The sequence below is a fragment of the Paenibacillus mesotrionivorans genome (assembly GCF_046098205.1).
In the GTDB taxonomy this organism is placed as follows: Bacteria; Bacillota; Bacilli; order Paenibacillales; family NBRC-103111; genus Paenibacillus_AR; species Paenibacillus_AR mesotrionivorans.
Map to the genome: position 1 here is coordinate 346,030 of NZ_JBJURJ010000005.1, position 49,657 is coordinate 395,686.

Here is a 49,657-nt window from a genome sequence, read left to right on the forward strand (position 1 = left end):
AGAATCGAGCCGATTAAGATCAGACAGGCAAAACCCAGAAGAATGATTCTGGATGAGCTGAGGGTGAAGTGCTTGATGGAATAATGCAGCATCTTTTTCGTGAGCATGGTATTTGAACTCCCGGTTATGTGATATTCATGCTTTTCTACTTCCGCCATTATACAATCTTCCGTGATAAACACAACACGGAATTCCTATATTAACCTGAAGCTTAAGAAAGAGCCTCCTCGGAAACGAGGGGCTCTCTAAGGCATCTTTTTGAGGTGATCGCCTAACATATTCTTGATCCTGTACCAGAGCCAATCCACAGTAGCATCAATCAGGGTCACCTGGCCGGAGATATAAGCGGTGGAGGCCAAATTGTAGCTGCCGTTAATAACGGTTACATCCCCCTCCACATTCCCGTCGATCTGGATTTTCCCCCGTTTCACCTTCAGGTTGCCATACACGGTTACTCCCTCGGGAACAACAAGCGTATCCCCGCTGATGAATAATTGATCCAAGGCGCCCTGAACTACCATATCGCGGTCGGAATACACGCGTGACGTATAATGAGCCAGCATAATTACCAAAATGGCGCAGGCTATGACGGCGATGGGATGCTGCTTCAGCATTTGCCCCCAGCGGCTTCGTTTTGCAGGCTGTGGCAACGCGCTCATGATGCTCGCTGTCAGTCCGACCGGAGGGGCACTCCTGACCGGAACCCTGAGCATCGCCTCCGTGCTTTCCATCTGTTTAAACAGCTGCCGGCAGGACGGGCAGATTTGCAAATGCTTTTTGAGGGCAGAAGCAGCTGCAGCATCCGCCTCCCCGTCAAAATACTCATGCATGACAGTGATGGCCTCCGAACAGTTCATGTCCGTCACTCCTTTCTTACAAAGGCATACCAATACGTCTTACGGATCGTGACGGCCCTTGGTTTCGTTTTTTATGGGCATGTGCTAGATTATAGACAACTATGTAACGTACAGGAGGGCTTAACCTGTGGAAACACATGTCTTTCAAACCAAGGATGGGTTAATGATGGAATACTCCATACGGGGAGCGGGAAGGCCTATCCTTGTTTTCCATGGCGGACATTCCAATTGCCGGGAGGAATTCGGCTATGACGAGCTTCTCCGGAGCGGCTATTCCCTGCTCACTCCCTCCAGGGCGGGATATGGACAGACCTCAGCCGGAATAGGGAAAAATCTGGGAACAGCCTGCCAAGCCTATTCAGAGCTGCTGGATCACTTGGGTATGGATAAAATCGATGTTATTGCCGTCTCCGCCGGTGGTGCCAGCGGCATTTATTGGGCCTCGCATTATCCGCAGCGGGTCAGAAGCCTTACCTTGCAAAGCGCTGTATCAGGAAGATGGCACTCTCCCCAGGATAAAACCTACAAGGTGGCACAACTCCTATTCGGTGCCTCCATGGAAAAGTATACATGGGCTGCCGTCAGGTTCATGAGCAATCATTTTGCCCGTGTGATGTTCAAGCAAATGGCGCCCTCCTTCAGCATCCTTCCTTATTCTGAGGTACTGGCCCGCACAAGGGAGGGCGATATCCTTGCATTCTGCAAAATGAACAACAGGCAGCGGTCCGGCCACGGCTTTCTCCTGGACCTGCCCCAAATTAACTCCATCACGGAGTCCGACCTGAACAATATCCGTTGCCCTACCCTCATCCAGCACAGTCCTAACGATGGAGCCGTGCCCATTGAACATGCCCGCCGCGCCCATCAGCACATAACCGGCTCCAGACTGCATTTACTTGATACCTGGGGCCATCTGATATGGCTGGGCAAGGGTTCGGAAGCCCTGCATCCTGAGCTGCTGGAATTTCTGGCGCAGGCTTAACGCTCACCGGGAAGCCAGTCGTCCTTTAGTCCCCGGTTGACCTTGATATATTCCCGCGGTTTAAACGAATTCTGCCTGTAATCCATGTGCAAGGCACGGCTTTGAAGAGTGTCGCCGGATGGCGGCTTTGCTGCATTCCGGTCAGTTGCCGGAATTAACATGGTATTCAAAAACCACCCCGCGGCCAGCCCGGCCAGAAACACACCTGCACACACAGCAATCTTAAATTTTAGCATCCAAACGGCCTCCTTCCTATACATGAAGTGATCTCCAGATCGGCGGAGGCTTATACGCCCGGCTCACGGAGAATGTCTTTACATAACGGAACGAAGACGCTATAATGAACAAGGAATTTTATATGGATGAACCCGGAGGAGCCTGCCAAAAGCGGGCTCTTTTTGTCTTTTTTCTGCTTCCAAAAAAAGGCATGGATTTTGGAGGATATGGGGGAAGCTATAAGCAAGGCATTCAGCAAAAGGAGGTTATGGCTTGTCTTTCCTGCACGCTGCTATTCTCATTCCGTTTCTTTTCTGCATTCTTGTGCTGCTGGTCCACCGATTGGCTCCCCGGCTGCATACGGGCTGGGCCGTGCTTCCAGCTCCATTGTTATTGTTTGTTTATTTCATGCTGCAAATTCCCGGCATTCAGGGAGGTGAGGCGGTTGCCGCCTCTGTCCCATGGATTCCCTCTCTGGGAATCCGCCTCCAGCTTTATCTGGATGGGCTGGCGCTGTTGTTTGCGCTTCTGATCACAGGCGTGGGGACGCTTGTGACGGTGTATTCCATTTTTTATTTGGATAAGGCCAAGGAAACTCTGCATCTCTTCTATGTGTACCTGCTTTTGTTTATGGGTGCCATGCTGGGCGTTGTGCTGTCCGACAACCTGATGGTGCTGTACGGATTTTGGGAGCTGACCAGCATCTCCTCCTTCCTGTTGATCGCTTTCTGGAATCACCGGGGAAAATCCGTGTACGGCGCGCAAAAGTCTCTGCTAATCACAGTGTTCGGCGGCTTCGCCATGTTCGGGGGATTTCTTCTGCTGTATGTTTTGACCGGAAGCTTCAGCATCCGGGACATCATCAGCCAGGTGGGCGCTATCTCCAGCCACAGTCTGTTTATTCCCGCCATGATCCTGATCCTGCTGGGGGCGTTCACCAAGTCGGCCCAATTCCCTTTCCACATCTGGCTTCCTGATGCCATGGAGGCGCCCACTCCGGTCAGTGCATATCTGCATTCCGCTACGATGGTGAAGGCTGGACTGTATCTGGTGGCCCGCTTCACACCGGTGTTTGCCGGGCAGGGGGCGTGGATATGGATCGTCGCTTCGGTGGGGCTTATCACTCTGCTGTATGGGGCTGTGAAAGCCATCCGGCAAACGGATCTGAAGGCGCTGCTGGCATATTCCACCATCAGCCAGCTGGGACTCATCATGTGCCTCCTGGGCTTAGGCTCCGCCTCCGCCTTCTATACGGACCCGGACCAGGCGGCTTTCTTTTCCAAAGCAGCCGTCGCCGCCGTCTTCCATCTGTTGAATCATGCCATGTTCAAGGGTGCGCTGTTTATGGTGGTGGGCATTATCGACCACGAAACCGGAACCCGGGATATCCGCAATCTGGGCGGGCTTATGACGGTTATGCCGATTACCTTCACAGTGGCGGCCATCGGCGCGTTTTCCATGGCGGGGCTGCCGCCGTTCAGCGGCTTCCTAAGTAAGGAAATGTTCTTTACGGCAGTGCTGGACATCCGCAGCATGAATGTGCTCGGTTTGGCCCAGTGGGGAACCCTCTTCCCTGTGCTTGCCTGGCTGGCCAGTATCTTTACCTTTGTGTACAGCATGATCGTGGTATTCAAAAGCTTCGGCGGAAAGCTGCAAAGGGAAAAGCTGGAGAAAACACCTCATGAGGCTCCCTTGGGATTGCTGCTGCCTCCGGTTTTTTTGGCCTCCGGAACGGTCATTTTCGGATTTTTCCCCAATGTGCTGTCCCGGTACCTGATCGAGCCGGCTCTGGCAGCCATATTGCCGGCAATGGGCGGGAGCTACCATGTGCACATCTCCTTCTGGCACGGATGGACGCCGGAGGTATTTATGACCTTGGGCGTGATTGCTGCCGGAACGGCGGTTTACCTGCTGCACAGGTATATAAAACGCTGGCAGTCTCCCGGTTCCCCTCGTTATTCGTTGAATCAGCTTTACGACAGCGGACTGGACGGCCTGGAGCGTTATTCCAACAAGCTGACCGGGTTCTACATGACCGGTTCTGTCCGCCATTACCTGATTTATATATTCGCCTTTCTGATTGCCGCCTCAGGCGCGGCTTTGTTCACCTCGGATTCGGTCAGCTTCCGTATTCCAACGCTGGCAAGCGTCTCGTTCTATGAGGTGCTGCTGGTGCTGGCTATGCTGACGGCAGCGGTTGCCGTGCCCCTGGCCCGCTCCCGCATGTCAGCTATTATCTTCACCGGAGCCGTAGGGTATCTGGCTACCCTGTTTTTCGTTTTGTTCCGCGCGCCGGATCTGGCCTTGACCCAAATCATTGTGGAGACGGTGTCTGTTACCTTGTTCCTGCTCTGCTTCTACCACCTGCCGGAGCTCAAGAAGGAAAGCTTCAAGCTTCCCTTCAAGCTGACCAATTTCCTGATCGCAGCCGGAGTCGGCGTTGTAGTTACGCTGATTGCCCTGGCAGCCGGCGGAAGCAGCCCCTTCCCGTCCATTGCGGAGTATTATCTGAAGGAAAGCCATGATCTGGGCGGCGGCGACAATGTAGTCAATGTCATTCTGGTGGACTTCAGAGGTTTCGATACCATGCTGGAAATTTCGGTGTTGGGGATTGCGTCCTTGGGCATCTATGCGCTGATCAAGCTCCGGCTGCAGCCCGGGATGGTCCGGAAGACGGCAGATCTTGTCCGTTCGCGGCTCCCCCTGATCAAAACCAATGACGTCATTCTCCAAACCATAACCAAAACAGTGGTGTATATCATCCTGACCTTCTCCCTGTTCCTATTCCTTGCCGGACACAACAATCCGGGAGGCGGGTTCATCGGGGGTCTGATGACATCGGCTGCGCTGGTTTTGCTGGCTATCGCCTTCGGCATGAAGAATGTGGCCCAGACTGTTCCCCTGGATTTCCGCAAGGTGACTGCTATCGGTCTTTTGACCGCCTTTTTGACCGGAACCGGATCCTTTTTGTTTGACGTTCCCTTTATGACCCATAGCTTCGGATATTTCAATTTGCCCATCCTGGGAAAAACAGAGCTGGCCACGGCTGTGCTCTTTGACCTTGGCGTCTATATGGCCGTCGTGGGTGTAACCATGACGATTCTTTTCACAATAGGGAGGGACAACTAATGGAGGTGCTTATGGCGGTGACCATCGGCATGCTGTTTGCCGTTGGTGTGTATCAGCTTCTCTCCAAAAGTCTTTTGCGCATTATTCTTGGTACGGCGCTGCTCACCCACGGGGTGCATCTGCTGCTGCTGACCATGTCCGGCTTGAAAACAGGGGCTGCCCCCTTCCTGGGCCAAGCGGCAGATGCATATACGGATCCCCTTCCCCAGGCTCTGATTCTGACCTCCATCGTCATCAGCTTTGGGGTCACGGCCTTCTTCTTTGTTCTGGCATACCGCTCCTACCAAACTCTGGGCACCGACAACATGGAAGAACTGAGGGGGGAGACGGATGAATAACTGGCTTGTATTACCCTTGTTATTGCCTCTGTTCACCGCTGTGGCCCTGATTTTCCTGAAGGAGCGGATCCGGCTGCAGCGGGCTATCAGCCTCGCAAGCGCTCTGGTGAATATTGGGATTACGGCGGGGTTGGTGTACCAGGTCTGGCAAAACGGGATTCAAACCCTGTTTATGGGCGGCTGGCTGCCTCCATACGGCATTGTGTTTACGGCAGATATGCTGGCCGCCCTGCTGGTGCTCAGCACGGCAGTGGTCAGCGCCGCCTGTCTGGTGTATTCCTTCGGCAGTATCGGGGAGGAGCGGGAACGGAACTATTTTTATCCGTTCTTTCAATTTTTGCTGGCGGGTGTGTCCGGCTCTTTCCTCACGGGGGATATCTTCAATCTGTTTGTCTGCTTCGAGGTGATGCTCATCGCCTCCTATGCCCTGATCGTCCTGGGCGGAACCAAGCAGCAGCTGCGGGAAACCCTGAAATATATCCTGATCAACATCGTCTCCTCCACCCTGTTTGTGGCTTCCGTGGCGTATCTGTATGCGGCGACGGGGACCTTGAACATGGCCCATCTGTCGGTCCGTATCGCAGAGGCTGGCCCGGGGGGTGTGCTGACGGTGGTGAGCGTATTGTTCCTTATCGTGTTTTCCCTGAAGGCGGGACTTTTCCTGTTCTTCTGGCTGCCCGGCTCTTACGGGGCGCCGCCTGCAGCCATCGGAGCCTTGTTCGGAGCGCTGTTGACCAAGGTCGGGCTGTATGCCCTCATTCGGACATTTACTCTGATGTTCTATCAGGAAACGTTAAGCAGCCACACCTTGATGGGCTGGATGGGAGCGGCCACTATGATCCTGGGCGCCGCGGGCGCCGTTGCTTACCGGGATGTCCCGCGGATTATGAATTACAATGTGCTCATCAGCATCGGCTTTACCGCCTTCGGCATTGCAGTGGCCAATGGGGATGCCTTAAACGGAGTGGTGCTGTATCTGATGCACGATATGGTCGCCAAAGCCCTGATGTTTATGCTTGGGGGGATGATCATCCAGGCGGCGAGAACCGGACGGATTACCGAAATGGGCGGACTTATGCGCAAAAGGCCCCTGCTGGGCTGGATGTTCTTCATTCTGTCTTTGGCGGTGGCCGGTGTTCCGCCTTTAAGCGGTTTTGCGGGTAAACTCCTGATCCTCCGCGGCGGCCTGGACGCCGGCATGTATCTGTTCACCGCCATAAGCCTGGCCACCAGCCTCATCGTGCTGTACTCCATGCTGCGAATTTTCATGTTTGCCTTCTGGGGGGAGGAGAAAACACCCATCCCCGCCAAGCCTCAAAACCAGACGGCCATGACGGTTGCTGCGGTCAGTCTGTTCTGCCTGATTATTCTGATGGGCATCGGCTCCGAATGGCTGTATGCGTTGGCCTCCCGGGCAGGGGATATCCTTCTTCAGCCGGAGCTATATATTGAAGCTGTATTAGGAGGGTAACCAGCATGGGCTCACAATTTAGTTTGAATATCGTGATTGCGGTTGTGTGGATGTTTTTGTTTAATGAGATGTCCGCTCTGCAATTTTTCATCGGCTTCACAGTAGGTGCCCTGATCATTCTGGCGCTGAGGCGCTTCCGGCCGGCGGGCTTTTATCTTACCCGGCTGTGGCCGGTGCTGAAGCTGCTGGGGATCTTCATCCGGGAGCTGTTCGTCTCCAGCCTCACCGTTGCGCGTCATTTGCTCCGGCCTAAGCTTGCGGTCCGCCCCGCCATTTTCGCTTATGAAACCACGCTTCGATCCGATTGGGAAATCACACTGTTGGCCTGCCTCATCTGTCTGACTCCGGGCACGTTGACTCTGGAGGTCTCACCGGACAAAAGCACGTTGTACATCCATGCTATGGACATGGGGGATGTGGACGAAGCCGTTGACCAAATCAGAAGCACATTCGAAAAAGCCATTATGGAGGTGACCCGGCCTTGACCGATTTCCTGCTGCTTGTTTCGCTTTCGATTCTGTCCTTGGCCATACTGGGCTGCACCTACCGCTTGATCAAGGGACCGTCCATGCCGGATCGGATTGCCGCGCTGGATGCCATTGGCATTAATCTGTTGGCGATTATCGCTATCGTCAGCCTTTTACTGGACACCCAGGTGTTCATCGACATTATTCTGGTTATCGGCATTCTTACGTTTATCGGGACCACAGCGTTTGCCAGATATATTGAAAGAGGGATGGTGATGGAGAGTGGAGATGATAACGAGAGGAATTGAGCTGTTGGCTCTGGTGATTATCTTGATCGGGGCCTTGTTCGGTGCGTTAGGCGCCTTCGGGCTGATCCGGCTGCCGGATGTGTATCTCCGGTCCCATGCCGCCACCAAAAGTGCTACCTTAGGAGTGCTGTTGGTGCTGGCCGGCGTATTCGTGTACCTTTTGATTAAGGATGGCCATGTCAGCATCAAGCTGCTTCTGGGGATCGTATTCGTGTTTATCACCTCGCCGGTGGCGGGGCATCTTAATGGGCGGGCCGCTTACCGTTCGGGTGTGCCTCTTGACCAAAGCACCGTGAGAGACGACTTGAAGCGGGCAGATAGTAACGGGATTCCAGGAGATATCGGGAACGGTGGGGAAGTTGTGAGGGAGCGGTAATGCCGGAGAAACGCTAACGAATCTGTGCCACGCTATTGGGCTGCAATAGAGCCTATTTGAATTCTAACGAACCCTGGCCACGCTATTGGTCCGAAGGAGCGCCGAAATGGCCTCTAAACCGGAGAATAGCGTGGCTCAGATTCGTTAGATTTTTGTGCATGCCTTTTTTCACAGAATAGCGTGGCTGAGATTCGCTAGAAAGAAAGCCCCCAAACTGGCTTCGCCGATTCAGAGGCCTCTAATCAAACCGTACGATTCCGGGAAGCCCCCCAGCCGCACAGAAACATCAAGCCTGTGACAACAAGCAAAAGTAAAAGCGGGATGCTCCAGCCCCCGGTTACATCGTGAAGCCACCCAAACAGGGTCGGTCCGCTTGCGGCTAACAGGTACCCCACCGCTTGGGACATGCCGGACAAGGAAGCCGCATCCTGGGCATCCTTCGTCCGCAGCGTAAGGAAAATCATGGCCAAGGCAAAGGAGGTTCCTCCGCCGATGCCGAGGAAGATGATCCACAGCGGAATGAGCGTGTTGCCGCCCAGGTCCAGGTACAGTCCGCCTAATGAAGCGAGCATTAATACCGCCATGATAGCCACCAAGAGACGCTGGTTTTTCATACGGCCTGCAAGGATCGGCACCAGGAAGGTGACCGGCAATTGGGATAGCTGCAGCAGGGAGATCATCCAGCCTGCACTGCTGTCGCTTAACCCCCGGCTGACCAGTAAATCGGGGAACCACGAAATGGTTACATAGAAAACCAGAGATTGCATTCCCATAAAAAGAGCCACCGTCCATGCCAGCGGTGAACGCCACAAGCTTCTCCGCTTCACCGCCCCCGGCATCAATCCGGATGCCCCACGGCCGGACCGGATTTGAAGGAACCAGAACAGCGCCGAAATGGGAACAAGCACTCCCCATATACCTAATGCGCCATTCCAGCCCAGACTACGAGACAGCGGGACACTTGTCCCGGATGCCAACGCCCCGCATAAATTCATGCTTACCGTATAAACACCGGTCATAATCCCGACCTGCAGGGGGAAATCCCGCTTCACCAGACTGGGGAGCAGCACATTGAATACCGCAATGGCCAATCCGATCAAAACCGTGCCTCCAATTAAGGGAACGGTGGCAGGCATCAGGCGGACGGCAAAACCGGCCATCAGCACAAACAAGGAATACAGCAGAACCTTTTCCAATCCAAAACGCCGGGACAGTCCCGGGGCAAACGGAGACAGCGCACAAAAGGCCAGCAGGGGCAAGGCGGTGATCAAGCCTGCCACTGTATTCGTTAATCCAAGCGCTTCGCGAATGGAGGATAACAGCGGGCCCACAGAAGTAATGGGGGAGCGCATGGTCAGAGAAATCAGAATAATGCCGATCACGATTGTCCATCCCGAAGTCATGGACAGCTTTTTTTCTCCCGGCAAGGAGCTGCTGGATGTCATCTTGCCCATGTTGCCTTGCATACTCATGAACGGTCTCCTTCTTCAATTGAGATGAAAGTTTTGGATTCCAAAATATAACGCTGAACCGCCGCTACGGCCTGGTTGCTGTCCTGTGCCACAACCCCCTCCACCAGCTGCCGGTGGATCTCGATGAACATTGGCTTGACCTCACTGCGGGTCAGGCTTGCAATGGAATCATGCAGCGCTTCTACAATATGGTCGTACAATTCAATCAGGATGTTATTGTGGGACGCCTGAAGAATCATCTGGTGAAGACGGATATCCTCCGTCACATACGCATCCAGATCGCCGAGCTTCGCGGCCGTTTCCCAGCGTTCGAAATGAAGCAGCAATTCCCGGGCTTCATCCTCCGTCCTGCGTTGGGCAGCCAAAAAAGCCCCCTCCCGTTCCAGCGCATGCCGGACCTCTAAAGTATCCATCGTATCGGTGCGGACAATACGCTTCTGCAGCACGGCTCCCAGGGCACTTGACGAACAGACATAGGTGCCGTCGCCTTGTCTGGTCTTTAATAACCCCGCATGGGTTAACGCCCGGATGGCCTCCCGCAAGGTATTGCGGCTGACATTCAAGTCCGCCATCAGTTCAGACTCAGCCGGGATGCGCATTCCTACCGCCCATTGGCCCGATTCGATCAGTCCTTCGATCTGTAGGGCGACTTGCTCTACCAGTGTCAGCCGCTTGGTTTTTTGAAGCATAGGCACTCCCCCCATTCCAGACACCTGTCTAAACGTAGGATGTTTGGTTTATTGGCTATATTAACACATCAATATGTGAAAAGGAAGCAAATTCGAATAAACCCTTATCGGTTAATTTCAGCTCGGGAATAACGGGAAGCGTCAGGAACGCCAGCGCCAAAAAAGGATTAAAGGCTTTGGGCGAACCGATATGGGCCAGTCCTTCATGTAAAGCATGCAGCGATTTATTAACAGACATATAATCCCGGTCCGACATTAGTCCTGCAACAGGAAGAGCCAATGAGGCCACAACCTCCTCCCCATCCACTACCACCAATCCTCCGTTCATCTCCTTCACATGCCGGATAGCCGCCAATATCTCCTGATCCGAGGTGCCGACCGCCACAATATTATGGGAATCATGCGCCACCGTACTGGCGATTGCCCCCCGTTTTAGCTGAAATCCCTTCACAATAGCCGCTCCGATATTTCCGGTAGCATGATGCCGTTCCACCACGATTATTTTCAACAGGTCGCGTTCAATGGAAGGCTGAAAAGTACCTTTATGGATATCAACATGCTCCTTAAGGTGACGGGTAACCAGGCTGTTAGGTATCAGCCCAATCACATTGCACAATGTGGATGTCAGCGGAATTTGCAGGTCGCTTAGTGCCACTTCCTTAGCGTTGATAGTGGGCAGAGACGGCCGGTCGGTATGAGCCGTTAATGCCGCAGGAAATTCGGTTTCCACCAGCTGCCCCCGGTCCACGATACATCTTCCTTTTTTATAAACCCGATGAATGGAAATGTCATTGAGGTTATCCAGCAGCAGCAGATCCGCCTGGTAACCGGGCGCAACAGCCCCTACATGGCGCAGTCCGAAGCATTCGGCTGCATTCAGGGTAGCCATTTGAATGGCAGTAATGGGGTCTAATCCCTTGCCGATGGCCAGCCGGACAATATGGTCGACGCTACCTTCCTCAATTAAATCATCCAGGTGTTTGTCATCGGTCACGAACAGGCATCTCCGGGAATTCTGCGGGGTGACGGCGGGAAGCAGAGCCTCCAAATCCTTGGCTACAGTGCCTTCCCGGATCATCAGATACATCCCCAGCTCCAGACGGTCCTTGGCTTCGCGGCTGTTAATGCTCTCATGATCGGTGCGGATGCCTGCCGACAGATAGATATTTAAGTCCTCCCGGCCGATGCCCGCGGCATGACCGTCAATGACACCACCGTTCCGCTGTGCCATACATAGCTTGTCCATCATTCCCTGATCCGCACGGGCAACAGCCGGAAAATCCATCACCTCCGCCAGACCCAGAACCCGGGGGTCCGCCATAAAGGGAGCAAGCTGCTCAGCCGCAAGCGTTGCTCCATTGCTCTCAAAGGACGTTGAGGGTACACAAGAGGGCAGCATAACGAAAATATCCATGGGCACTCCCGCGGCATCATCCAGCATGTATTGAATCCCCTTCTCCCCTGCCACATTGGCAATTTCATGGGGATCGGTGATCACCGTGGTTACGCCGTGCTGAAGCACTACCTTGGCAAATTCACCCGGCAAAAGCATGGAGCTTTCGATATGGATATGCCCGTCGATAAATCCCGGGACGATCATTTTTCCCCTGGCATCCATCACCTCATGGCCTTCATAGGAACCAATGCCCGCGATGATTCCATCCGCAATGGCAATGTCCCCTTCCATAAGCTCACCCGTAAACACATTTACGATAGTCCCTTGTTTGATCACCAAATCAGCGGGGATTTGTTTGCCTGCAACTTGAATTCGTTTGGTTAATGCCGAGGGTTGATTGGACATACGATCTGCTCCTTTTATTGGAATTTCATATGTAGATAAATAAAAAAATCCCGATTACAAATAACATACACACCACAGTGTGCATCTTACTGTAATCAGGATTTTACGGTTCCTGGTAGAGACCCTTATACCATATCTATAAGGTTATACGATGAATATGGAATTTTTTACTTTTAGGAATTATAACAGCCTCTTGACTGAAGTGCAATAACGTTTTACGCAGTGAATAATCTGCCTGCTTTTGGCTGAAATTTCAGATATGCCGTTGACATTCTGAGCATACGGGAATATACTTCGGATATAACAAATGAATGATTGCTCATATGTTTTAGTAATCATAAAAGAGAAGGTGACTATCATGGAACTGGCAAAAAAGGAGTTATTGCTGGAAGGTCTGGATTGCGCCAACTGTGCGATGAAAATTGAAAATGAAGTCAAAAAGATTAATGGAGTAACTTCCTGCACGGTAAATTTTGCGACCACGATGATGCAGATTGAAACTGCCGCTGGCGACGAAGGTCCCGTAATGGAGGAAGCCATCAAACGGGTCAATAAGCTGGAGCCACACATCAAGGTGAAGGAATTCAAGAAAAAGGTGTCCCGGGGTTCGGCCAGAGCCAGGCTTGAGGCAGCAGCAGCCCAAGATAGCGCAAGCGTTAGCCCGCATAGCGGCCATTCCCACGGAGATGCATGCTGCAGCCATGATCATGCTGATCATGATCACAGCAATAAGCAAAACCACGGGCACGCGCATGAGCATGGACATGATCATGAGGATGAAGACGACGGTCACGGCCATTCCCATGGGAATGAAAACACCACCAGAATGATAACCCGGCTGCTGACCTCCGGAGCCGTCCTCGCCGCCGGCATATTGGCTCCCGTTTCGGGACTGGCGGAATTGGCAATCTTCGTAGCGGCGTATGTCATTATCGGCGGAGACATCGTATGGCGGGCTCTCCGGAACATTATCCGCGGCCGCGTGTTCGATGAGAACTTCCTGATGGCGATTGCGACAATCGGCGCCTTCGCCACCCGACAATATTCGGAAGGCGTAGCGGTTATGCTGTTCTATCAGATCGGCGAGCTCTTCCAGGGCATTGCCGTGAACCGCTCCCGCAAATCCATCAAATCCTTGTTGGATATCCGCCCCGATTACGCCAACCTGAAAAGCGGCAATGAGACCATCCGCGTTTCACCCGAGGAAGTAGAGATCGGAGATATCATTGTGGTCCGCCCCGGGGAAAAGGTTCCGCTGGATGGCCATGTGGTGGAAGGTGCCTCCGCTATGGACACCTCCGCTCTGACTGGGGAATCCGTGCCGCGGGAGGTAGAGCCGGGCAGCGAGGTGCTGAGCGGCTTCATTAATAAAAATGGCGTGCTGACCATTGAAGTAACGAAGGATTTTGGGGAATCCACTGTTTCGAAAATACTGGACCTGGTGCAAAATGCCAGCAGCAAAAAGGCGCCTACGGAGAATTTCATTACCAAGTTCGCCAGATACTATACCCCTGCCGTAGTTATTATCGCTCTTCTGCTGGCCCTTATTCCTCCCCTTGTTCTGGCGGATGCCAGCTTTAGTGATTGGATTTACCGGGCACTGGTGTTCCTTGTGATTTCGTGTCCCTGCGCGCTGGTGGTCTCCATTCCTCTTGGTTTCTTCGGGGGAATCGGCGCCGCCTCCAAAAACGGCATTCTGGTTAAGGGCAGCAACTATCTGGAGGCCCTCAATGATGTAAAATATGTGGTTTTTGACAAAACCGGCACCCTCACCAAAGGTGCTTTTACGGTAACCGGCATCCACCCCGAAGGGGGCTTTACGGAAAATGAGCTGCTGGAGTATGCCGCCTTCGCCGAAATCCACTCCAGCCACCCTATTGCCGTATCCGTCCGGACTGCTTACGGCAAGGACATTCCGGAGACCGCCATTAAGGACTACAACGAAATCTCCGGACATGGCATCCGGGTGTTGGTGAACGGAAAAGAGGTTTTGGCGGGCAACGGCAAGCTGATGAAGGCTGAGCAGATAAGCTTTGGCCAGCCGGATGTGACGGGTACTCTGGTGCATGTGGCGGTAAATAAACAATATGCCGGTTACCTGGTGATCTCCGATGAGCCCAAGGCCGACTCGGCCAAAGCCATCCGTCAGCTCAAATCCATCGGCATCAAACGCACCGTCATGCTGACGGGCGACGCCAAGCCTGTAGCGGAAGCCGTCGGGAAGCAGTTAGGTCTTGATGAAGTGCATGCTGAGCTTCTCCCCCAGCACAAGGTGGAGCAAATCGAACGTCTGGGACGGCTCAAGAGTCCCAAGGAGAAGATCGCCTTTATCGGCGACGGCATCAACGATACCCCCGTATTGGCTCAGGCCGATGTAGGGATTGCCATGGGCGGTCTGGGATCAGATGCAGCCATTGAAGCAGCCGACATCGTCATCATGACCGATGAACCCTCCAAGGTAGGAGAAGCTATCTACATCGCTAAACGGACCCGGACGATTGTCTGGCAGAATATTTTTTTCGCCATGGGTGTGAAGATTATCTTCCTAAGCCTCGGGGCCTTCGGAATCGCAACTATGTGGGAAGCCGTATTCGCCGACGTAGGGGTTACCCTCCTCGCAGTTCTGAATGCCATGCGGGTGATGAAGGTCAAATCCAATACCGCGGCTTAACGGATCCACTCTTTAACAAAAAGCAGCCACTCCACAAAGGAATGGCTGCTTTTCTGTTGTTATTCTTCTTCCGCTTCCAGCGTCCCATGGTTATGGGCAATATGGATAAGCGTCTGGGCAAGGATTTGCTCCACATGGCTATCGTCCAAGGAATAGAACGCCGTTTTCCCCGCTTTGCGCCTTTTGACAATCCGCATATCCCGGAGATAACGCAGCTGGTGGGAGATTGCAGATTGGTTCATGTCGGTTAAGGCGGACAGATCCGTCACGTTTAATTCCTTCTGCAGCAAGAGACTAATCAGCTTCAGCCGGGTCACATCACCAAAGGCCTTAAACCAATCTGCCGCTTCAACCGCTATATGTTCATCAATCATATTTTTGCGAATCTCATTTAACTCATGCTCCGAGCAAGTTCCCGCTTGGTCCTGCTTAAGCTCATTTTTTGGATCCAACCCTCACCATCTCCATCCCCTGTGTACCATTCCCGTGTAAAAATTACTCTTAACGAGTGCATGTACCCAGTTTAATGCATTTGGCGCTTGAATACAAAAGCCTTCCTATAATGTGCTTCAGAATTCCTTTAGTATGTTCACGCCAAGAACCTCAGACACTTCGGTTCGTATAGGCTGTATTCCAAATGATGCACTAAAGCATATACCCTGGCCCGGACAGCAACCTTGCTGCCCGGGTTTTCTTTATGCCAGGTCTCTTAAGATTTTCTTCATAGTTATCACAGGTTAAAGCCCAGCTCCGGTGTCAGGCTTACACGGATAAAGACTCCAATACAGGGGGTTCCTTAATCCGCATAAAGGAGCTCATTATTGATAAAGAGAAATTAATGATCACGCTTAAGGATAAACCCATTACCCTTACTCCCTTGGAGTTTGCCATTTTGGAGCAAAAGTCCAAAATGGAGCTTATTACGGGAGTCTCTCATGACTTAAAAACACCCTTAACCAGCATTATCGGGTACTTAGAGCTGTTACGAACGGAATCCTATCAAGACCAGGAGGAATACAACCGGTTTCTTCAAAATTCCTACAACCGGGCGATGCACCTCAAGAAGCTCATTGACGATTTATTCGAATATACCCGGCTCACGACGCCGGATGTCCAATTAAGCTTAAAAAGCAGTAGACGTGTATGAGCTGCTGGAGCAAATGTTAGTTGAATTCGAACCGTTAGCTCAAGAGCATCATGTTTCCATTATAAAAAAATCGGCTTCTCGCCCCTTGTGGCTACAATAGACAGCAACAAATTCGCCAGAGCCATAGATAATTTGCTGATGTATGCTCTCAAATATTCTGAAAAACCGTTTATATTTTTTCCATCGCTGTTCCTTTAGAAAGGACGAAATCATGTAATAAATCACTTAATTTTCCCGCACCAGAGCTTCAATGATCTTGACCTTATTCAGCCTGCGCATGGGTTGAACCGTTGCGGCAAATGTCGTGATCATGGCTCCTGCACAGGCAATGCCGATGCTGCTCCAGGGAACCGTCCAGACGATTTCCACAGCATCCATAAACAGACGGTGTATGCCATAGCTTACAGCCGTACCGCTTGCAGCACCGTAAACTCCAGCAATTACCCCATAAAAAACACTTTCTAAAAGGATCATCCTGTTCATTTGCCGTTGTGTCATACCGATCGCCTTCAGAACAGCGAATTCCTTGGAACGCAGGATCAGATTGGTGCTCACGGTGTTGACAATGTTCAAGAACGAGATAAGAGCAATGACTCCCATAAAACCGTACAGAAAGATACTGGCGATCATGGCATCATTCTTCGCTTGCTCCAGCTCTGCCACCCGATCCGTATAGTTGTAGCCGCCATCGTACTTGGTTAACGCGTGAAGGTAGTCCGTTATCGGTTTATGGGGGCGGTCAGAATAGGCAAGAATGAATATTCTGGCGAAGTTATCGTTGCCAACGATTTTCTCATAAACGGCGGGCGTCGTAATGAAACCAAGAATAGCACTCTCACTGGGGCTGGAGGATAATAAATCCTGTTCAGCAATACCGGCCACCGTAACGGTTTGATATCCTTGCTTGTTGGATTCCATACTGCGAATTTTGATCTTATCCCCAACCTTGAAGGTGGTCTGGTCGATAATTAACCGTTTCCCTTGATCTGTGATCGTGCTTACTTTTTGAACAACAATGACACCATTCTCCCGTTCCATACTTTCTTTGTTAAGTGTTCCGGAGGTAAGCTTCGACCGCCAAGCATCCAAGCTGTTATCCCCATAGGAGAAAAGAAAGTTGTTGCTTGTCCGGTATCCCCCTTCAGCCTCCACACCTTGATTTCGCCCTTTGAGCTCTGTGTATCTGGGATTAAGCTTCTCCTTCGGGATAACAGCCATCACTTGACTATTGTAAAATTTATAGGCATGCTCTACAGCGTCCAGTTTGAGAATATCCTCATAAATGGAGTCCTCTATCCGTTTGGAGGGGCCCTCATACATAAGAGAATACGAATATTGGCTGCCCGACAGCTGCGTGGTTTGCTTCAAGAAATCAATCAACCCATTGCAGACAATAAACAACACGATGCTGATCACCATGGAAAATGCCGTTATACGGAAGCGCTTCTTATTGCGCTTCAGATTCCGCATGGCAAATTGGCCTTCCATGCCAAAGAGCTTCTGGACAAGGATAGAATTTTTAGCCCGTGCAGCTTTGTCCGCCTTGGACGTATCCTGTTTCTGAACCGCTTCAAGAGGAGATACCCGCGACGCCATTCTGGCTGGTCCGATGGCTGAAGCATACACACTGACCAGCCCCAATACTCCGGCCAAGATTAATACCGGGTAAGAAATAATCATTCTCATGCCATTTAGAAGACCCAGCTGCAGAAAACTGATATAGGAAAACAGAAGCTTCATAAACACAGTCCCTGTAAAAATCCCTATAGGGATACCGATGGAGCTTAATATTGACGCTTCTTTGATAACAATGCTGCGGATCTGGGCCGGAGTAGCACCTAAACAGCGCAGCATGCCGAATTGGGAAATCCGTTCCACCACAGAAATATGAAAGGTATTATAAATGACTGCTATGGTGCAAATCATGATAAAGGCGGCCACAGCAGTGTAGGCCAGGATAAGACTCTTATTTACACCCTCGTATGTGCTTTTCCCATACAGCTTCAGGAGTTCGTTATTGTACTCCACTCTGAAGGTCTCCACACCGGATTCCCGGTATAACTCTCTGGCGGAATCCTCTGTCACCTTACCGACGCTCAAGGAAGACAGGATGGATTCTGTCTTTTCTTTTATGTGATCCATTGTTTTCATTTTGGTGTAGACAAAGTATTTCTTCGCCCCATCAAACGTCTGGTTATCGTTAAATGTGATGGCCGGGAGTATGAATGTGGATGACCAGCTGCCGCGGCCGATCTCCTCCATATATCCGACCACCGTATAGTCATGCTCGGTTTGGGCTTCGAAGCTCTCGTCCAGATCCCAACCAAAATCGCCCAATCCATTAATAATCCTCTCTTCGCCAGTGGAAGCTACCTTGCGTATACCCAGGTTCAGCTTTATCCGTTCGCCGAGTTGAGGAGGTACCGAAAAATGACTCAAGCTTCTTGAAGAAAGAATAATTTCGTCCGGTTTCTCCGGCAGTCTGCCAGATTCCAGCCGTACCTGAAGCATGTCCATGGCTTCCGAATCGTACCCCTTAATGTTCAGGTAGCGGTAAGGGGCAGCATTGGGGTTTTCCCGTTTTTCCTTTTCACTTGTTTCATTAATGACAGCATATCCTTCCCTGCTAATGACTCCTGCTCCTTCAACCGATGCATGGAAGGCAATCTTGGAAACCGCTTCTCCTGGAATGCCGTTAAAGGAAACATGGTAATCGCCATAATCCTGGATGGTATGCCTGATTAATTGGTCTCTATAGCTCACTCCAATGGTTCCGATGGCCGTAAATAACGTCACCGACAACACGATACCCAATATGGTCAACAACGATCTTTTTTTCTGACCCTTTATATATTTCAGGGTTAGGCCCGTGTAGCTGGTCACTGTCCACTCACCTCATTTTGCACGATTGACCCGTCTTTAATCCTCACCACACGGTCTGCGCGCTCCGCAATATTCAAATCATGGGTGATCATGATCAAGGTTTGATTATATTTCTTCACCGAAAAGGTAAGCAGGTCGACGATTTCATTGCTGTGTTTGCTGTCGAGATTGCCTGTCGGCTCATCCGCCAAGATAATGGAGGGTTTGTTCATTAATGCCCGCCCGATCGCCGTTCTTTGCTGCTGTCCCCCGGATAGCTCGGAAGGCAGATGATGTCTTCGCTCTTGCAGTCCCAATACATCCAGCAGCTCTTCCACATAGGCTTCATCTGTCTTTTTGTTTTCCAGCAGCATGGGCAGCTTGATATTTTCCTCCGTGGTCAGAACCGGGATCAGATTATACGCTTGAAACACAAACCCGATCTTGCGTCTTCTGAATATGGCAAGCTCGTTTTCACTTTTGGTGTAGAGGTCCGAGCCGTCGATGATGACTTGTCCGCTTGTCGGTCTGTCTACTCCCCCAAGTAAATGAAGCAAGGAGCTCTTTCCAGAGCCGCTTGCGCCTACAATGGCAACAAACTCTCCTTTTTTCACAGATATATTTACATTTTTCAAAGCCTCTACCTTGGCTTCTGCATGTCCATAGCTTTTACTCAAATCAATCGTTTTTAGGATTTCCATTAATTTTACCTCCAACGCTGTTATTCCCTGCTTGTTAGTCATTATAAGCGCCGGGTCTTACGTTAAAGTGAAGAGGAAGCTTACATATTCGTAAGCTTCCCCTTCATCTGGTGCTTTTAAGAAACAGGACCCGGAATTCCGTTCCCTCCCCGTGTTTACTGAAGACGGTAATTTGCCCACCCTGACCTTCAATCAAGACCTTCGACAGGGATAATCCGATACCTATGCCTTGGGACTTCGAATTGCTTTTGCCTCTATAAAACCGTTTGAAAATATGGGGCACATCCTCCGGGTGAATGCCTTCCCCATAATCTTGAATCACTACCGTGGAGAACAAGGAATGCTCCTCCAGACGGACGTGAATCACTCCCCCCTCAGGCGTATGCTCCATTGCATTTTTCATCAGGTTAATGAAGGCTTCCTTCATCCACTCGTCATCTCCCTGGATAAGCAGATCCTCGCCGCCATGGATTTGAAGGGTCTGCTTATTTTGCTCCGACAACAGCTGCAGGGAAAAGGCGGCATCCTCGATCAAATCCCGGATTCTAATCTCATTCTTACGGAAAACAATGGAGCCCGCTTCAATTCGCGCCAGCTTCAGCAAACTGACAATCAACCATTCCATGCGGTCCAGCTGCTGCCGGCTGCGTTCCAAGAAGGAAGCCTTCATGTCTTCCTTCATCTTCGGATCCTTCAGCAGATTCTCGTTATAAATGATCAGAGAGGACAGGGGGGTTTTGAGCTGGTGGGATATGTCAGAGAGTAAATTCTGAAGAAACTCCTTCTCCTGCTGCAGCAGCTGCAGCGTGTTGTTTAACCGTCCGGCCATGGCATTAAAGCTTCGTCCTAAAGCTCCAAACGCACCTTCCTCGTCCTCGGGCAACGGCTCGTCAAACTGCCGTTCTACAACCTGCTCCGCGGCATGGGAGATCCTGTTGATTCTGCCGAACACCTTTCGGTATTCCCACAGCAATAGCAGCATTACAGGAATAACAAACATCATGACCAGCACAGTCGCCTTCATGGGTAAGGCCAAACCGGAGAGCGCTGGCTGGTCCTCAATGGATATGTCCGAACCGTATCCGTAAGTGGCCAGAATTCGTTTGCCTTCCTCTACTTCTGCCGGTTGCACGCCTTGGGTGATGTAGGACACAAGCTCTTGTTCAAGCTGAGGATCCTTCTTCAGCATATGGCCCATTATGGCGGCGTTCTGCTCCACAATAACCTGATTGACCCGGCCGACCTGATGGTTCATAAAGAAAAACATGAGCATGCCTAAGACCAGCTGCAAGGCAATGAATTTGACGGCAACAGATTTCCATTCCGGGTTGCGAATCACGTCAAGCATGGCTCATCTTCCCGACACGTCCATGTTCCATTTGTATCCAACTCCTCGAATCGTGACAATATATTGCGGCGCGGCAGGTACATCCTCCACCTTTTCTCTTAACCTTCGGATATGAACGGAGAGTGTATTGTCATCAATGAATTCCCCTGACATGTCCCATAAGTGACTAAGGATGGTACCACGGCTGCAGATTTGCTTGGGATGCGTAACCAACAAAAGCAGCAGCCTGTACTCCAGCCCAGTAAGGATAATTTCCTGCTTGTTTTTATACACCGATCCTTCAAGAACCCGGATTTCAATATCCTGTGAGTGCCACACGTTAACGTCCTGCTGCTGCTTTATGTTCCGCCTCAAGACAGCCTTCATTCTCGAAACAAGCTCCTTGGTCCGGATGGGCTTGGTCATATAATCGTCCGCTCCCAGATCTAGCCCGGCCACCACATTCGCCTCCTCATCCAAGGCGGTCAGAAAAATAACGGGAATCTGCGAGGATGCCCGGATTTCCCTGCATAATTCATAGCCGGAGCCGTCAGGCAGATTGATGTCCAATAAAACAAGCTCCACTCCGCCAGCCGCTAATCTTAGTCTTGCTTCCTCCAAGGTACCGGCAACCATGACCATATACCCTTCACTGGATAGGGTATACTCTATGCCAAATGCCAAATTCGCATCATCTTCAACCAGCAGAATCTGTGTCATTGTTTTCCTCATCTCATATTACATTTCTAAAAGCAGAATAAGCATACGATATGGTTATCTTACCAAACGGATATGGCGTAAACAAACCGTGATACCTCAAAAGAAGGAGCATATTGACTCCCATCACAAGGTTCCGGTTTAGCAGCCGCCCATTTTTTGCCCACCCCGCACCAACATATGCAGCCCTTCATATGATGGATTTGACTGTATCCCTATACCTTGTATCCGACAACTACCCAGGCAAGGAGGGGTGACTACATTGAAGGGCATCGATCACAAAAGCAAGTTCATCCTTACCCACCGCGAGCGCGAAGTATTCGAACTGTTGGTTCAGGACAAAGCGTTCACGTACTGATAATACAAAAAAAATTACTTTTTATAACTTTACATAGGACAAGCTTTTACATAAGTTTTCTAACTGAGATTTTTCTTCAACTAAAAAGGAACACCGACACAAATAATCGGCGTCCCTAAAAGTGCGGTGGAAGTACAGTTGTGGGGGAACATCGATTACCGCGGTAAGATAAAAATCTATAAATGCTAGACTCCTCGAGCTCATAAACTGTAAAAATCCGTACTTTCTGGAGCCGAAGGGCATCGGTACCCAGAAAGTACGGAATATATAAATGTTATGCTTAAATACACTATTCAGCTTTTAGGTGGCGTTTATTAAAAATCCACAAACTCGAAAATTATATAATAACATTTAAGGCTTCCCACTGATTGGGCTTTACGGCAATAACCGGCCGGATGGCTCAACAACGGAATTCTCCTGTCAACAAGCCACAGTGGAGATCGGCGGCGGCCTATCTAGATTGTTTATGGACAACCGTTTTCCGGATAGCGTAATCAGCCAAATGCTACGAAGCGTGAATGCGGTGTTATGCCAAGGCACTTTTCGAGCGTATTTCTAAAATTCATATCCTCTCCTTAAAAGGTTATAATCACTTTTCCTTCGGAGTGGCCCGCAGAAACTTTATTTAAAGCCATATTAATGTCATCAAAATTGTAAACGGAATCTATAGCGGGCTTAATATCTTCATCCTCAATAAGTTTCGTCAGTTTTTGTAATTGCCAGCCGTTTGCGGAAACGAATAAGAAGCGATATTCTTTATTCTGTTTAACTGCTAATCGATCTAAACGGGCACCTACTAAACCAAACAATAGCTTTTTCCATATCGGAAAATTATTTTCAACAGCAAAGCGGTAATTGGGCAATGCCTTTAATGATACCAATTTTCCTTGGGGTTTGAGAATAGCAAGTTCCGTTTTAATTTCTTTTGCCCCTAATGTATCGATAACATAATCAATATTAGATAGCAAATCAACATAATTTTCCTCTCTATAGTTAATGAATTGATCAGCGCCGATGGACAGTGTACGTGATCTGCCTCTTTCACTGCCGCTCGTAATCACATATAACCCCATCGATTTGGCAATCGGGAGTGCCATCATACCAAAGCCACCGGTTCCCCCTGGAATAAATAGCTTTTTATTAGGCTGAACATGAAGTACATCATGCAAGGCTTGATATGCAGTCAAAGCCGTGAGTGGTACCGCGGCGGCCTCAATAAAAGAAAGATTCTTGGGCATAACGGAAATTGCATCCTCATGAACTGCCGCATACTCAGCAAAAGCTCCGATTTTATTTATGGGTAGTCTCGTATAAACGTGATCTCCAACCTCGAATTCCACAACATCTTTTCCAACAGCCTCAATAACGCCGGATAGTTCGTTTCCTAAAGTTAAAGGGAAGTCATAATCGGCAATCATGCGAATACTACCATTCATAATAAGGATGTCTAAGGGATTTACACCTGTAGCTTTTACTTTGATAAGCACCTCATGGTTATTGATTTCCGGTATTTCTATGTTTTTTATTTCTACTTGGATTTGTTTTGTATATTTTTCCATTTGTACAGCTTTCAATTCTCATTCTCCTTTTGTTATTCTTTACTGTTGGTGAGATTAAAGTTCTTTCATCGTAGGGTAATCGGTGTAACCCTCGTTACCGTTACCAGAGTACAATGTTTTAGGATCTGCTTCATTCAAAGGAAAGCCTGCTTTAAGACGTTCAACTAAGTCCGGATTAGCTAATGACCATACTCCGACTGGCGCCATATCAGCAAGGCCATTATCAATATCTACACTAAGATCTTGTAGAGCCCGTCCAGCTCTATTGACTAATAATGGATTTGGCCAGATGTTGCGAATTTCTCGGAGCAGTGTTTCGTTCCCTAAATGCATAACATGGAGGTAAGCTAAATGATATTGAGCTAATTCTTTTACAAGGTGAAGATAAACTTCAGGACCGTGTTGGCCTTCATTAATTCCGTTAAGAGGTGTTCCTGGAGAAATACGGAAGGCTGTTCGTTCTGCTCCAATTTCTTCAACAATTGCTTTCGTTACTTCAATTGCAAAGCGAGCTCTGTTCTCTATCGATCCACCGTATTTATCCATTCGTGTATTAGAATTCTCCCCAATAAATTGATTAATCAGATAACCATTTGCTCCATGAATTTCAACGCCGTCAGCTCCTGCTTTAATAGCTGCCGCTGCTGCTTTCCGGAAGTCTGCAATTGTCGTTTGAATATCTTCTTCACTTAACTCTCTTGGAACGGGTATTTCCTGCATCCCTTTTGCCGTAAACATTTCTACACCGGGTGCAATCGCAGATGGTGCAACGGGTTGACGATGATGTGGTGTATTGTCGGGGTGCGAAACACGACCGACATGCATTAATTGAATAAATATAAATCCGCCTGCTTCATGTACCGCATCCGTAACCTTTTTCCAACCCTCAATATGCTTTTCCGTATAGACGCCCGGTGACCTTAAGTAACCTTGACCATCATCAGAAGGTTGTGTACCTTCACTAATAATTAATCCCATTGACGCTCTTTGAGAATAATAAAGGGCGCTTAGCTCGCCTGGTGTACCATCTTCTTGAGCTCTACTACGTGTCATTGGTGCCATCGCTAACCGATGAGGTAATTTCAGGTTACCAATTTTAATTTTGCTCCACAGTTTTTCCATTTAAAGTTCCCTCTTTAATTTTAGTTTATTTTATTAACTCCAATGCTTTCTTGATTATCGCTCCACTTTAGCCTGTGCGGATCTTACTGCATTTGTCATGAGCTTGCGAGGGAGTAACCGCGGCAAGAATGCCATGAACCTGTTATGCCCCCCTGTTATGATTAAAATCTTGCCCCGCAGGAATTCGCGATATCGTATGTCAGCCACCTGCCCAACCTCCATGACGCCGCTTCTAAAATTCCGCCCGACGCTCCAGTAATTAGTACCGTTTTGTTCATCATTTCAGCTGTGGGTAAATAGCAGCTACACCGCCAGCGAGAGCACGCTGGAGTTGACGGCTCGGTTCATCAGCAAGAATTTCGAAGCTATCAGACTCTATTCCATCAATTGCAATTTTTGCAATATCAGCAGGGTTGGACTTCGGAGCTTCAACACCCGATGTCATCTCTGTATCCATAAAGCCCACATGCAAGCCAGCTACTCTCACATTTTGAGGATACAGATTTAAGCGCAACTCGTTCGTCATTGCCCACGCAGCCGCCTTTGCAGCCGAATAAGCGCCTTCCCTCCCGCCACTACTGAACCATGATAATGCAGAAAGGATATTCAGTATGGATCCCCCACCATTCTTAATAAGAATAGGTGCGAAATTGCGAATCACGGATAACGTGCCAAAGAAGTGCGTATTAAATTCCAACTGGATTTGATCGAGATCACCGTCAAGCAAAGTAGCTCCTGTAGCCGAGCCTGCATTGTTGATCAGGAGCGTAACATCTTGAGCTGCCATAGCAGCTGCCGCTACCTCTTGAGGGTTCGTAATATCAAGCTTTACTGGAATTGCACCGGGAATGTCAACGGACTGCGGATTTCTGGCTCCGGCATACACCTTAGCTCCTCTGGATATAAGTTCAAGGGTGAGATGGCGACCAAAACCTCGGTTCGCGCCAGTGACAAATGCAACTTGTTGAGAAATATTCATTATAATTTTCTCCTTTTATTATATTTTGTTTATGAAATTGTTTGTTGAAGCTATTCGATCTGCGTTTTGATACATAGTAGATACGGTAGCGAGTATTGCTCAATAAGCGCCTTATTGAGAACGATCATTCTCAATGTCACAAAAAAAAGGGTGCCTTATCTGTTGTTTATGTTTGTTGTGTTGTTTAACTGCGCTGATAAACTTCACTGTAAAGCAAAGCTTTTTAGCTTCTTTCTGCGGTTTTTAAGAATGTTCATTCTAAAATGAGTATATAATATCCATCTGAAAGAGTTTGGAGTAGCAGAAGGGAGACTTTTCAATCTGAACTGACTACTCTCATTCTTCCAAAAGCTTCAACGAAATATGAGTAATACGGTGAAGCTTTTCTTTGGAAGCCGAGGTTCTTGCCATTACCCTTAACCCAATCCATACATTATGCAGGTATCCCGCCAATTCCTCTGCACTGTATGTGGAGGTGAATTCACCTTCACGCTGTCCCCAAAGAATAATCTCCTTGAGCAATTGCTCTGCTGTCGTGAATGCTTTCGTGGCCTTGTTGTCCACCTCGACGTCACGCGCCGCCAATTCTACGGCCGAATTCACCATTAAGCAGCCGGCTGGCGAGTCCTCATCCCCGTCAATCATGAAGCTAAAAATAAACTGTAATGCCTCTGATGCGGTCTTGGATCGTTTAACCCCTCCTGCAAGCGCGGCGCTGATTTTGTCGTCAAACCGATCCATCGCTTTCAGGAACAGACTATGCTTATCTCCAAAAGTATCATACAAGCTTCTTCGATGAATACCCATATGCTCAACCAACTCGGACATGGACGTTTTCTCGTACCCCTGCTCCCAAAAGAGCCGCATCGCCTTATCCAAAACCTCTTTCTCTTCAAACTCCTTGCTTCTCGCCATACCCAACTCCCTCCCTTAATTAATATACCATATTGAGAACGATCAGTAAAGAAACGTCATGTTCTTTTTTTGAATCATTAGCTTTATCATTTTTTGACCATAACGGATAACTCGCCTTCAAAGACCTTTTCATCCTTGTCATTGAAAGTGGACAACAAAACTGTAACAATTCCCGTTTCACCCTGCTTTTCTTTAAGCGCTGTTACCTCCACAATGGTATGTAATTCGTCATCAGGGTAAACAGGTTTTACAAACCTAATATTATTCATAGCAGTTCCGGCGATAACATCATCACCATAACTGCCGGTTTCTACCCAAAGCTTAAATGAAACTGCTAATGTTTGAATTCCGGAAGCAATGATTCCGTTGAATCGTCCTTGCACTGCTTTCACTTCATCCAAATGCATATACTGCGGGTCGAAATCCGATGCAAATCTAATGATATCCCCTTTAGTTAATCTCATTGCTTTTGTATGAAACACTTGTCCGATGTAAAATTCACTAAAACGCATCAATACACCTCCCGATCAACTTGCTCAGCTTTTTTATATTACAGTACTGGTATATCAGCTTCAAGCTAGATGCCAAGCTCGACCGGCTTTTCCGTCGGGTGGATTGTTTTGTTTCCCCTGATCCGCGGCACCCGATTAATATCGGTCCCATCCTACCCCCATATTGACCTCATCCCAGACCAGGCAATTTTTGATTGTGAACCCCACTTTGCGCATCCAAATCACCATATAAGGGTACATTTGCCAATCTATGAATACGTAAATGTGTCGGCCTGTTTTCAATACACGATGGGCTTGCCGAAGCCATTGAAAGGTGAATCGTTGGTATTCCTGCAGGGTTAGATTGTCATTCTGGATCCTCCGGAATCTAGGCTTTCGCATCCGGGTTTGGGATGTACCGCTGAAGCCGAGGTTATAAGGAGGGTCTGTTACAAAAGGTTTCCATGAACGAGTAGAATCTGTTGAGAGAGAATCCAGGAATATCTAATATAGACAGTCCGTTTAATATTCTAAAATGCCATCATTAGGATGCCTAACCTACTTAAACATCAATGTATGGGCCCATTTTTTGCCTATCCCGCACCAACAAATGCTGCCCTTCATATGATGGATTTGACTGTATCCCTATACCTTGTATCCGACAACTACCCAGGCAAGGAGGGGTGACTACATTGAAGGGCATCGATCACAAGAGCAAGTTCATCCTTACCCACCGCGAGCGCGAAGTATTCGAACTGTTGGTTCAGGACAAAACCACCAAAGATATCGCGCAGCAGCTTTTCATCAGTGAAAAGACTGTCAGGAACCACATCTCTAACGTTATGCAAAAATTAAACGTTAAAGGCCGTTCGCAAGCGGTCGTGGAACTGATCAAGCTTGGGGAATTGAAAATCTGATAGACCAATCCGCATACCCCATCCTTGGGCCTGTTGCCCGCCTTCATCATGAAGGCGGGTAGGGGCTTTTTTATTTGCGGAACAAAAAGGAAATGTCTTCCTGAAAAACGAATGTTATACTGCACGGCAAATGGAGGAGGATATGGGCATATGATTACCATTTATGATTGGTTTGGGTATGAGCTGCCGATTCAGGAGCGGTATCGGAGTATAAAGAAGGCCGGATTCGACGGGGTTTTATTATGGTGGAGTGAGGGTTTTGGCCGAAACGATTACCGCAAAGGGCCGTTGCTGGCGCGGGAGGCCGGATTGAGCATCGAGAATATCCACACGCCGATCCAACAGCAAAACAATCTCTGGCTGGATAATCTGGACGGCGAGGCCTTAAGCGATTGTTATTTGCAATGTGTGGCCGATTGCGCCGAATTTGATATCCCGACTATGGTGGTGCACCTGCCCAACGATAGAAAACCCTATAACGCTCTTGGACTGGACAGAGTCAAGAAGATCACGGAAAAAGCCGAAAAACTGGGCGTGAATGTAGCTTTGGAAAATTTGGAGAACCTGACCAACGTATCCTATATGCTGGAGCAGGTGGATTCCCCCCATCTCGGATTTTGTTATGACTCCTGTCATCACGTGAACTACAACCCGGACAAGGATCTATTGGCTATGTACGGTTCCCGGTTGATGGCCCTGAATTTGCACGATAACGGCGGAAGCCGCGACCAGCACCAGCTGCCCTTCGACGGACGAATAGATTGGTCTGTCACCATGAGGAAAATTGCAGAAACGAATTATGCAGGTGCAATTGCGTTAGAACCCATGAATTGGGACTATCTGGATGTTTCGGCAGAGGAGTTTTTACATACTGCATTTAAACAGGCAAAACGGCTTGAAGCCTTGAAGCTGAGTCTTCAGGCTAATCTGAAATAACGCGGTCGGCCTCCCCCGAGTTTTTCCAATATGACAATAGATGTCGTATTCCCGGCCTATAATAGAAGTAAGAACAAGGTGAAGGGAAGCGAGGCGGCAGAATGAAACCTTTATCGGGAAAAGTAGCGTTGGTGGCTGGGGGTACACGGGGGGCAGGCAGAGGGATAGCCGTGGAGTTGGGTGCAGCTGGCGCAACAGTGTATGTCACCGGGCGCACCACGCGGGCAGGACGTTCGGAATACAACCGGCCGGAAACCATTGAGGAGACCGCTGAATTGGTGGAACAGGCAGGGGGCAAGGGAATTGCGGTACAGGTGGACCACCTCGATCCCCTTCAGGTACAGGCGCTGATTGCACGGATAGAACGGGAGCAGGGGCAGCTGGACATATTGGTCAATGATATTTGGGGCGGAGAATATATGGTGGAGTGGAACGTTCCCGTGTGGGAGCATTCGCTGGAGAAGGGCTTGCGGATGCTGCGGCTGTCCGTGGACACTCATATTATCACAAGCCATTATGCGCTGCCGCTCTTAATCCGCAAGCCGCACGGCCTGGTTCTGGAGATTACCGACGGCACCCAAGCGTATAATGAGGAGCATTACCGGCTGTCGCTGTTTTATGATTTGGCAAAAACGTCTATTCTGCGGATGGCCAAATCCTTGGCCCATGAGCTCGCTCCTTATCAAGGAACGGCGGTATCCGTTTCCCCCGGCTGGCTGCGCTCCGAGATTATGCTGGAGACCTTCGGGGTAACCGAAGCCAATTGGCGGGAGGCGCTGGTACGGGAGCCGCATTTTGCCATCTCGGAAACCCCGCGTTTTATTGGCCGTGGCATCGCTGCATTGGCCAGTGATCCGGACGCCGCCCGGTGGAACGGGCAATCCACCTCAAGCGGCGAGCTTGCCCAGGTGTATGGAATCACCGATCTGGACGGCTCCCGGCCGGATGCCTGGCGTTACATGGTGGAGGTGCAGGACAAGGGCAAACCCGCCAATGCGGAGGGGTATAGGTAAGGTGCCTTTATGCAGCAAAGCTTCTATGCCATATATACAAAATAGACCAAGGGATGCCTTCCTCTGACGGAGAGTTTCACTTGGTCTATTTTCCAAATTCAATTGCCATAGTTTCGAAATCCACTTTGCATTTGGCTCTCATCATAAAATCTATACCAATAATTCCGTCAAAGCCATAAGGCTCTTGAATCGAACCAAGCTGAATTGGAAAGTCAGTCAGAGCAATATGCTCAATACATAGGTCAGAGATCTGTTGCTCATAGCATATTTCACTTGTCCCTCCAACCCCATACATTCGCTTGGCTTGTCCATTTATAAAATCAATGTAGATCCCTATTACAGCTAACGCATCGGTATCAAAAACAGTTGCCGCACAGCCTGTATCGAATAGAACATTGGATAAAACGATGGATTGATTATAATGGGTTAAGGTCAAAGAAACGATTGGCAAACCATGCTCAACTTGTAATTTCATGTCCTCTGCCGTACTCCTGAGAAAAATTCCTCTACAACCTCCACGTTGTTTCTACTCGTATGGAATACATACAATTCGCGTGCGGGATTGAGCTTATGCAGCTCTTTATAGCCGCTCCACGCTTCTTGCGGATTATCATAGTCTTGAATGATCGCCATATCCTCTAATTGACGTATACGGTTATGGGAACTCACTTTAATCGCTTCTACCAGCACAAAACGGCCTGGATGCAACTCCGTAATCTCTCCCCATTTCATCGGCTTCACCCCGCTTGGTTTTTCATAGTTGTATTATAACATAGTTAATATTGCAATTTTAAATCTACCGATATTGGATTATCATTACAAGTAAATGAGTATAGTCTGAAAAAGGCTTGGAGGAGTTTTATGAAGGTGATCATTTTCGGGGCGACCGGCATGGTTGGCCAGAGTGCATTACGCGAGTGTTTATTGGACGATGGGGTGGAGCAGGTTCTTACTCTGGGCCGCAGCAGCACAGGAAAGCAGCATCCGAAATTACGGGAGATTTTGCTTCCGGATTTGAAGGAGCTGTCACGGGTTGAACAAGATTTGACCGGTTTTGATGCCTGTTTTTTCTGTTTGGGAGTGTCTGCCGCGGGGTTGAAGGAGGAGGAATACCGGAAAATCACCTACGACCTCACCCTTTCGGTTGCGGAGGTACTGGCCAAATTAAACGCGGATATGACGTTTATTTATGTTACGGGAAGCGGGACAGACAGCACTGAGAAGGGACGGTCCATGTGGGCGAGGATAAAAGGGGAAACTGAAAATGCGCTGCTGCGTTTGCCCTTTAAACAGGCCTATATGTTCAGGCCAGGAGGCATCATTCCCTTGTATGGCGTGAAATCGAAAACCAGGCTGTACCAGACCATGTATGATCTGCTTAAGCCATTAAACCGTTTACTCCTAAAATCCAGTTTGTTCATCACATCGGAGCAGCTGGGGAAGGCGATGATTATCGTGACCCAAAACGGGTTTGCCAAGCCTATTTTGGAAAGTAAGGATCTGAAGCAGCTTTAATTTGAATAGTACAATCGCCTCCTCTCATACCTTGTGAAGATAAAGCTCGTGGGGGTGGCATTATGGAACGGATTCATCAGCCCAAGGTGATCTTCATTGCCATAGAAAAATCGACGCTGCAAAAGATCCTGCTCATCGATATCATCATCGGGTCAGGGCTGTATGTTATCATTAAAATCATTTCCTCCAGTCTGCTCATTGCAACCATTGGCAGCATGGCGGGCACCGAAGGAATCAAAACCATTCAGCGCCCCGCTTCTGGCGGAAAGAGAAAATGAATCCGAAGCCATCCGGACAGAGGATCCGCTATTCCACGTAAAATCAGCGTTTTTCTGATCATACGGACTGAGGATCCTCTATTTGACCAAAAAGGTCCAATTTCAACGACGATTTGAAGCAATAGCGCATCCTGTGTCCGTGAAAACTTCAAAACCGCTTGAATTGGCAAAATAACGGAACCACAGTCCGTTACTCCCAACCTCTCCCCGCTCCTCTTTCCTCTTTCCTCTAGCCTCTCTCCCCGCACCCCTCTCTACTATCCATCCCCTCTCGCTTCCCAGCAGCACCGCCTCTAACGCCCTACCTTCACCGCAGCAGCCGCAATCCGCTCAGAATCACCAGCAGGGTGCTGCCCTCATGGCCTACGACCCCGAAGGGCAGATTGATGCCGCCGAAAAAGTTGGACACCACCAGCACCAGTACCACACCGATGGCGAACGCCAGATTTTGCTTGATCACCCGAGCTGTTCGGCGGCCAAGGGAAATGGCATAGGAGATTTTGGACAGGTCATCAGCCATCAGGACCACATTCGCTGTTTCCAACGCCACATCCGTTCCCGCAGCACCCATGGCGATGCCCACCGAGGATACGGCCAAGGCCGGAGCATCATTCACGCCATCCCCGATCATGGCCACCTTTCCGTTCACGGACAGTTGTTTGACAATAGCTACTTTATCCTCCGGCAGACAATCCGCGTAGACCTGATCGACTCCGAGCTGCCTGCCGATGGCTAGGGCCGTTGCCTCCCGGTCCCCCGTCAGCATCACCACCTGCATCCCCATCTGCTTTAATGCCGCTACCGCAGCTTTGGCACCTGGCCGCACTACGTCCTGAATGGCCAGGATACCAACCAACAGCTGATCTGCCTCCACATAAAGAACGGTTTTCCCTTCACTCTCCAGCCGTTTGGCAATACTCACCTCCAGCTCGGTAAGCACCGGGTTATGCATGAGTCCGATTTTGCCCACCTTGCACATAACGCCGTTCACACTGCCCCTTACCCCAACACCTGGAATGGCGGTTAACGCTTGCGCAGTCTCCAGCACCACGCCCCTATCCTTGGCTTGCTGGACAATCACCTTGGCAATGGGATGTTCGGACAGGTTCTCAATAGATGCTGTCAGCCTAAGAAGGGCTTCCTCCGTGTAATCCAGCAAGGGCACAATATCGGTCAGCTTGGGCTTCCCTTCCGTCAACGTGCCTGTTTTGTCAAAAGCCACCGTATTCACATGCCCGATATGCTCCAGATGGACACCGCCCTTAAACAGCACACCCTTCCGGGCGGCATTGGAGATTCCCGACAGAATGGCGGGCATAATAGACGAAACCAGGGCGCATGGCGAAGCGACTACCAGGAAGATCATCGCCCGGTAGATGGTTTTATCCCAATCCCAGCCCAGGATGAAGGGCGGCAGGGTCATCAGCAATGCTGCGGCTGCAACAACGATTTTGGCGTAAATGCCCTCGAACCGTTCCACAAACAATTGACTGGGGGGCATTTCATTTTTGGCTTCCTGCACCATATGTATAATCCGGGACAGCAGTGTTTCCTCTGCCGGCTTGGAGACCTGAATCTTCAGCGCTCCCTGGCCATTGATGGTCCCCGCAAAAACCTCGTCCTCCGCCAGCTTGTCTACAGGAATGGACTCTCCGGTAATGGAGGCTTGGTCTACGGCGGACTGTCCCTCCACCACGTGACCGTCTGACGGAACCCGCTCCCCGGGACGCACCAGCACCACATCCCCCGGTTGAAGCCTCTCCACCTTCACCCTCCGCTCAGCTCCCCCGTCCAGAACCACCGCTTCCTCAGGCCGCAGCTTCATAATGGATTGGATATCCTGGTTGGTCTTCTCCATGGTGAAGTCCTCCAGCGTGCCGCTTAAGCAGAAGATGAAGATCAGGATAGCTCCATCCATCCAATAGCCGATGCTGGCCGCCCCCACTGCAGCCACAACCATTAGAAGATCCACATCCAGGTCCTTTTCCTTGAACAGGGTTTCCAGTCCTTCGATAGCCTTACGGTGTCCGCCAATCCCATACGCCAGCACATACAATGCCACTTCCGCCCCGGACCACCCGTTTCGCCCCATGAACCAGGCCAGAATAATGAACAGCAAACACAGAATGGTGATTACAATCGAGCCGTATGTTTCCCAAAAGGTACGGAATAAGTCCCGTTTTGCCCTGTCCGGGCCAGCAGTATACTCCATGGTTCCCACATCTCCCTTATCACATATACGGTATACCCCTATATGGTATGGTCAATGATAACGATTGTCAATGGCCCAAAAATGAAAAAATCTTGACAGCAGTCAGTGCCGTCAAGATTCGTGGGTTATACCATTATTAGTTTCAGTCCAGCCGCCCGAAAGCCCGTAAAAACAGCAGCTTCTCAAGCGCTATTTCCGCCTTCCACCAGTTTTCGCTGACAGCAAATTCACGTTCATAGCCGGCCCAGCTCCAGTTCAGGCTCCAAATCCCTTCCGGGTTCCGGTTGGCAAGCACATAGTCCAGTTCCTTTTCCACAATTGCAGCATTGTCTGCATAACCCAGACCTGCCGGACAATGGATAAATGCCGATGGTTTGCAGGCATATCCGCTCCAGTCTCCGGCATCCCGTTCCAGCAGAGCGGTAATCCGCCGCGCGGCAGCTGCCTTCATCTCATCATAAGCGAATTGCTCCTGCAGCCCGGCCAAAAAGATATACTCAAGCAAGGTAACTACACATTTGAGCGGATGCATCTCCAGATCCATCTCCTGCAAAAAAAGCTCCTCCAGCTCCTTGGCGGTTCTGACCCCGCTTGCATATAACAAGCTGTTCCTGTCAGCATACTGCAGAATAAAGCCGGCCAGAATGGCAGTCGGATTAAATCTGCTGCGGGCTGTGCTGTCCGAAGCCGTATTCCACCAGGGCGCATGGGGATATTCATTGTTGGTGGCAATCACATTCCGCCAGGTGTTGCCATCCTTTTCGGCTCCGCCGTCCAGAAATCTCAGGATCCCCTGAATAACCGGGTGGCCCCGGTCCTCTATATGAAGCTCCAGCAGTATCTCAGCTGCGGTTGCTGTCTGAATGGGCGAAGAATTGGGATTCCAGGAATCCGCCTCCAGGGCATGCCCGAACCCGCCGTCCTCATTCTGATAAGCAGCCAGTGCCGCCAGCACAGCAGCCTGTCCGCCATTCTCGAAGTGATACTGCCATCTTGCCAGATCAAGCGGGCGGGCGTTACGGTAAAACCAGTTTTGTATAGCTTGGAAATCCTCCCGTGCAAGCTTCATCCTGATTCTCCTTTTATCCAAAAAAAATGATGGACCTGTCTTACCCCATCCGTGAAAAATGCTCCACCGCTTTGGCAAAATCGGCAATGGTTTTTTCCGCATCTCCATGCTCAATGCCTTCACGGACACAATGCTGCAGATGCCCCTCAAGAATCACCTGGCCCACCTTGTGCAAAGCCGCTTTGGCCGCATTAATCTGCACCAGAATCTCCTCGCAGGGAACGTCCTTTCCCGCCATATCCGAGATGCCCCGCACCTGTCCTTCGATCCGCTTAAGCCTTGCCTGCACCTTGGTTACATCCATGCATTGTTTCATCTTAAACTCTCCATTCCTCTTGATCACGCTCTCGTTATCTATACGGTATATGAACGGAGAAGCCTCTGTCAATCTTCCGCTTCCTTGCGCTGCTGTCTTTTGATAGAGAACACAACTGCAATTATCATGGAGCTGAGGAACGTGGCCAATGGCACGTAATACAAAAAAACCGGCATAAAGATATTTTTGGTATCCACGCCGGTGATATGATTTTGCTCCACGATGTATTGCCCGACCACTCCGCCGATGACGGAATAAACCAGGAACAGCCCAATAAAACTGATGATAAACACCAGACATCCCATAACAGCTATTCCTCCCGGCCAGGCCGATCTCTATGGACTTTCGGTTTTAGGACAACTTCATGGTGGTAACACAGGTACGGTCGTTTTCGTTGGTGGTCAAAAGCTCCTCCGAGGATTTCCCGTCATAATCCACCTTGACCTTCACCTTTTCTCCCCGCGGCACCCATAGGTCCAGGAAACCGTTCTGGTAGGTTTGCACTTCCTTATCCACCAGCACCTTGCCGGAAGCATCCTTCACATTGACATGCACGGTTTTGTTGGCCAGTTCACCCTTGCAGGTAGCCAGATTGTGGTTATAGCAGTTATGCGTATGCTCCACAAATGGAGCGATGGAGAGATAAAACTCATCCTTGGGCATGGGATAGGTTGTTTGGGAACCGTCATTCTCTACAACCACAAGCTCAGACGTTTTGGCGGATACGGACTTGGCCGTCCGTTTGGCTGAACTGAATTCCTCTATCATTTGTTTGGTCTTTTCGCCGTTGGGAGAAGCCGGAGCAGCAGCCGGGTCACTCTTCCCAGAGCATGCCGCCGCAAATACGAGAACGAGCAATATTAAACTTTTTTTCAAAGGGAACCACCTTTCCAATACCAATATTCTACTCATTTATAGTACAGCCGTTAATGAGCCGCAGCAAGCCTTCAAATCCGGTCCATCGGATATGCAAATTCATAACTCTTGGCTGCCGCCCATGCAAAAATCCGGTCCAGCTTCGTTTCCATATCCGCATTCCAGCACTGCTCATGGGTGAACAACACCAGCGTTTGCAGCTTTCCGGCATAAGCCGGGTCTCCAGCCCAAGCTGACAGGTCTGCAGCCGGATCGGACCAGTTTTCCAGCCGCGGCATGGTTTTGATAAAATATAACGCTTCCTTCTCATCATAATAAATGCCTTCTTGCTTCAACGCTTCACGCTGGGCCTCATCCAGATACATATCCACTTTCCTGCCGTCGTCACTGGCCAGAAAACCTTTGGCCCCCGGCGTGCTGTCCCGCCACACCCTGACGTTAGCCAAGTTGCCCGAGTTATAATGTGTCCTTCCCAAGGTATCGATATTGCTGTCCGTTGCAAAGGACCGGAAAGCCGCCATGGTGTTCCGGTAGTGGGAGCGGGCTTCCTCCTCCGGGCATTCATTATAATTGTCCTGCCTGGTGTTGGCATGGAAGGCCAGCCGCAGCCAGTGGGCATGAGCGGCAAACTCCTCCTTAAACCGTGTTGTCATCTGCCCTAAATTCCAGGTAGCCGGCTCATCGGAATAGAAGCAGTTGAAGGTAACCACTGCCCCGTACCGGTCATGGAATGCCTTCAGGCACGCCAGCCGCGGATGGTCAAAGATGGAGGAGGATGTTTCCGCTTGGCTGTCGATTTCCCGCAGCCACAGATACACATCGTCGATGGAAAAATGAACATATGGATTGTCTCTGCTGATCAAAAGCTCTCAGATCCTTTCTCAACCTTCACAAAATAATCGTCATCCATCATAAGTTTCTTGTTCAGCGGCTGATATCCTTTTTTTGAGCAAGGAATTTATTAGGGCGTGTCTGAAAACTCCGAGGGGAGCAGATTTTAGCGAATTTCGGCGATGAAAGATGCCTTCAACGAGTTTTCAGACACGGCCTAGGTACAACGCATTTCAGTAGAGTCACAGCGGTTATACTCCTGGAAGCGGGCAATGCCTGCGAGGATCCGGTCCATCACACCCGCGCCGCCGTCCACACCATCCTCCAGCCAGATCCGGTTGACTACAAGCATGTTCCGTTTCGGATCAGTCTCCATCTCCAGACGTCCCACCAGCTCACTGCCGCACAGGACCGGAAGCACATAATAGCCATACTTCCGCTGGGCAGCGGGAGTGTAAACCTCCCATTTGTATTCGAAGCCGAACAGGTCAGCAATAAGCTTCCGGTCCCACAGCAGGTTATCCAAAGGCGCAAGAATTCTGGCACAGCCGGTTGTATCGGAGGGCTGGGCGGCTGCGGCTTGCAGCAGGTCCAGATTTTCCGAAGCCACATATAAGGGGTGTTTGATTCCGTCCACATCAATCTTCACGATTGCACCTTCATCCAGCAAGGTTTGGAAGGCCTGGCTGCGCTCCGCGCTTTTGAGGCCGTTGATCCCCAGCCATGCGTCACTGGGTTTGTTCCACAACAGCCCGACGGCATTTATCCTGCGGAGCACGCCCCACTTGAAATAGTCCGCGTCTGTCCGGTAGGGAGGCGCCATGTTGAAGTATTCCGCCGGAATACACTTCTCGGCCAGCGCATAATACCGGCGGGTGCCCTTCTTATGATGGACTACAGCCAACCCGGCATAACACATGGCCTCCAGCGCAGCCTTGGCCAGCCGTTGGGGACCGTAGTGCCAGTCCACCTTCACATCATGGGCAAAATCCGACGAACAAGCGGATTCATGCTGCTGCAGATAGTCCGTGATCTCGTCTATGACCGCCTGATGCTCCCGGCACCATACCAGGAAACGCCTGCGGAACCGCTCAAAGCAGGACCAATCCGCCACTGTGCTGATGGACATGTTCTTGTCCCACACGTCGAACAGAACTCTGTCCTGATACAGCAGCGGCTCTATATCCCCCTTCCGGTAAGAGCGGCACCTGGCCTGGAGCACCAGATCGGGATTCCTGCCTACCACATCCAGCGGGTCATACTGGATACATCCGGTTTTGCGGATATAGTTTACGATATCCTCTCTACCCTGGAGAGCCGAGTCGTCGCTCAGGTGATGGTACCGCACCAGATACCTGCGTATCTGTTCCTTGTCATAACGTTGGGTAGGGATGGGAATCGCCTGCCTTTTTTGAAGGGATTAACAGCTTCAGCTTCATTATACCAATGAAATGCGACAACAGGCTGTCGCTTATAAATAGATAATTATATATAATGATTCTAAATTAGAATAAATGGGGGGCTTTTATGGGATTGCCGGTTCTTACCGAAGATGTGGCCAAGCGTATCCTTCAATCTGAAACCCGTTACTTCACCTCGAGAATCAGCTCTATCGGCGAAAGAGCCGGGAATCCGGAAGGAGTAGAAATCAGGACCTTCGGGCAAACAGCAGCTTTTTATATCAAAACCATGCCTTGGGGGCTGTTCAACTCTGTGAAGGGGTTCTCCCCGGATGACTCCGGCAGTCTGGAAGAAATCATTGCCTTCTACCGGGAGCGCAACCGCTCCTTTCAGTTGGACATCAATCCGCCCGGGATGGGTCCCGAATGTCTGAAGACATTGGCCGAACACGGGCTTTACCAAACAGGCTTTCACTCTGTCCTCTATGGTTTGCCCAGCTCTGTGTCTCCTAAACTCCCCTCTCCAGTAACAATAATCGAGCTGAAGCAGGAGGCAGACTTTGATCTCTACGCAGGTGTGCATTGTGTCGGGTCCGGTATGGATATTGCCCACAAGCACCACTTTGCCAATAATAACATCGGCCTCTTGAACCGCCCCGGCTGGAAGCTCTATCTGGCTTTGTGGGATGGGGTGCCTGCTGCTGTGGCCATGATGCATACCGGCAATAACATCGCTTCGTTCACCTTGGCCGCAACCGCCCCCGATTACAGACGGAAGGGCCTGCAAACGGCCTTATTGCAATGGCGGCTGCACGAAGCATACAAGGCCGGCTGTGAGCTTGTCGTTGCGCAGGCAAGCTTCGGAAGCTCCAGCCAGCATAATATGGAGCGGGCCGGTATGCAATTGGCTTGGACCCGGGCCGTTTGGGCGCCTCTATGAGCGTTAGCCCGGCAACAGAAAAGCCCTTCCCCCACCCCCGAAAAACGCGGGCAGGGGAGGACTTTGGACGCTAACGAATCTCACAGCGCTTATTTCCTATAAAAACATCCTAATCCCATTGTAACGAATGTGACACACGTTATTCGTAACAAACAGGCCCAATATAGCCCGTTCCGGAGCAAATAAGCTTCGTCAGATTCGTTACAATCCGAAGACCCGCCAAATCCGCAAAATAGCGTGGCTGGGATTCGTTAGGGTCTGGCTGCAAACTCCGCGAGAGGCAGCTTGTGGCGAATATTCCTCCAGCCGTCCCTTCACCCAAACTGGTGCATCACCAAGGCCACCGCAATGCCGATCAGCGCCCCTACGAACACCTGGTAGGAGGTATGGCCGACGAATTCCTTGAGGATCACCTGCGGGGAGGGCTGGCTCCCGTGGCTGTGAAGAAGCTTACTCAGCTGGTTCAAGATCTTGGCATGTTCCCCGGCCTCCCGTCTGACCCCCCGGGCATCATGCATCACAATAATGGCCAGGACCGTACTGATGGCGAAGGCGAAGGAATCAAAGCCATATTGGATTCCCGCCGCCGTGGCAAGGGCCGTTACGGAAGCGGAGTGTGAGCTGGGCATTCCTCCCGCACCAACCAGACGCTCCGCGCTGAACCGTTTATGAATGATTAGATGAATAACCGTCTTCAAAACCTGGGCGACTAACCACCCCATAAACACATTCACTAATACGAAGTTATTCAGTACATCGTGGATCATATCCGCTCCGTCACCTTCTTCTCTGTTTGGCTGATTGGCTTATACTCTCTATCATAACGAATTGACCGAAGCACCTGCAAATGTTCCAAAAAAGAGCAAAAACACCGCCCCCTCCCGGAAGAGGGAGCGGCGGTGAAATTTGATAAACAAGGTTTCGCGGCTTTCCTGCCTTTATCCTTTGACCCCGCCTACCATCATCCCCTTCACAAAATACTTCTGCAGGAAGGGGTACACCATGATAATAGGCACCGAAGCCACAATGGTCATGGTGGCGCGGACGGACAGCGGTGTGATCCGGTTCTGCTGGGCCCCGCTGGCCCCCGAGATCATCCCTTCAATGCTGGACTGCCCCGAGGTCGTGTTGGAGTTCTGCAGAATTTTCTGCAGCTCGTACTGCAGCGTGCTCAGTTTGATGTGGGAGGAGTTGTACAGGAACACATCAAACCAGGAGTTCCATTGGAATACCCCGGAGAACAAGGCCACGGTAGCCAGCACGGGGGTGGTGAGCGGAAGCACAATTCTGGTAAAAGTAACAAAATCTCCCGCACCGTCAATTCTTCCCGCCTCCAGAATGCTGTCGGGCAGATTCTCAATAAAGGAACGGATGATGATCAGATTGAATACGCCGATAAGCCCCGGCCAGATATACACCTGGAAGCTCCCGATCATGCCCAGATCCCTGATGAGCAGATAGGTGGGAATAAGTCCGCCGTTAAAGTACATGGTCAGGATGAAGGCCATGGTAATGAATTTGCGCAGCACATAATCCTGCCGGGTGATGGTGTAGGCCACCATGGCGGAGCAGAACACAGTCAGGACCGTACCAATAATCGTCCGCAGCACGGAAATGTAAGCCGCATGGAAAATGGTCGCTTCCTTAAATACATACTCATAGTTATCCAGTGTCCACATCCGGGGCCAGAGATAGATGCCGCCCTTCAGCGAATCCTGGGCATTGTTCAAGGAAACCGCCAGCACATTGGCGAACGGGTACAGCGTAATGATCATCAGGCAGATCAGGAAAATCGTATTGCAGATATCGAAGGTCCTGTCGCTGATGGAGGCTTTGATTTTATACCGCCGTTTGGGCTTCTCGGCTTCAGCCGCTTTGGCTTTCATGCGTATCCCTCCCTCTTCTAGAATAGTCTGGATTCACCCATACGCTTGGCGAGGGTATTCGCCGAGAACAGGAGGATGAAGCTGACGACGGTTTTGAACATCCCTGCTGCTATGGAGAGGGAGAAGTTGCTCTGCGCTATGCCGTACTTCAGAACGAATATGTCAATGTTCTCGGAATAATCCACATTCATGCCGTTGCCCAGGAGGTATTGTGGCTCGAATCCCGATTCCAGCAGATAGCCGATATTCATAATTAACAGCACGATGACAACCGGTTTAATGCCGGGCAGCGTAATGTAGAACATTTTTTGCAGCCGGCTGGCGCCGTCGATCTCCGCCGATTCATACTGGGACGGGTCGATGGTGGTCATCGCCGCCAGATACACAATGGTATTCCAGCCGATATCCTTCCAAACGGAGCTTGCTCCGAAGATTCCCCAGAAGTATTCCGGGACGCCCAAAAACAGAATTTCGTTTCCTTTCCCGATTGCACCGGACCAGACCAGCATCTGATTGATAATCCCGTCAGGGGACAGCGTGGATTGGATGATGCTTGCCGCTACCACCCAAGAGATAAAGTGAGGCAGGTAGCTGACGGTTTGCACCACCCGCTTAAAGGCCACATTCTTCACTTCATTGAGCAGCAATGCCAGCGTAATCGCTGTAGTGAAGCCTAAAACCAGATTGATTGAGCTCATCGCTAACGTATTGCGCAGCACCCGCAAAAACCGTTCATCGCCGAACAGAAATTTGAAGTGCTCAAAGCCCACCCAGGTTTGATCCCAAAAGCCCAATGCCGGCTTGTAATTCTGGAAGGCGATGGTCCAGCCCCACAGGGGCACATACTTGAAAATAATCAGCCAGATAACAAAAGGAACGGACATACATACCAGCACACGCTGCTGCGCCAGCTTCGCAAAAAACAGCTTGATTCCCTTGGGCTTCTCCGTTAAAGCCAGCGGGGTGCTTTCGATTACAGTGGTTTTCTCCATATCCGGATCTCTCTCCTTCCGGTGCTGCATCATCGGGTAATGGCGCCGGGAGGGCCGGCCAAGTCCTGTGAAGTCCGGCCCTTCCGTATGCGCTCTATTTACCGCCCTTGGCGATGTCGATCAGCTTCTTGACTTCTGCAGTTGTCCATTTTTCATAACCCGCCGTATCCAGCTTGCCGAATTCCTTGTTAAATTCATCCCAGACGGAATCGAATTTGTCAGGAGTAGAGAGCACCAGCTTGGGGAAATACTTCTTCGTAATTTCGTCCTTCTTGGTTTCCCAGATCAGCTCCGGCGAGTTTTGGCCCTTGGTGAAGCCCCAAGCCGGGAACCACGGACGGTCATCCGGTGAAGCGAACAGATCGGAATAGGTTTTGATCTTATACTTTCCGAGAATTTCCTTGTCCTTGGCAGTCAGATCCAGCTCGAATACCTCCGGCTGGTTGCCGGGCGCTCTGGCATTGCCGTTAGCAAGAGTAGAGGTGGTGTTGTACATCGGCCAGTTCCAGTTGTAATACTTAAAGCCGAACTTCTCGTTGAAGGCTTCCGTCAGTTTGGTAATTTGCTCCGGGGTCCGGTAGTACCGTCCCTTGTCGTTCACCTCGTAGGTTTCGCCCTTGATGCCCCAGCCCAGCATGGTCTGGTTTTCCTCCGTCAGCATGTTATCGAAGTATTGGATAATGCGGACCGGGTCCTTGGCCTTGGTGGTAATGCCGATACCGCGGTTGGTTGCCAGTCCGGGAGGATCGATGTAGGCATCCTTGATATTCTCGCTCATGGTCACCGGCAGCTTGAAGTACCGGTAGCCGTCCTTGGTGGGGTCCTGTCTGGCTTCATCCTTCAACACATTGGTGGCATTAGCCACCTGCCAGCCATAATCGAAGAAGCCCAATACCTTGTGGGAGGTCAGCTTGGCGATATACTGGTCATAGTTGTCTACGAAGGAGGCTTTGTCGAACAGCCCGTCCGCGTTCAACTGGTTCAGGGTTTTCAGCCAGGTTTTGGTGGCATCGTTGGCCGCATAGGTTTTGGCCTCGAAGGTTTTCAGGTCAACGGTTACGTTGCCGTCATTGGGATATCCCATCAAGTGCATAGGCGGGTTGGAGGTGACGAAGAATCTCCAGTCATGGGTCAGGGAAACCATTCCCGTCAGATCCTCGCTCTTGTGCTTTTCCCGGTAATCCTTAATGAGCTTAATATATTGGTCAAGAGTTTTGATGGTGGGGTAACCGGCTTCCTCCAGCACCCGGCGCTGCACCCAAAAGGCTCCGTGGCCGCCGTCCGGCTCAGGGATAAACTTGCCTACCTGCACGGCGATGGGAAGATAATAAATTTTGCCGTCCTTGGCTTTCATCCGGTTGAAGAAGTCGCCATACACGCGTTTGATGTTGGGGCCATACTTGTCGATGAGCTCATCCAATGGAATAAAAGCGCCGGCGTTCATAACCTCCTCAATGGCTGCGTCAGGGATCAGCACCTCCGGATAATCGCCGGAAGCTATCATCGTGCCAATTTTAGTCTTCAGATCACCCACCAGGAACTCCAGCTTGAAGTTTACGCCGGTTTGGTCCTCAAGAGCCTTACCCAACGTGGTCTGGTTGGTATTCACATCCTTGGAGCCTGCTACTCCGTTAAAGATGGTGTACGTAACCTTGTCCTTGGCGGTGGTTCCCTGAGTGGCTGCGGCGGTACTGGTAGCCGCCTTATCCGGTTCATTGCTTTTTGAGCAGGCGGTGGCCAGAGAGGTCAGCATCACAGCTGTAAGACCAAGGAGCAGTGTTTTCCTCATTTTTCCCTTTCCCCTTTCCCATTCCTCTATTTGCAAGCACTTTCAGTATAAAAGTCGAAGGGGAATTTGATTACCCGTCAAACTATAGCGTCTACTTAGAAAACTAAACATCCTGCTCCAGAATGGGAATTTGCAGCCGGATTACCGTCCCTTCCCCGGGACTGCTTTCCACCCGGAATTCGAACCGATCCCCGTAAATCATCTGCGCCCGGTACAGTACATTCTGCACTCCGATCCGGTCGCCCATAATCTCGTCCATGTTCAGATAGCTGTAGAGCCGGTCCACCTTTTCCTTTTCCATGCCCGTTCCGTTGTCCTGCACCGAAAATACCAGATTCCCCTCCTCGGTCAGGATGCGGATATGGATGACGCCTCCGTTTTTAAGCGGTTCGATGCCATGAATGCTGGCGTTCTCCACAAAAGGCAGGAACAGCATCTTCGGCACCGTGCAGGCATACGATTCGGGGGAAACGTCGATGTGGTACTCCAGCTTGCTGCCAAACCGGTATTTCTGAATCTCCAGGAAACAAAGGATAAACTCCAGCTCCTCCTTCACCGTCACTCTGTCCTTGTTCCAGGTCAGGGAGCTGCGGAATATTTTGCCCATATTGTGGATGATCTTGGCGGTTTCCGTCTCCTGCTTCAGAATGCTTCTCATGCGGATGGTTTCCAGCGCATTAAAAAGAAAGTGGGGGTTGATCTGGCTTTGCAGGGCGTTTAATTGAGCCTTTCTGCGCTCCAGCTCCAGGCTTTTCTTCTGGATATCCGCCTTGTACACGTCATTGATCAGGGTGTTGATCTGATGGATCATCCGGTTGAATTCCACCGTCAGCTGGCCGATTTCGTCTCTGGCGTCCACATTGCGGACAATCTCGAAGTTCTGGTTCTTGACCTTCTTCATATGCTTCAGGATTTGAATAATCCGCGTGTTCATGGAACGGGTAATGATGAGAATAATCACGGTCGGCAGGATCATCATCACACAGGCGGACCACAGGATAAATTTCCGCGATTTCCCTACCTCTCTCACAATTTCATTTTCATTGATGGTGCCAACCACAGACCAACCTTCCAGATAACTGACGCCTGAATATACGGTTTTGAACACAACCAGATGATTGGGCCGCTGCAGGGAATCAAAATAGGCCCGATCACTGCCTCGCCAGTCCACCTCCGGGTTTGTGGTAAATTCCACCTTGCCTTCCGCGTTCAACAGGTACATGCTTCCCTGCACATTCAGATTCATAAAAATGTCGCTTAGGGTGGAGGTTTTAAAATCAATTTTCACCATCTTCTCCCGGAATTGGCGGTCGGCATAATAATCCATCTTCCGGATCAGAGAAAAGCCGGTGAAGGGGCCGTCCGGCTCCTCGATGCGGATAAAAACAGGCAGGGAACGGGAACTGGAGGCGCCTGCCTTGTACCATTCCGTTTCTCTTACCTGGTTGTTCAGATATCCGACATTGCCCGAATGCAGCAGGGTAGCGTTGTCCGCATAGACGGTAATATTCTGGAGAGACAGGGCTACAGGCGTATAGTTGTTCAACATCCGCCGCAGATAGGAGTCGTAAGCCTCCACATATTCCTCGGGACGAAGGAAATCCCTGTCCAGAATTTCATTGGTGGTATAATCCGCATAGAAGAAGGAGGACAAGCTAACCGCATCGTCCACCTGGGAGCGGAAGTCATTCTTAATTTGCTCGATGGCCAGACGGATATCCTTAATCTTCTGGTTTTTTACATTATTGGAGATGATCGTATAGAATATGCCATTCGTTAGAATCGTAGGGATAAACACACACAGCAGGTACACAAGAAACATCTTGTTCCGCAGCCGGATATTGTTCAGCAGCCGGTCCATCAAAACCCTCCTAACGCTCGATAATGCGGTTCCGGTATTCCGTCGGTGTCATCCGCTCCATTTTTTCAAATTGGGTCACAAAATAATCCGCATTGTTGAAGCCGACCTGCTCGGCAATTTCATAGACCCGCTTGTCCGTTTGGCGGAGCAGCTTTTTGGCTTCGCTGATCCGAAGCTGCTGCACATGGTCGTTGAAATAGATACCGTAGGTTTTTTTGAACAGCTGGCCCAAATACACCGGATTCATAAAAAATTTGGCCGCGATGCTCTTCAGATTCATATTCTTCTGGAAGTTGGCGTCCACATACTGTTTAATTTTGTGGATGCTTCCTTTGGTGAAGGTTTTGCGCAGCCTGGCGATGGTTTCCGAGGACTCGGCGGCAAATTGAAGCAGCAGCTTCTCCAGTTCCTCCAGGGTGATGCTGTAATCATGCCAGCCGATCATCGGCTCCAGGCTGTTCAGAAGCTTCTCATCCCCGTCCATGCTGCGGATGGACTTGACGATTCCGGCGACAAACCGGTCCACCGCTGTTTTCATGGCCTCCGGTGAAACATGCTTGTCCACCAGCGACTGAAGAAACTGCCGGATGCAGGAGGACAGATCATGCCCCTCTCCTTCTTCCACCGCCTGGATCAGCTCCCGGGTGCAATCATCCTCCAGATGGATGTAGTTCAGGATAACCTCCTCCACATCCCCGTAGGCAATCACCCGTTCATTATGCCTAATGAACTTGTACTGCATAGCCTGTTTGGCGCTGGTATAAGCATCTCTCAGGCTGCGGAGCTCCTGGACCGGCTTGCCCGCATAAATCCGCAGCTCCAGCGGGTACAGGCCAGCCAGCTTGGCTCCCAGCTCCAGGGCAAGCTCCTTCGGGCTGCCGAAGCGTTCCGTATAATAGATATCCGGTGCGATAAAGCCGTAGGCCCGGTGATGGGCGTACACGAATATATGCTCCAAGCTCCGGTGAAGTATGGATTGAAGCGCTTTCTTGATATCCTCCGCAAGACGCTCCTTGGTTGGAACGGGTGCATCATTCCACGGGGAGGCATTGTTGATTTCCACCAGCATATATGAAAACTCCCGGACCCCCGCATCCCTCCAATAGCCAGTCCAGGCTTCAATGGCCGTGCCGCTTAAATCCCCGCGGATCAGAGCTTCGATCAGCTTCTCTCCCGCATCCCAGGCTTTGCCCTCCTGTGCTTGTGTCTGCCGGGCCAGCTTCTCCCGGAGCTTGGCAAGAGTGTTCACAATATCGTCCTGATCCACCGGCTTAAGCACATAATCCAGCACCCCGTACCGGACGGCCTGCTGGGCATACCGGAAATCGTTGTATCCGCTGATGATGATAAAATTGGTGTCCAGTCCCTCTCCGGCAACGGTCTGGATCAGGCCGATCCCGTCCAGCACGGGCATCCGGATGTCGGTGATTACCAGCTGCGGCCTCTTCTCCCGGATCAGCGCCAAGGCATCCTCTCCATTATCTGCCTCACCTGTGATCTGAAACCCGTTTCCTTCCCAGTCGATCATTTCAATCAGGCCTTTGCGGACAAAAAATTCGTCATCCACGATAATTGCGGAATACATGGCATCAGCCCTCTCCCCTGAGCAAAATTGGTAATTATCCTTACAATACCATATGATAACAGGAATTTCTTACAAGTTCACGGATGGATTTACGGCAGCGGCAGTCGGGGGAATGAAGTCTTTATTTTTCGAAGAAAATGCTTTATTTTCCAAAGCTGGACCGAGGCAGGCTTGTGCTATACTTTGGGCATTATTACCTTCATGCTGAATAAACGGAGGAGAACTGATATGGCGAACAGCAGGCAAGGCGCCTTTTTTACCGGAGAGTACCGCAATGTGTTTTCGGAAATGGGATACAGTGAGGAGGCGGTCGGAAGCAGGCTGGAGGAGATCTGGCAGGAGCTGTTCCACGGCAGCCCGGACGTCCGGCTTTACCACCCCATGGACGGAGACAAAGGATATATGGTGGACACGGGGAATGATGACGCGCGTACGGAGGGCATGTCCTACGGCATGATGTTTGCGGTCCAGCTGGACAAGAAGGATGAATTCGACCGGCTGTGGAATTTCTCCAAAACCTTCATGCAGCACCGGGAGGGACGGTATAAGGATTATTTCGCCTGGCATTGCAGCTTGGATGGAACGAAGCTGTCCCCAGGCCCCGCTCCCGACGGGGAGGAATTCTATGCCATGGCGCTGTTCTTCGCCTCCGCCCGCTGGGGGGACGGGCCAGAGCCTTATGATTATTCGGTGCAGGCCAGGCAGATCCTCAGAGCCTGCCTGCATCAGGGTGAGGAGGGTCCGGGTGACCCTATGTGGGACCCGGCGACCAAGCTGATCAAGTTTGTGCCGGAGAGTCCGTTCAGCGATCCCTCCTATCACCTGCCCCACTTTTACGAGCTGTTCGCCCTGCTGGCGGATGAGGAGGACCGGCTGTTCTGGAAGGAAGCGGCGGCCGCAAGCCGGGCTTATCTGCATACAGCCTGCCATCCGGCTACGGGACTTTCCGCCGAATACGCCAACTTCGACGGAACACCGGCTCCCCCGCAGCCTCATGGGGATTACCGCTACTTTTACAGCGACGCCTACCGGGTTGCGGGCAACATCGCCGTAGATTGGGAGTGGTTCCGGGCGGACCCCTGGCAGGTGGAGCAGTCCAACCGGCTTCAGGCCTTCTTCCGCGATAAGGAGGTCTCCGATTACCGCCGCTACCATCTGGACGGCACTCCCTTCGAGGAGCCGGCCCTCCACCCTATCGGCCTGCTGGCCACCAACGCTATGGCTTCCCTGGCAGCGGACGGCCCGGATGCGGCTGCATTCGCGGAGCTGCTCTGGAACACGCCGCTGCGCACCGGGAAACGCCGGTATTACGACAACTGCTTGTATTTCTTCGCGTTCCTGGCCTTAAGCGGCCATTACCGGATTTATCTGCCGGAGGGCGGAAGGTTGTAGATCTGCCGTTTGAACCTCCTTTAACTGGAAATGGCAGAACGGACGGATTCCCGATATAATTCACTCAAGGGGGAATCCAATGATGGATTTTGAAACGGTGATGCAGGAGCTTGAAGCGCTTGCCAAGGAGCGTCTTAAGAAGCAATATATGTCCAATGGTGCACATGAACCGCTGTTTGGGGTGGCTACCGGCGCTATGAAGCCCATTGCCAAACAAATCAAAATCAATCAGCCGTTAGCTGAGGAGCTGTATGCCACGGGGAATTACGATGCCATGTATTTTGCCGGCATTATTGCCGATCCGAAGGCAATGACAGAGGCGGATTTTGAACGCTGGATGGACGGTGCCTATTTTTATATGCTATCGGATTATGTGGTAGCGGTGACATTGGCGGAAACAGGCATTGCCCAGGAGGTGGCCGATAAGTGGATCGGAAGCGGGGAGGAGCTGCGGATGTCGGCGGGCTGGAGCTGTTATTGCTGGCTTATGGGCAGCCGTCCCGACGCGGAATTTGATCAGGGCAAACTTGCCTCCATGCTGGAGCTGGTAAAAAACACGATTCACCATTCACCCGGCCGGACGCAGGCGTCCATGAATAATTTCCTGTACACCACGGCGGTGTCCTACTTGCCTCTCCATGAGCTGGCGGTGGAAACCGCCAAGGCAGTAGGACCTGTAGAAATGAAACGGGACAATAAAAAAAGCAGCGTGCTGCTGGCCTCCGACAATATCCAAAAGGCTGTGGACAAGCAGCAGCTCGGCTTTAAGCGCAGATATGTGAGATGTTAGAAGAAAGCCGCTGGAAGCTCTAGCTAAGATGAACGTAAACAAAGGGCAGCCCTCCAAATTGCTACTGTCGTAGGTTAAAATGGAAAGTGACCACCACCCATTTC

The 49,657-nt window shown here is 50.6% G+C and carries 49 protein-coding genes, 1 pseudogene and 1 riboswitch (1 of these 51 cut by a window edge); of the genes and pseudogenes, 18 read left to right on the forward strand and 32 right to left on the reverse strand.

The features are described from left to right. On the reverse strand, positions 1-107 hold the 5' portion of the coding sequence (locus tag ACI1P1_RS09725) for a TrkH family potassium uptake protein (protein ID WP_416216178.1). 1,252 nt of this gene lie to the left of the window's left edge; only the first 107 of its 1,359 coding nucleotides appear in the window; it begins with the start codon at positions 105-107; the stop codon falls past the left edge of the window. Between the two features lie 138 nt (positions 108-245). After that, on the reverse strand, positions 246-857 hold the full coding sequence (locus tag ACI1P1_RS09730) for a zf-HC2 domain-containing protein (protein ID WP_416216179.1): 612 nt from the start codon (positions 855-857) through the stop codon (positions 246-248). Positions 858-1,020: 163 nt separating this feature from the next. Between ACI1P1_RS09730 and ACI1P1_RS09735 the strand changes: the two genes are divergently transcribed. After that, entirely contained in the window at positions 1,021-1,839 is an 819-nt protein-coding gene (locus ACI1P1_RS09735) for an alpha/beta fold hydrolase (protein ID WP_416216236.1), read from the forward strand. Here the strand turns inward: ACI1P1_RS09735 and ACI1P1_RS09740 are convergent. Continuing rightward, entirely contained in the window at positions 1,836-2,075 is a 240-nt protein-coding gene (locus tag ACI1P1_RS09740) for a hypothetical protein (protein ID WP_416216180.1), read from the reverse strand. The genes ACI1P1_RS09735 and ACI1P1_RS09740 overlap by 4 nt on opposite strands. 253 nt (positions 2,076-2,328) lie before the next feature. Between ACI1P1_RS09740 and ACI1P1_RS09745 the strand changes: the two genes are divergently transcribed. The 6 genes from ACI1P1_RS09745 to mnhG are packed head-to-tail and all read left to right on the forward strand — an operon-like array spanning position 2,329 to position 8,144. After that, on the forward strand, positions 2,329-5,184 hold the full coding sequence (locus tag ACI1P1_RS09745; RefSeq protein ID WP_416216181.1) for a Na+/H+ antiporter subunit A: 2,856 nt from the start codon (positions 2,329-2,331) through the stop codon (positions 5,182-5,184). Beyond that, a complete protein-coding gene (locus ACI1P1_RS09750) occupies positions 5,184-5,522 on the forward strand; it encodes a Na(+)/H(+) antiporter subunit C (protein ID WP_416216182.1) in 339 nt (112 codons plus the stop codon). Before ACI1P1_RS09745 ends, ACI1P1_RS09750 begins: the two co-directional genes overlap by 1 nt. Continuing rightward, positions 5,515-6,993, forward strand: coding sequence for a Na+/H+ antiporter subunit D (locus ACI1P1_RS09755; protein ID WP_416216183.1), 1,479 nt, complete (start codon positions 5,515-5,517; stop codon positions 6,991-6,993). The genes ACI1P1_RS09750 and ACI1P1_RS09755 overlap by 8 nt, the downstream gene beginning before the upstream one ends. Before the next feature lie 5 nt (positions 6,994-6,998). After that, positions 6,999-7,478, forward strand: a complete 480-nt coding sequence (locus ACI1P1_RS09760) for a Na+/H+ antiporter subunit E (protein WP_416216184.1) — start codon at positions 6,999-7,001, stop codon at positions 7,476-7,478. After that, entirely contained in the window at positions 7,475-7,768 is a 294-nt protein-coding gene (locus ACI1P1_RS09765; protein WP_416216185.1) for a Na(+)/H(+) antiporter subunit F1, read from the forward strand. The genes ACI1P1_RS09760 and ACI1P1_RS09765 overlap by 4 nt, the downstream gene beginning before the upstream one ends. Then, positions 7,749-8,144, forward strand: a complete 396-nt coding sequence (gene mnhG / locus ACI1P1_RS09770) for a monovalent cation/H(+) antiporter subunit G (RefSeq protein WP_416216186.1) — start codon at positions 7,749-7,751, stop codon at positions 8,142-8,144. Before ACI1P1_RS09765 ends, mnhG begins: the two co-directional genes overlap by 20 nt. A gap of 242 nt (positions 8,145-8,386) precedes the next feature. Here the strand turns inward: mnhG and ACI1P1_RS09775 are convergent, their stop codons facing one another. From ACI1P1_RS09775 to ade, 3 genes are read right to left on the reverse strand one after another with little or no spacing between them, the layout of a single operon-like run. After that, positions 8,387-9,589 (reverse strand): CynX/NimT family MFS transporter, encoded by a 1,203-nt coding sequence (locus ACI1P1_RS09775; RefSeq protein ID WP_416216237.1) that lies wholly within the window; start codon positions 9,587-9,589, stop codon positions 8,387-8,389. A gap of 23 nt (positions 9,590-9,612) precedes the next feature. Next, entirely contained in the window at positions 9,613-10,305 is a 693-nt protein-coding gene (locus tag ACI1P1_RS09780; RefSeq protein ID WP_416216187.1) for a FadR/GntR family transcriptional regulator, read from the reverse strand. 55 nt (positions 10,306-10,360) lie between these two features. After that, positions 10,361-12,106 (reverse strand): adenine deaminase, encoded by a 1,746-nt coding sequence (ade, locus tag ACI1P1_RS09785; RefSeq protein ID WP_416216188.1) that lies wholly within the window; start codon positions 12,104-12,106, stop codon positions 10,361-10,363. A gap of 72 nt (positions 12,107-12,178) precedes the next feature. Next, positions 12,179-12,278, reverse strand: a riboswitch (purine riboswitch). 186 nt (positions 12,279-12,464) lie between these two features. Between ade and ACI1P1_RS09790 the strand changes: the two genes are divergently transcribed. Then, a complete protein-coding gene (locus tag ACI1P1_RS09790; protein ID WP_416216189.1) occupies positions 12,465-14,777 on the forward strand; it encodes a heavy metal translocating P-type ATPase in 2,313 nt (770 codons plus the stop codon). Positions 14,778-14,836: 59 nt separating this feature from the next. Here ACI1P1_RS09790 and ACI1P1_RS09795 read toward each other — a convergent pair whose 3' ends face one another. Then, on the reverse strand, positions 14,837-15,151 hold the full coding sequence (locus ACI1P1_RS09795) for an ArsR/SmtB family transcription factor (protein WP_416216190.1): 315 nt from the start codon (positions 15,149-15,151) through the stop codon (positions 14,837-14,839). 464 nt (positions 15,152-15,615) lie between these two features. Here ACI1P1_RS09795 and ACI1P1_RS09800 point away from each other — a divergent pair, with 464 nt between their 5' ends. Then, complete coding sequence (locus ACI1P1_RS09800) at positions 15,616-15,924, forward strand: sensor histidine kinase (RefSeq protein ID WP_416216191.1); 309 nt, start codon at positions 15,616-15,618, stop codon at positions 15,922-15,924. A 225-nt stretch (positions 15,925-16,149) separates the two neighbouring features. Here the strand turns inward: ACI1P1_RS09800 and ACI1P1_RS09805 are convergent, their stop codons facing one another. From ACI1P1_RS09805 to ACI1P1_RS09820, 4 genes are all read right to left on the reverse strand, one after another. Then, complete coding sequence (locus ACI1P1_RS09805; RefSeq protein WP_416216192.1) at positions 16,150-18,807, reverse strand: ABC transporter permease; 2,658 nt, start codon at positions 18,805-18,807, stop codon at positions 16,150-16,152. After that, complete coding sequence (locus tag ACI1P1_RS09810; protein WP_416216193.1) at positions 18,804-19,487, reverse strand: ABC transporter ATP-binding protein; 684 nt, start codon at positions 19,485-19,487, stop codon at positions 18,804-18,806. Before ACI1P1_RS09810 ends, ACI1P1_RS09805 begins: the two co-directional genes overlap by 4 nt. Positions 19,488-19,590: 103 nt before the next feature. After that, entirely contained in the window at positions 19,591-20,835 is a 1,245-nt protein-coding gene (locus ACI1P1_RS09815) for a HAMP domain-containing sensor histidine kinase (protein WP_416216194.1), read from the reverse strand. A gap of 3 nt (positions 20,836-20,838) precedes the next feature. After that, positions 20,839-21,534, reverse strand: a complete 696-nt coding sequence (locus ACI1P1_RS09820; RefSeq protein ID WP_416216195.1) for a response regulator transcription factor — start codon at positions 21,532-21,534, stop codon at positions 20,839-20,841. 259 nt (positions 21,535-21,793) lie between these two features. Between ACI1P1_RS09820 and ACI1P1_RS09825 the strand changes: the two are divergent. Continuing rightward, positions 21,794-21,874: pseudogene (locus tag ACI1P1_RS09825) on the forward strand (helix-turn-helix domain-containing protein); the annotation flags it as partial. A gap of 590 nt (positions 21,875-22,464) precedes the next feature. On the opposite strand, the gene ACI1P1_RS09830 reads toward ACI1P1_RS09825, so the two are convergent. The 6 genes from ACI1P1_RS09830 to ACI1P1_RS09855 all read right to left on the reverse strand — a co-directional run bounded on the left by ACI1P1_RS09830 (position 22,465) and on the right by ACI1P1_RS09855 (position 27,357). Next, positions 22,465-23,463 (reverse strand): NADP-dependent oxidoreductase, encoded by a 999-nt coding sequence (locus tag ACI1P1_RS09830; protein WP_416216196.1) that lies wholly within the window; start codon positions 23,461-23,463, stop codon positions 22,465-22,467. A gap of 39 nt (positions 23,464-23,502) precedes the next feature. Then, entirely contained in the window at positions 23,503-24,570 is a 1,068-nt protein-coding gene (locus ACI1P1_RS09835) for an alkene reductase (protein WP_416216197.1), read from the reverse strand. Positions 24,571-24,847: 277 nt separating this feature from the next. Continuing rightward, positions 24,848-25,549, reverse strand: coding sequence for an SDR family oxidoreductase (locus tag ACI1P1_RS09840; protein WP_416216198.1), 702 nt, complete (start codon positions 25,547-25,549; stop codon positions 24,848-24,850). A gap of 336 nt (positions 25,550-25,885) precedes the next feature. Further along, the gene (locus ACI1P1_RS09845; RefSeq protein ID WP_416216199.1) at positions 25,886-26,464 is read right to left on the reverse strand and encodes a TetR/AcrR family transcriptional regulator; all 579 of its coding nucleotides are present in this window, start codon (positions 26,462-26,464) and stop codon (positions 25,886-25,888) included. A gap of 86 nt (positions 26,465-26,550) precedes the next feature. Then, positions 26,551-26,976: a MaoC/PaaZ C-terminal domain-containing protein gene (locus tag ACI1P1_RS09850; protein WP_416216200.1), complete on the reverse strand. Its 426-nt coding sequence runs from the start codon at positions 26,974-26,976 to the stop codon at positions 26,551-26,553. A gap of 135 nt (positions 26,977-27,111) precedes the next feature. Then, on the reverse strand, positions 27,112-27,357 hold the full coding sequence (locus tag ACI1P1_RS09855; RefSeq protein ID WP_416216201.1) for a DNA methyltransferase: 246 nt from the start codon (positions 27,355-27,357) through the stop codon (positions 27,112-27,114). Between the two features lie 290 nt (positions 27,358-27,647). On the opposite strand from ACI1P1_RS09855, the gene ACI1P1_RS09860 reads away from it, so the two are divergent. From ACI1P1_RS09860 to ACI1P1_RS09870, 3 genes are all read left to right on the forward strand, one after another. After that, positions 27,648-27,872, forward strand: coding sequence for a helix-turn-helix domain-containing protein (locus tag ACI1P1_RS09860; protein ID WP_113020196.1), 225 nt, complete (start codon positions 27,648-27,650; stop codon positions 27,870-27,872). A 150-nt stretch (positions 27,873-28,022) separates the two neighbouring features. Continuing rightward, positions 28,023-28,808: a sugar phosphate isomerase/epimerase family protein gene (locus ACI1P1_RS09865; RefSeq protein ID WP_416216203.1), complete on the forward strand. Its 786-nt coding sequence runs from the start codon at positions 28,023-28,025 to the stop codon at positions 28,806-28,808. A gap of 101 nt (positions 28,809-28,909) precedes the next feature. After that, positions 28,910-29,821 (forward strand): SDR family oxidoreductase, encoded by a 912-nt coding sequence (locus ACI1P1_RS09870; protein ID WP_416216204.1) that lies wholly within the window; start codon positions 28,910-28,912, stop codon positions 29,819-29,821. 85 nt (positions 29,822-29,906) lie between these two features. On the opposite strand, the gene ACI1P1_RS09875 is transcribed toward ACI1P1_RS09870, so the two are convergent. Both ACI1P1_RS09875 and ACI1P1_RS09880 read right to left on the reverse strand, forming a co-directional pair. Then, a complete protein-coding gene (locus ACI1P1_RS09875) occupies positions 29,907-30,296 on the reverse strand; it encodes a pepsin/retropepsin-like aspartic protease family protein (RefSeq protein WP_416216205.1) in 390 nt (129 codons plus the stop codon). Next, complete coding sequence (locus tag ACI1P1_RS09880; RefSeq protein ID WP_416216206.1) at positions 30,293-30,553, reverse strand: hypothetical protein; 261 nt, start codon at positions 30,551-30,553, stop codon at positions 30,293-30,295. Before ACI1P1_RS09880 ends, ACI1P1_RS09875 begins: the two co-directional genes overlap by 4 nt. 129 nt (positions 30,554-30,682) lie before the next feature. Between ACI1P1_RS09880 and ACI1P1_RS09885 the strand changes: the two genes are divergently transcribed. Further along, positions 30,683-31,336, forward strand: a complete 654-nt coding sequence (locus ACI1P1_RS09885; protein ID WP_416216207.1) for an NAD-dependent epimerase/dehydratase family protein — start codon at positions 30,683-30,685, stop codon at positions 31,334-31,336. Between the two features lie 62 nt (positions 31,337-31,398). After that, positions 31,399-31,614 (forward strand): hypothetical protein, encoded by a 216-nt coding sequence (locus ACI1P1_RS09890; protein WP_416216208.1) that lies wholly within the window; start codon positions 31,399-31,401, stop codon positions 31,612-31,614. 307 nt (positions 31,615-31,921) lie between these two features. On the opposite strand, the gene ACI1P1_RS09895 is transcribed toward ACI1P1_RS09890, so the two are convergent. From ACI1P1_RS09895 to ACI1P1_RS09925, 7 genes are all read right to left on the reverse strand, one after another. Then, entirely contained in the window at positions 31,922-33,826 is a 1,905-nt protein-coding gene (locus ACI1P1_RS09895; RefSeq protein WP_416216209.1) for a heavy metal translocating P-type ATPase, read from the reverse strand. A 142-nt stretch (positions 33,827-33,968) separates the two neighbouring features. Continuing rightward, complete coding sequence (locus ACI1P1_RS09900) at positions 33,969-34,895, reverse strand: hypothetical protein (RefSeq protein WP_416216210.1); 927 nt, start codon at positions 34,893-34,895, stop codon at positions 33,969-33,971. A 40-nt stretch (positions 34,896-34,935) separates the two neighbouring features. Then, positions 34,936-35,211, reverse strand: a complete 276-nt coding sequence (locus ACI1P1_RS09905) for a metal-sensing transcriptional repressor (protein WP_416216211.1) — start codon at positions 35,209-35,211, stop codon at positions 34,936-34,938. Between the two features lie 68 nt (positions 35,212-35,279). Beyond that, complete coding sequence (locus ACI1P1_RS09910) at positions 35,280-35,516, reverse strand: hypothetical protein (protein ID WP_416216212.1); 237 nt, start codon at positions 35,514-35,516, stop codon at positions 35,280-35,282. A gap of 46 nt (positions 35,517-35,562) precedes the next feature. Next, complete coding sequence (locus ACI1P1_RS09915) at positions 35,563-36,087, reverse strand: CueP family metal-binding protein (protein WP_416216213.1); 525 nt, start codon at positions 36,085-36,087, stop codon at positions 35,563-35,565. A gap of 71 nt (positions 36,088-36,158) precedes the next feature. Then, a complete protein-coding gene (locus ACI1P1_RS09920; RefSeq protein ID WP_416216214.1) occupies positions 36,159-36,950 on the reverse strand; it encodes a hypothetical protein in 792 nt (263 codons plus the stop codon). A 185-nt stretch (positions 36,951-37,135) separates the two neighbouring features. After that, positions 37,136-38,266, reverse strand: a complete 1,131-nt coding sequence (locus ACI1P1_RS09925) for a DNA glycosylase AlkZ-like family protein (RefSeq protein ID WP_416216215.1) — start codon at positions 38,264-38,266, stop codon at positions 37,136-37,138. Between the two features lie 179 nt (positions 38,267-38,445). Between ACI1P1_RS09925 and ACI1P1_RS09930 the strand changes: the two genes are divergently transcribed. Beyond that, positions 38,446-39,258: a GNAT family N-acetyltransferase gene (locus tag ACI1P1_RS09930; protein ID WP_416216216.1), complete on the forward strand. Its 813-nt coding sequence runs from the start codon at positions 38,446-38,448 to the stop codon at positions 39,256-39,258. 314 nt (positions 39,259-39,572) lie between these two features. On the opposite strand, the gene ACI1P1_RS09935 is transcribed toward ACI1P1_RS09930, so the two are convergent. The 6 genes from ACI1P1_RS09935 to ACI1P1_RS09960 form a co-directional block, all read right to left on the reverse strand. Further along, entirely contained in the window at positions 39,573-40,025 is a 453-nt protein-coding gene (locus ACI1P1_RS09935; RefSeq protein ID WP_416216217.1) for a divergent PAP2 family protein, read from the reverse strand. A 171-nt stretch (positions 40,026-40,196) separates the two neighbouring features. Then, positions 40,197-41,144 carry a carbohydrate ABC transporter permease gene (locus tag ACI1P1_RS09940; RefSeq protein ID WP_416216218.1) on the reverse strand — a complete coding sequence of 316 codons (948 nt, stop codon included), beginning with the start codon at positions 41,142-41,144 and terminating at the stop codon, positions 40,197-40,199. 17 nt (positions 41,145-41,161) lie between these two features. Next, the gene (locus ACI1P1_RS09945; RefSeq protein ID WP_416216219.1) at positions 41,162-42,136 is read right to left on the reverse strand and encodes an ABC transporter permease; all 975 of its coding nucleotides are present in this window, start codon (positions 42,134-42,136) and stop codon (positions 41,162-41,164) included. Between the two features lie 94 nt (positions 42,137-42,230). Beyond that, a complete protein-coding gene (locus tag ACI1P1_RS09950; RefSeq protein ID WP_416216220.1) occupies positions 42,231-43,925 on the reverse strand; it encodes a type 2 periplasmic-binding domain-containing protein in 1,695 nt (564 codons plus the stop codon). 103 nt (positions 43,926-44,028) lie between these two features. Next, positions 44,029-45,786, reverse strand: a complete 1,758-nt coding sequence (locus ACI1P1_RS09955) for a sensor histidine kinase (RefSeq protein ID WP_416216221.1) — start codon at positions 45,784-45,786, stop codon at positions 44,029-44,031. A gap of 10 nt (positions 45,787-45,796) precedes the next feature. Next, a complete protein-coding gene (locus tag ACI1P1_RS09960; protein ID WP_416216222.1) occupies positions 45,797-47,371 on the reverse strand; it encodes a response regulator transcription factor in 1,575 nt (524 codons plus the stop codon). Between the two features lie 228 nt (positions 47,372-47,599). On the opposite strand from ACI1P1_RS09960, the gene ACI1P1_RS09965 reads away from it, so the two are divergent. Continuing rightward, entirely contained in the window at positions 47,600-48,763 is a 1,164-nt protein-coding gene (locus ACI1P1_RS09965) for a glycosyl hydrolase family 8 (protein ID WP_416216223.1), read from the forward strand. 82 nt (positions 48,764-48,845) lie between these two features. Further along, a complete protein-coding gene (locus tag ACI1P1_RS09970) occupies positions 48,846-49,553 on the forward strand; it encodes a DNA alkylation repair protein (protein ID WP_416216238.1) in 708 nt (235 codons plus the stop codon). Positions 49,554-49,657: the final 104 nt, after the last annotated feature.

Coding starts and splice junctions, on each gene's coding strand:
- ACI1P1_RS09935 (WP_416216217.1), bottom strand. CDS start 40,025: ATGATCCACGATGTACTGAATAACTTCGTATTAGTGAATGTGTTTATG.
- mnhG (WP_416216186.1), top strand. CDS start 7,749: ATGATAACGAGAGGAATTGAGCTGTTGGCTCTGGTGATTATCTTGATC.
- ACI1P1_RS09960 (WP_416216222.1), bottom strand. CDS start 47,371: ATGTATTCCGCAATTATCGTGGATGACGAATTTTTTGTCCGCAAAGGC.
- ACI1P1_RS09910 (WP_416216212.1), bottom strand. CDS start 35,516: ATGGGATGTCTGGTGTTTATCATCAGTTTTATTGGGCTGTTCCTGGTT.
- ACI1P1_RS09810 (WP_416216193.1), bottom strand. CDS start 19,487: ATGGAAATCCTAAAAACGATTGATTTGAGTAAAAGCTATGGACATGCA.
- ACI1P1_RS09895 (WP_416216209.1), bottom strand. CDS start 33,826: ATGGAGTATACTGCTGGCCCGGACAGGGCAAAACGGGACTTATTCCGT.
- ACI1P1_RS09815 (WP_416216194.1), bottom strand. CDS start 20,835: ATGCTTGACGTGATTCGCAACCCGGAATGGAAATCTGTTGCCGTCAAA.
- ACI1P1_RS09750 (WP_416216182.1), top strand. CDS start 5,184: ATGGAGGTGCTTATGGCGGTGACCATCGGCATGCTGTTTGCCGTTGGT.
- ACI1P1_RS09905 (WP_416216211.1), bottom strand. CDS start 35,211: ATGAAACAATGCATGGATGTAACCAAGGTGCAGGCAAGGCTTAAGCGG.
- ACI1P1_RS09855 (WP_416216201.1), bottom strand. CDS start 27,357: ATGCGAAAGCCTAGATTCCGGAGGATCCAGAATGACAATCTAACCCTG.
- ACI1P1_RS09760 (WP_416216184.1), top strand. CDS start 6,999: ATGGGCTCACAATTTAGTTTGAATATCGTGATTGCGGTTGTGTGGATG.
- ACI1P1_RS09845 (WP_416216199.1), bottom strand. CDS start 26,464: ATGGCGAGAAGCAAGGAGTTTGAAGAGAAAGAGGTTTTGGATAAGGCG.
- ACI1P1_RS09820 (WP_416216195.1), bottom strand. CDS start 21,534: ATGACACAGATTCTGCTGGTTGAAGATGATGCGAATTTGGCATTTGGC.
- ACI1P1_RS09945 (WP_416216219.1), bottom strand. CDS start 42,136: ATGGAGAAAACCACTGTAATCGAAAGCACCCCGCTGGCTTTAACGGAG.
- ACI1P1_RS09970 (WP_416216238.1), top strand. CDS start 48,846: ATGGATTTTGAAACGGTGATGCAGGAGCTTGAAGCGCTTGCCAAGGAG.
- ACI1P1_RS09735 (WP_416216236.1), top strand. CDS start 1,021: ATGATGGAATACTCCATACGGGGAGCGGGAAGGCCTATCCTTGTTTTC.
- ACI1P1_RS09865 (WP_416216203.1), top strand. CDS start 28,023: ATGATTACCATTTATGATTGGTTTGGGTATGAGCTGCCGATTCAGGAG.
- ACI1P1_RS09850 (WP_416216200.1), bottom strand. CDS start 26,976: ATGCGTTTTAGTGAATTTTACATCGGACAAGTGTTTCATACAAAAGCA.
- ACI1P1_RS09880 (WP_416216206.1), bottom strand. CDS start 30,553: ATGAAATGGGGAGAGATTACGGAGTTGCATCCAGGCCGTTTTGTGCTG.
- ACI1P1_RS09795 (WP_416216190.1), bottom strand. CDS start 15,151: ATGATTGATGAACATATAGCGGTTGAAGCGGCAGATTGGTTTAAGGCC.
- ACI1P1_RS09950 (WP_416216220.1), bottom strand. CDS start 43,925: ATGAGGAAAACACTGCTCCTTGGTCTTACAGCTGTGATGCTGACCTCT.
- ACI1P1_RS09790 (WP_416216189.1), top strand. CDS start 12,465: ATGGAACTGGCAAAAAAGGAGTTATTGCTGGAAGGTCTGGATTGCGCC.
- ACI1P1_RS09755 (WP_416216183.1), top strand. CDS start 5,515: ATGAATAACTGGCTTGTATTACCCTTGTTATTGCCTCTGTTCACCGCT.
- ACI1P1_RS09870 (WP_416216204.1), top strand. CDS start 28,910: ATGAAACCTTTATCGGGAAAAGTAGCGTTGGTGGCTGGGGGTACACGG.
- ACI1P1_RS09955 (WP_416216221.1), bottom strand. CDS start 45,786: ATGGACCGGCTGCTGAACAATATCCGGCTGCGGAACAAGATGTTTCTT.
- ACI1P1_RS09965 (WP_416216223.1), top strand. CDS start 47,600: ATGGCGAACAGCAGGCAAGGCGCCTTTTTTACCGGAGAGTACCGCAAT.
- ACI1P1_RS09740 (WP_416216180.1), bottom strand. CDS start 2,075: ATGCTAAAATTTAAGATTGCTGTGTGTGCAGGTGTGTTTCTGGCCGGG.
- ACI1P1_RS09780 (WP_416216187.1), bottom strand. CDS start 10,305: ATGCTTCAAAAAACCAAGCGGCTGACACTGGTAGAGCAAGTCGCCCTA.
- ACI1P1_RS09885 (WP_416216207.1), top strand. CDS start 30,683: ATGAAGGTGATCATTTTCGGGGCGACCGGCATGGTTGGCCAGAGTGCA.
- ade (WP_416216188.1), bottom strand. CDS start 12,106: ATGTCCAATCAACCCTCGGCATTAACCAAACGAATTCAAGTTGCAGGC.
- ACI1P1_RS09775 (WP_416216237.1), bottom strand. CDS start 9,589: ATGACATCCAGCAGCTCCTTGCCGGGAGAAAAAAAGCTGTCCATGACT.
- ACI1P1_RS09875 (WP_416216205.1), bottom strand. CDS start 30,296: ATGAAATTACAAGTTGAGCATGGTTTGCCAATCGTTTCTTTGACCTTA.
- ACI1P1_RS09730 (WP_416216179.1), bottom strand. CDS start 857: ATGAACTGTTCGGAGGCCATCACTGTCATGCATGAGTATTTTGACGGG.
- ACI1P1_RS09800 (WP_416216191.1), top strand. CDS start 15,616: ATGATCACGCTTAAGGATAAACCCATTACCCTTACTCCCTTGGAGTTT.
- ACI1P1_RS09930 (WP_416216216.1), top strand. CDS start 38,446: ATGGGATTGCCGGTTCTTACCGAAGATGTGGCCAAGCGTATCCTTCAA.
- ACI1P1_RS09890 (WP_416216208.1), top strand. CDS start 31,399: ATGGAACGGATTCATCAGCCCAAGGTGATCTTCATTGCCATAGAAAAA.
- ACI1P1_RS09835 (WP_416216197.1), bottom strand. CDS start 24,570: ATGGAAAAACTGTGGAGCAAAATTAAAATTGGTAACCTGAAATTACCT.
- ACI1P1_RS09940 (WP_416216218.1), bottom strand. CDS start 41,144: ATGAAAGCCAAAGCGGCTGAAGCCGAGAAGCCCAAACGGCGGTATAAA.
- ACI1P1_RS09840 (WP_416216198.1), bottom strand. CDS start 25,549: ATGAATATTTCTCAACAAGTTGCATTTGTCACTGGCGCGAACCGAGGT.
- ACI1P1_RS09900 (WP_416216210.1), bottom strand. CDS start 34,895: ATGAAGCTTGCACGGGAGGATTTCCAAGCTATACAAAACTGGTTTTAC.